Source organism: Arthrobacter monumenti, from assembly GCF_054511255.1.
The window spans coordinates 1-56,549 of sequence record NZ_JBTNCY010000004.1; the positions used below are offsets into that span (position 1 = coordinate 1).

Below are 56,549 nucleotides of genomic sequence, written 5' to 3' on the forward strand. Positions count from 1 at the left end.
GGTCGCCGAGGGCACCAACGCGGACTCGGATATGGGCCCGGTGATCACCCCGGCCGCGAAGGATAAGGTCGTGCGGATTGTGGGCGAGGCCGAGGCCGACGGCGCCGCCCTCGTCGTCGACGGCCGCGACCTGGTCGTGGAAGGCAACGAGGAAGGGTTCTTCGTCGGCCCGACCGTGATCGATCACGTCAAGACCGAAATGAGCGCCTACACCGAGGAGATCTTCGGCCCGGTGCTGGTGATCGTGCGGGTCAACGACCTGGACGAGGCGATCGAGTTGATCAACGCCAACCCGTACGGCAACGGCACGGCCGTCTTCACCGGCTCCGGCGCCTACGCACGGAAGTTCCAGCGTTCGGTGAAGGTCGGCATGATCGGCGTGAACATCCCGCTGCCGGTCCCGGTCGCGTGGCACTCCTTCGGCGGCTGGAACGACTCACTGTTCGGGGACCTGCACATCTACGGACCCGACGGAATCCGCTTCTACACCCGCGGCAAAGTCATCACCCAACGCTGGCCCGAACCAGCCCACGCCTCCGACGCCTCCTTCTCCTTCCCCTCCAACACCTAGGAGTCAGCTCTCATGAACGATATTGAGAACAAGCTGATCATCGGCACCGCGCCTGATTCGTGGGGCGTATGGTTCCCCGACGATCCCAAGCAGACGCCGTGGCAGCGCTTCCTCGATGAAGCGGCCGGGTCCGGTTACAAGTGGATCGAGCTCGGACCGTACGGCTACCTGCCCTCGGATCCATCACAGCTGGCGGACGAGCTGGCCCAGCGGGACCTGAAAGTCTCCGCCGGCACCGTCTTCACCGCCTTCCACCGCGGCCTGGACCAGTGGGACGTGGCCTGGGAACCGGCCCGCCGGGTGGCGGAACTGACCGCGGCGATGGGCGGCGAGCACATTGTCGTCATTCCGGCGATGTGGCGCGATGACGTCACCGGCGAAGCCGTGGAGAACGAACACCTCGACGACAAGCAGTGGAAGGACCTGTTTGCCGGGCACAACAAGCTCGGCAAGGTCCTCGCAGAAGACTACGGCCTGAAGCAGCAGTTCCATCCGCACGCCGATGCCCACGTCGGAGCGCAGAAGGACATCGAGCATCTGCTCGCCGAGTCCACGCCGGACGTCCTCAACCTGTGCCTCGATACCGGCCACGCCGAGTACTGCGGAGCCAACAGCCTGGAGCTGATCCACAAGTACCCGGAGCGCATAGGCTACCTGCACCTGAAGCAGGTCAACCCGGAGGTGCTCTCCAAGGTCAAGTCGGAGAACATGACCTGGGCCGAGGCGAACCTCGCCGGAGTGATGGTCGAACCTCCCTCCGGCCTGCCGGACCTGCGCGCGGTCATCGAGGCCGTCGAGGCGCTGGACCGCCCCATCTTCGGCATCGTCGAACAGGACATGTATCCCGTGGCGTTCGACGTGCCGATGCCGATCGCGGACCGCACCCGCAAGTACCTGCTCAGCTGCGGCTCCCGCACCACGGTCGCCTAGCGACACCTTCAGATCAGTAAGGAAGACAGTCATGACCGATAACCTCCGCGTAGCCATCGTCGGCGCCGGACGCATGGGCTCAGACCATGTCCAGCGCCTCCACCACCGCATCGCCGGCGCCGAGGTGGCCGCCGTCGTCGACGTCGATCTTCAGCGGGCGCAGGCTGCCGTCGATTCGCTGCCCGCCGGCTCGCACAACGCCGTCGCGCTGGGCACTGCCGATGAGGCGTTTGCGCGCGACGACGTCGATGCGGTGCTGATTGCCACCCCCGGGTTCCTGCATGAGGACATCCTCTACAAGGCGCTGGAGCGGGACATTCCGATCTTGTGCGAGAAGCCGTTGACGCCCGATTCGGAATCGGCATTCAACGTGGTCCGTGCCGAGGAAAAACTGGGCCGCAAGCGGATCCAGGTCGGCTTCATGCGCCGCTTCGACGCCGAATATGCCGCCCTGGGTTCGATGATTGAGGGCAAGGAACTGGGCGAGACCCTGATGATCCATTGCGTGCACCGCAATCCGGATACGCCGGAGGGCTTCACCAATGAGATGCTGATCAATGATTCGGTCGTCCATGAGTTCGACGTCGTCCGCTATCTCACCGGCGAAGAAATCACCTCCGTGCAGGTGCGGCTCGGCCGCAAAACCTCCAGTGCGCCCAATGGGCAGCACGATCCCCAACACGTGTTGCTGGAGACCGAATCCGGGGTGCTTGCCGACGTCGAAATTTACGTCAACGCCAAGTTCGGCTACCAGGTCACCACCCAGGTGGCGTTCGAGGACGGCATCGTCAACATCGGCGAGGACGGCGGACCATACGTGCGCGCCGGCGGACGTTGGGGCGGGAAGGTGACGCCGGGCTTCGCCGAGCGGTTCGGTGCGGCTTTCGACACGGAAATCCAGTCCTGGGTCGATGCCGCAAAGCGCGGCGAAATCGGCGGGCCCAGCGCCTGGGACGGTTACGCCACCGCGGCGTGCTGCGAGGCCGGCGTGCAGGCGCAGGGCAACGGAGAAAAGGTCTCCGTCAAACTCGAGCAGAAACCTGACTTGTACAGCTGATTCTGACAGGCATCGACCTCTGAAGGGGCCGGCCGAGCAACTTGGCCGGCCCCATACTTTTAATCACTTTCCCCTATGACCTGCAACACAACGGAGTGATCGCCCATGAAAATCGCTTTGGATCCCACACCTTTCCACCTAACCCACGGGCTGCTGGACTTCCCTCAGCTCGCGGCGGACCTCGGGTACAAGTACCTGCAAATGACCCCGCACGCCGACTTCATCCCCTTCTATAACCATCCCAAGGCCGACGACGAACTGGTCTCGGACCTGAAGTCTGCCTGCAGGAAAGCCGGCGTCGAAATCGCGTCGGTACTGCCGGTCCTGCGTTGGTCCGGGCCGGATGCCGACGCGCAGGAAGCAGCCGTGCGGTACTGGAAGCGCGCCATCCGCATTGCTGTGGACCTGGGAGTGACGCAGCTTAACACCGAGTTCACTGGACGGCCCGAGAAGCCCGAAGAGTCGGAACGTGCGTTCTACCGTTCGATGGAGGAACTGCTGCCGATCATCGAGCGCGAGGGCGTGCACATCGCCATCGATCCGCACCCGGATGACTTCGTCGAGCAAGGCCTGGCCGCGTTGCGCGTGATCCGGGGCGTGAATTCGAAGAACATCGGCATGGTTTATGTCGCGCCGCATACCTTCCACATGGAGGACGCGCCGCTGGACATTATCCGCGCGGCCGGGAACCGGCTCCGCGTCGTCCACATCGCCGACACCATGGACCACCACCGCTCCAACGGCCTGCGGTACATCACCAACCCCGCCGGCAGTCCCGCCCGTGTGCACCAGCACCTGAAAATCGGCGACGGCGACGTGAACTGGGACGAACTGTTCTCCGGTCTGGCCGAAAACGGCTTCCTGGAGCGCGAAGAGACGGTCATGGTGTCGTGCGTCTTCGCCGAGAACGAGAACGCGGAGGAAGTGTCCCGCTATCAACTGGCCACCATGAACGACTACATCGGCAAGACCAAGCGGCGTGGCTGATTAGCCCTTTAGAACTTTGCCTAAACCGTTGCCTCTCCGGCGGCGTCGAAATCTTTGGAGGAAGTCGACATGACTCAGGAAGCACGAAAGCAACATACGAAATTGCCCCCTGATACCCCCGGCCCGCACAATAAGCGCCTCGGGCTGGTCGCGGTAATCGCTACCTTTGGTGGCTTGCTGTTTGGATATGACACTGGTGTCATCAACGGGGCGCTCGGCCCGATGGAGGAGGACCTGGGGTTGACCCCGACCACCCAGGGGCTCGTGGTCAGCATCTTGATCTTCGGTGCGGCGGTCGGCGCCCTGATCGGTGGCCGGCTGTCGGACGCGTACGGGCGGCGCCACAACATTGTCATGCTCGCGGTGGTTTTCATGGTCGGCACGCTCGGCTGTGTGTTTGCCCCAAACTGGGAAACGCTTGCCGTCTTCCGCTTTATCCTCGGCCTGGCCGTCGGCGGGGCTTCCGCGACAGTGCCGGTATACCTGGCGGAGGTCTCACCGGTGGAACGGCGCGGCAGCCTCGTGACCCGCAATGAAGTGATGATCGTATCCGGCCAGTTCGCAGCCTTCGTGATCAACGCCTTGATCTTCCAGTTCTGGGGTGAAAACGAGTCCGTGTGGCGCTGGATGTTGGCGGTGGCCGTGCTGCCGGCAATTGCATTGTTCGTTGGCATGCTCCGGATGCCGGAGAGCCCGCGCTGGTTGCTGTCGCAAGGCCGCGATGACGAGGCCCTGCAGGTCCTCAAGCAGGTCCGGTCACCCGAACGTGCCGAAGCCGAAATGGCCGAAGTCCATGCCCTAGCCGAGGAGGAAAAGGCATCGCAGACCGGCGGCTGGGCGGATCTCGCCGTGCCGTGGATCCGCCGGCTCATCTTCATCGGCATTGGTTTGGGCATTTTCCAGCAGCTGACGGGCATCAATTCGATCATGTACTATGGCACGCAGCTGCTTGAACGCGCCGGTTTCTCCGGCGACGCCGCGATCATTTTCAATACACTCAACGGCCTGTTCAGCGTGCTGGGCATCACCGTGGGAATCATGGTCATCAACAAGATCGACCGGCGCAAGATGCTGCTGGGCGGCTTCATCCTCACCACAACTTTCCACATCCTGGTGGGGCTGTCGTCCACGCTTCTTCCGGACAGTACATTCAAGTCGTATCTGATCCTCGTCTTCGTCGTCGCCTTCGTATTCTGCATGCAGGGCACCATGGGGCCGCTCGTTTGGCTGCTGCTGTCCGAGATCTTCCCGCTCAAGATCCGCAGTTTCGCCGTGGGCGTGTGTGTCTTCATGCTCTGGATCGCCAACGCCGTCGTCGCCTTCGCGTTTCCGCCTACGGTGGCGGCGTTGGGAATCGGCTCGACCTTCTTCATCTTCGCAGGCGTGGGTGTGGTGGCGATCCTCTTCGTTTATAAGATGGTCCCCGAAACCCGGAACAAGACACTCGAAGAGTTCGAGGATGAGTTTCGTTTCCAGCACTCACGATAGCCTCAACGCACTCGAGAAAGGCCTCTCAATATGACCATCATGGTTGCCGTTACCGACAGTCCAGAAGGCCGGAATGCCTTTGAAATGGCCATCGACGAAGCACGAATGCAGGGCAAGGATCTGGTGGCGGTCAATCTCACCCTCAGTTCCCTCGATCCGCCCGGTAATGCCGATGGTGTGAATATCCAGATCGTCGACCGCAGCGGACGTGAAGACCGGGATCCGGTCGCCGCCGTTCTGGACGAGATTGATACCCACCACGCCGACCGTCTCGTCATCGGACTCAAGCGCCGAAGCCGGGTTGGTAAAGCACTGCTGGGCAGCATCAGCCAACGGCTTCTGCTCGATTCACCAATTCCGGTATTGGCCGTCAAGCCGGAAACAGGTAACTGAGCCCGAAGACCCTTTTTAGCAAACCCTTGAGTGGAGCCCCGAAGAACCCGGGGCTCCTCTTGATTAAAGTGTCCGCCTAATCCGACCCGCCAATCACGTTCTGGTCCCAGTCGATGATGGAACCGGTCACCACACCGCTCCGGTCGGAGAGCAGGAACACGACGAACTCGGCAATTTCGTCGATCTGTCCCAGTTTGCCCATCGGAACCGAGGCGTTTGCCTTCTCGAGCCAGTCGTCTGACGCACCGTGGAACCGCCGCTGGATCGCGTCTTCACCCTCGGTGGCGGTCCAGCCGATATTGACTCCGTTGATCCGGATCCGGTCCCACTTGTGCGCGTGCGCGGCATTGCGGGTCACGCCCGCAAGTCCGGCCTTGGAGGCGACGTAGGGTGCCAGGAAGGGCTGTCCGCCGTGCTGGGACATCGTAATGATGTTGACGATATTGCCGGGTTCACCGCGTTCCTTCAGATGCTTGATGGCCTCGGACATGATGAAGAACGGCGCCTTCAGGTTCACGGCGACGTGTTGGTCGAAGAGCTCCGGCGTGGTGTCCAGCATGGTGCCCCGCGTCGTCAGTCCGGCTGCATTGACGACGGCGTCGAGCCGGCCAAAATGTTCGATGGTCCTGGTCACGGTGCCTGCCGCCTGCGCGCTGTCCGCCAGGTCGGCCTGGAAGAAGACGGCGGGCGTTCCCCGCTCGGAGAGCTGGGCGGCGACCTTCTCCCCGGCGTCGGAGGTCCGTCCTGTGATGGCGATTCCGGCCGCTCCTTGGGCGGCTGCCTCCGCCGCAATGCCGGCGCCGAGACCCTGGGTTCCGCCGCTGATTAATACGATTTTGCTGTCGAGCAGCTGTCCAGCCGTCATTTATGGAACTCCTTCAATGGAAATGGTTTTACCAGTGGCCGCCGATTCCGCCGCGGCGTCGGCCAGCACCAGGGCCGCAGCGCCGTCGTCGAAGCCCGGGGAACAATGCCTGCCGGCTTGGACGGACTCGACGAAGTGGCCCAGCTCCAGCCGGTAGGCATCCGCGTAGCGTTCGAGGAAGAAAGGCTCGTAGGCATCCGCCAGCTCGACGCCGTCGGCCCCGTATTTCCGGACAGTGGTGGGTGAGAGGTTGGCGGCACTGAGCATGCCGGTGCTGCCGAATGCTTCCAGCCGCTGGTCGTAGCCGTAGGAACTGTGACGGGAATTGGTGATCGAGACCAGTTCGCCGCCGCGGCTCCGCAGGGTCACGAGAACGGAATCGTAGTCGCCCGCGTCCTCGATGTAATCGCAGAACAGGTTGGACCCGGTCGCCGTCACTTCTACAATGTCCGGCAGGAAGAACCGGGCCATGTCGAGGTCGTGAATGGTCATGTCCCGGAAGATCCCGCCCGATACGCGGATGTACGCTTCGGGAGCGGGTGCCGGGTCCCGGCTGGTGATGCTCAGTTGTTCCAAGCGTCCTATTTCGCCGTCCGAGACCCGGTTGTGGATGGCGGCGAACGCCGGATCGAAGCGCCGGTTGAAGCCCATCATGAGCGGCGTATTGTTGCCCTCGATCGCGGCCCGGCAGTTCAGGACGCGCTGCACATCCAAATCAATCGGCTTCTCGCAGAGCACCGCCACACCGCGCTCCACCGCCGCCTGGATCAGGTCAATATGCGTGGGGGTCGGTGAACAAATGACGACGGCATCCAGGGCCCGGTCGGCGAACACCTCATCCATCGAGCCGGTCGCCGTGGCACCGTAGCGCGCAGCGAGTTCGTTGGCGCTGTCCAGCAACGGATCGGCCACCCACGCAAATTCGAGGCGGGAATCGGCGGCAATATTCGCGGCGTGGACCCTGCCGATCCGGCCGGAACCGCAGAGGGCCACCCGCAGCTTCGTATCGCGCATTCCAGCTTCCGTTGCCGGCCCAGGCGCCGGCAGATTCGATCCGTCCATAGTCATCACCGGCTTTCGTGCGTGGTGAGCCGGCGCTGCTGCTGCGCCTCCAGGGCGAGGGCAACGTCGCCGGCGGAAGCGCCTTCCTGCAGCGACCGCCACACGAGTTCAGCCTGCGATTCCGGCGCGATGCCGCCGACCGGCTGGTCCTCGTCCAGGTTCGTCGGGAAGCCATATCCCTCCGCGGATGCGGCGATAATGTTGCGCAGCGACCGTTCACCTGCGCCGCCGGACTTCAGCTCCCGCAGCACCGGATACAGCGCCTTCGACATGCCGGTCCGGTCAACCGTCTCCATCGCCCGGCCGAAAGCGGAGGAAATCTGCAGCAGGTTTGCCATCCGGCGGATGTCGTGGGACTTGTTGTGCCCTGCTCCGTGGAACAGCGCGGGATTGAAGAAGACGGCGTCGCCTTTTTCCAGCGGAAGCTGCACGTGGTTTTCCTCAAAGTAGGCGGTGAATTCGGGCCGGTGGAAGGCGAGGTAGCCGGCGTCGTACTTCTGCGAATGCGGCAGGTAGAGGGTGGGTCCGGATTCGATGGGCATGTCACAGTGGGCGACGGCGCCCTGCAGTGTCAGCGCTGCCGAGAGCAGATGGGTATGGGCAGGGTAGCGCGCGGCCTGCTCGCTGGACATGAAGCCGAGGTGGTAGTCGCGGTGGGCGGTCTGCGCGGCGCCTCCAGGGTTGACCACGTTCACCTGCGATGTCATCTGGTAGTTGGGGCCGAGCCAAGCCGCACAGATCAGGGCGAGGATGTCGTTGGCGTAGTAGTCGGCGAAAATATCCGGGTTCCGGACCGCCAACTTGTCCAAGGCTCCCCAGATCCGGTCGTTGGCACCCGGTTTGGCGAAGTGGTCGCCCGAGGCGGTTCCCGCGGCCTTCTGCTCGGCGATGATGGCATTGAATGCTTCAGTGGCGCGGTCCACCGTGGACGTATCGCTAAAGGCACCCTTGAAGACGACGATGCCCGGTCCCGAGGTCAATGCGCGGATCAGTTCCGCTTGGACGTCGGCGCGTTCCTTGTCGTTCCCGGCCTTCTCCAGCAACCGGCTGCCGTAGACGGGGACATTCTGCTCAACCGATGCGGCATGCGGATAGTCATCCGGCCGTGTTTCCTCGCTGACGACGGCGACGAAGTCGTCCAGGTTGCAGTCACCTTCACTGAGCCATTGCCGGGAGGTTGTCGTGGTGACGTTGTTGGTGGTTGTGGTCATTGAGTGGCTCCTTGGTGAGAGGGTGGATGGAGTAACTGCGTAGTCTCCACTCTGGTCCTGGCGAACGGCGTATGCAACGATAAAGTCCATCAGAAACCCCTCATGAGTCCATCAGCTCCGCTGATTGAAAGGAACCGGATGCCGCATACCTATACCGTCCGGGAAATCGCCCGCCAGGCCGGTGTCAGCGATGCGACCGTCGACCGGGTGCTGCATAACCGGCCTGGAGTCAGGCAGAACACCGCTGGACAGGTGCGCCAAGCCATCAAAGACCTTGATGCGCAGCGGACCCAGCTCGAACTCTCCGGCCGACGGTTCATGGTCGACGTAGTCGCAGATGCCCCTGGCAGGTTCACGTCCGCCGTCAGGCTCGCGCTGGAGTCGGTCCTGCCGCGGCTGCGGCCCGCCGTCTTCCGTGCACGCTTCCACCTGCATGAGCAGTGGGAGGTGGACGATTGCGTCGCCGAACTGGATGCGATCATCAAAAGGGGCAGTCATGGCGTGATTCTCAAGGCGCCGGACGTTCCGGAGGTGTGCGACGCCGTCGAACGTCTCCATGCTGCGGGCATTCCGGTGGTTACGCTGGTGACCGACCTGCCCGTCAGCGCCCGGGCGGCGTACGTGGGCATCGATAACCGATCCGCCGGAGCAACGGCGGCCTACCTGATGACGCAGTGGTTGGGAGACAATACCGGCACGGTGGCGGTAACCGTGAGCAATGACTTTTTTCGGGGCGAGGAAGAGCGGGAAATGGGTTTCCGCTCCGCCATCCGCTCGATGGATCCGCAGCGCCAGGTGCTGTATCTGCCGGGCAGTGATGGGCTTGACCGGACCGCCAACGTGTTGATGTCAGAGGCGCTGGAACGGCATCCGGAGATTGCCGGCGTTTACTCCATTGGCGGAGGCAATAACGGAATCGTCGACGCCTTCGAGGTAGCTGGCAGGCCGTTGCAGGTCTTCATTGGCCACGATCTCGTTCCCGAAAATGTGGCAATGCTGCGCTCGGGAGTGATGAATGCTGTACTCCACCACGACTTCCGGGTGGACGTTGACCGGTGCTGCCGCATCATTATGGGAGCCCACGGCGCGTTACCCGGACCCGACGACGGCGAAGTTTCCAAAACCGATGTCATTACTCCCTTCAATATCCCGGCCGGCTTCTGATCCACCCCGCCGGCACTGTCGGATTCCGATGGCCGAAACCGCGTATTACACCGGAATTATGCGGGTTCCGTTACCGATTTGTAACTTGGGAAGTGGTTTGTGATACGCTGGAGGTGCACGGAAGGAAAGGACACACCCGTCCAATTTTTCTTCGTTGTCCATCGCTGAATAAACGCTCGAAGAGAGCACTCAAGCAGAATTGCTCCCGCAAGGGTCTGGCCGTCATGGTTTCAGGAACGAGCGGTGAGCGGCTCGCCCGGCTGGGCGAATCCCCGTCGCGACACAAGCGGCTATAGGAAGCATCACAACACAGAAGAAAATGCGCTGCGTTGTATCTGCATGTCCTTGAGGGGTGTCTCCGGCCAAATCATGATCAAGCACCTTCGTCCCCCCTGGGCAAAGGTGAAGCCAAAGCCTTGGCGCTTTGGTCGGTCACATATTCGAAAGGTAAATGATGTCATTACTAGAGGCCACCCGCGCCCAGCATACCGCCACCACTGAGCGCGCCACCTCCGCTCAGCCGGTTTCCGACAATCGGACTGCAGGTAAAGCCCTTGCCGTAGTGAGGATCCTGCTCGGATCCATCTTCCTGTGGGCGTTCCTCGACAAGATGTTCGGTCTGGGTTTCGCGACCACGCCGGAAGCATCCGTCCTTGCCGGCGCATCGCCGACTGCAGGCTTCCTGGGCAGCCTCGAAGGCACCTTCGCTCCGATGTTCCATGCCATGGCCGGGAACGTGCTGGTTGACTTCGGCTTCATGCTCGGCATGCTCGGCCTGGGCCTCGCGCTCATCCTCGGCATCGGACTGCGTTTGGCCGCTGTCGGCGGCGTCATCATGATGGGCATGCTGTGGCTCACAGCCCTGCCGCTGATCAACAACCCCGTCCTTGACGAGCACGTCATCTACGCTGCTGTCATGGTCGCCCTGGCCGCGACGCACGCAGGCAACACCTGGGGACTGGGCTCAGTACTGGCCCGCAACAACAGCCCCCGGTGGATTCGCTAAATAGATTCCGCAAGCACGGCTGGATCAGCCTTTGAAGGGAAGCCGGGCATCAATGTCCTGCTCATCCCAGACCTGGCGGATCCAGCCGTGCGCCGGATCATCACTGATCAACCATTGCCGGACCGGACCAGGTCCGGCCATGACGTTTAAGTAGTAAAGATCGTAGCCCGGTGCCGCCATGGCCGGTCCGTGCCAGCCGTAAGGAACCAGCACGACGTCGCCGGTACGCACCTCCGCGTTTACGTCGATGGGACGTCCGTCGGAGGCATATACCCGCTGATAACCCATGGCGTCCGCCTCAGCAGGAGCCGGTGAATCCTTGGCAATCTGGGTTTCGAAATAGTAGATCTCCTCGAGGTTCGTTTCTCCCTCGGCCTCCACATCATGTTTGTGCGGAGGGTAGGAGGACCAGTTGCCAGCCGGAGTCAGCACTTCGCAGACAATGAACCTGTCGGCTTCCAATGCCGCCGGCGTGCCAAAATTATGCACTTGGCGGGAACAGTTTCCCGCGCCACGCAACTCGACCGGTATTTCATCCGCCTTGATCAGCCGGGCAGGATAGGAATTCTTCGCCGGCGCCGATGCGACAGCGACCCTGCCGCCGTCGTTGGTTCCAATGGTGATGGCCGTATCAGTTCCGGAGTAGAAAACGTCGGAGGGCCCGGTGAAGACAGAGTCGCGGCCGCCCAGCGCGTATTCCTCTCCGCTCGCCTGAACGGTGAAGGAACCATTAAGCGGAATGACGATGCGCTCCTCGGCCTTTGACGTCAGTTCGAGGCGTTGCCCGGCTGCCATTTTGGCCACCCGAATGCCCGTGTGCTTCCAGCCCTCAACCTTGGCGGCCGATTCATCCGTACCCAGCGAAACGGCCCAGTCTCCATCCGCGGCAGTCCCCGCAGGATAAACCCAATTCGTCACAGTGCTGCCTTCCAGTCAGTGTCGATTCTTCTTGGTCCAGCGGCTAGCGCTGGACCAAAGTCATTTCAAAGCTGTATGAGTCGCCCCGGTAGACGTGCTGCCCGGTTTCAACCACCCGGCCGGTGTCATCGAACGCCGTGCGTTCCATCGTCACCAAGGCTGCCCCGGGCTCGACCTGGAGCTGTTCGGCCTGATACTCATTGGCGATCACGGCGCCGATCCGCTGCTGCGCGAGCCGGAAATTGACTCCCGCGGCGCGCAGCAGTTCGTACAGGCCGTGCTCCTTCAAGGTCTCGGCGTCCAGTTCGGCAATGTCGTCCCGCACCTGGTTTTCCATTAGGGCCAGCGGTTTGCCGCCCACGCTGCGCAGCCTGGTAAACCGGTACACCGACGCGCCCGGCTCCACGTGCAGCAATTCCAGATCCCGCTTGTCCGCCTCAGCGTGCGAGAAAGCCAGGATCTCCGTTACCGGTTTGGCACCGCCGCGGTGCAGGTCATCGAACAAGCTCGACAGCTCCAAAGGCCGGCGGAACTGCCCCGCGACCACCTGCGTTCCGACCCCGCGCTTGCGGACCAGCAGTCCGGAGCGGACGAGTTCGTCCATCGCTTTGCGCATGGTGGGCCGGGACAGGCTCAGCTGTTTGGCCAGGTCGATCTCATTCTGCAGTTTGGTGCCCGGTTCCAGGTCACCACTGTGAATGGCCTGCTCGATTCCCTGCACCACCTGGTGGTAGAGCGGCACGGGCGAGGCCCGGTCGATATGCAGGTTAAGCGGGAAAGCCACGATGGTCTCCTGATGGATTCCAGCCAGTTGTGCCGGCCTTTGTCTGGTTGATAGGACAAGAAAACTCGTTTCTCAGCGTAACAGCGCCCTCTGCACATGCCTAGCTTCTCCGTTCTGATCCGCAAGTTAGACCGCAAAGGCTGACCGGAATGCGGCGAGGGCTTGGTCTCCGGCCGCGACGCTATCGCCACCGACGGCGCCGGCCTCCATTCCGATGACTCCGGAGTAACCGGTGTGTTTGAGGGCTGAGGCGACTGCCTGGTAGTTGATTTCGCCGGTTCCCGGTTCGAACCTGCCGGGAACGTCGGCTACCTGCACTTCACCGATGTGCGGGAGGGCGGTCCGGACGAGTTCGATCAAGTTTCCCTCACCGATCTGGGCGTGGTAAAGGTCGAGCATCATTTTCACGTTGGGATGGTCTGCCGCTGCGACCAGTGCGAGCGTGTCCTTGGCACGTGCCAACGGTATGCCGGGGTGACCAACGATGGTGTTGAGGTTTTCGAGGGCAAACGTCACGCCGTGCCTCTCGCCGAGGCGGGCCAGGCGCTCCAAGGTGCGGAGACCGGTGAGCCACATTTCCCCGGTGGCGCGGTGCACGGGCCGGACGGCGAGTCCTCCATCGCCGAGTTCGGAGGGATGGATCACCATGCGTTCCACTCCCAGTTCCAAGGCGGTGGGAATGAGCTTTTCCGCGGAGGCCGGAACTTCGTCGCAGTTATCGGGATCGATGAGGCTGCCGCCGAAGTAGCCGGTCATCGATGAAAACCGCGCTCCGGAGGCCGCCAGGGCGGAAACGTCCCGGTCCCGCGTGTCCCAAAGATCGACGTCGAAGCCCTGGTCATGGATCCGGCGCACCCGTTCGATCAGCGGCAGTTCTCCATAAACCATTTCGGCGCAGACTGCGAGTCGAAAGGTCATGCGAGTTCTCCCATCTGTGCGACTTCTGGCTCCGACGGTCGCAGCTCGGCGACGGAGGCGACATCCACAGGGACACCGGTCGCGGCTGACTCGACGGCGGCGAGTGCCAGGGTGAGTGCGTTCCGGGCGTCGGTCCAGCCGGGACCCGGTTTTCCCGGGGCGCCCGAGCCTTCGCGGCGTGCTTTTACGACCTCAGCGAAGTGGGCAACTTCGGCGGTGTAAGCATCGTGGAACAGGTCCACGTTCCGCCTGATGGTGGCCGATTCGATGCCTGCGGCGGTGTAGCTGACAGCACTGGACGCCTGGGGTCCGCCGGCTGACACCATGCCGGCCGAACCGAACACTTCACCTCGGACGTCATAGCCGTACAGCGCATTAAAGTTCGCCTCCGCAACCGCGATGGCCCCGTTGCTGTAGGTAATGGTGACAACAGCCGTGTCCAGCAGTCCGCCGGCCTTCGCCTCCGGCGCCACCAGGGCGTCGGCCACCGCGTAAACCCTGACCGGGACAGCTCCGGGATTCAACCAGTTCAGTGTGTCGAAGTCATGAATCAGGGTTTCCAGGAAAATCGTTCCAGGCGCGATGCGCTCCGGATTGGGGATTCCTGCCGCGCTGCCTGGATCGCGCGTCAGCGACCGAAAGAGTTGGGGAGTTCCGACTGTGCCGTCGTCTATCAGCGCCCTTGCCGCAGCAAAGTCGCTCGAATAGCGGCGGTTGAAGCCAATCTGTACGACGATCCCGGCAGCCTCCGCCGCTTCCATGGCCGCATCCAGTTCCTCGATGCTTCGGGCAGCAGGTTTTTCGCAGAACACGTGCTTGCCTGCCCGCGCGGCTGCTGTGATGAGATCAGCATGGAACCGGGCCGGGGCCGCGATGAGCACGGCATCCACCTCGGGATCATTCAGTACATCGGCGGTGCCCGCGCTGGTCTTTGCTACTCCCAGCCTGGTGGCCAACTCTTGGACGGCGGTCGTCGCAGGGTCGGCGATGGCCTCGAGCCGGGCATTCGGAATGCGGTTGGCAATGGACTCGGCGTGGAACTTCCCGATCCAGCCGGCGCCGAGCAGGCCGATACGAACCGGCGCTTGGTGGTCCACCTCTTGCTGAAGATAAGTCATCGTGATTCTCCTGTTCTGGTGCTGGCTCTCTTGGAGTTGCTGCCTCACCAGCTTCCGGCCGACGTAACGGAATTGCAACTGATGTGCATATGTCCTGACATACTATTGACTTTTGTGAAGCATGTCACGATGATGGAGTCCACATGGCCATGCATTGGGGTGTGTGGCGAGACGGAGGGGCAGACTCGTGGACCGGCATCTGGCCGGACGCCGCACGTAAACGAAGGAGATTAGGGTGGCAAAGAAATTTTCCTGGCGCAGAGCGTCAATTGCATTGATGATGGGTTCCGCATTGGCGCTGTCGGGTTGTTCCAGCGAGGGCGGGCGGGAACCTGCCGCCGAGGGAACCGGTGGTGGCGGCCAGGTCGCCGATACCGAACGGATGACCATCGCGCTGATTACCCACGCCGCTCCCGGCGACACGTTCTGGGACATCGTCCGCAAGGGTGCGGAGACGGCGGCGAAGAAGGATAACGTCGAGCTCCTCTACACGGCCGATCCGGAGGGTGGCCGCCAGGCCCAATTGGTTGCCCAGGCGGTGGACCAGGGAGTAGACGGCATCGCCGTCACGCTTGCCAAACCCGATGCACTCAAGTCAGCACTCAAGGAGGCGGAGGAGGCAGGAATTCCGGTCGTAAGCCTCAACGCCGGCGAGGATGCATCTGCGGAGCTTGGGGCCTTCACCCACTTCGGCCAGAACGAAAAGGTCGCCGGTGAAGCAGTGGGCGAAAGACTGGATGAAATGGGCATGACCCATCCCGTCTGTGTGATCCAGGAGCAGGGCCACGTCGGCCTCGAAGCCCGGTGTGCCGGCGTCAAGGAAGTCATTCCCGAAACGGAAATCCTGTATGTCCAAGGAACCGACATGACCCAGGTCCAGTCCACGGTTACGGCGAAGCTTCAAACCGGCGGCAGCAACATCGACTCCATCATCGGGTTGGGTGCACCGTTCACCTTGACCATCCTGCAGTCGGTCGAGGAAGTCGGAAGCGACGTCACCGTGGCTTCGTTCGACCTCAATGCCGAACTGGCGCAGAAGATTGTCGACGGCGATATCGCCTTCACAGTCGACCAGCAGCCGTTTGTCCAGGGTTACATGGCCATTGATTCGCTGTGGTTGAACAACATGGGCGGCTTTACGGTCGGTGGTGGGCAGCCGGTTCTGACCGGTCCGGCCATAGTTGACCAGGAGCAGGCCGAGCAGGTGCTGGAATTCGCCAAAGACGGTATTAGGTAAAGACCACCATTCCGGTTCAGGGCGTCGCACGACGCCCTGAACCGGACCAAGTAGGAGATATTTTCATGACGACTGCCGTACTTCCCAAGAGCGACGAACGCCTTGGACGGCGAACCATCCTTCAGGGTGCACTGATGAGGCCGGAAGTCGGCTCCTTGGTCGGTGCCGTCGCACTGTTCATCTTCTTTGCCCTCGTGGCTGATGCCTTCCTCGAGCCAAATTCGTTTGCCACCGTGCTTTACGGTTCCTCCACTATCGGCATCATGGCCGTCGGGGTGGCACTGCTGATGATCGGTGGCGAATTCGACCTCTCCACTGGTGTCGCTGTGATCAGCACAGCCCTTTCGGCCTCGCTGTTCAGCTGGTACTTCGCAATGAATGTCTGGGTCGGCGTCGTCCTGGCCCTGATCGTGTCCCTGCTGATTGGCCTTATCAACGGAATCATCTTTATCAAGACGAAGCTGCCCAGCTTCATCGTCACGCTGGCAATGTTCCTGATGTTGACCGGATTGAACCTGGCTCTGACCCGGCTCGTGGGCGGCAGCGTCGCATCGCCGTCGATATCGGATCTTGACGGGTTCGAGAGCGCGAGCGTGATCTTCGCATCCTCGGTAAACATCGGCGGTGTCAGCGTACGGACGATCGTATTTGTCTGGCTTGCCATGGTGGCTGTCGCGACGTGGATCCTGATGCGCACCAAGGTCGGCAACTGGATCTTCGCCGTCGGCGGCGATGCCGAGGCGGCCAGGGCCGTCGGCGTTCCGGTCAGCGCGACCAAGATCGGGCTGTTCATGGGGGTCGGATTCTGCGGCTGGGTGCTGGGAATGCATAAACTCTTCGCGTTCGACCGCGTGCAGTCCGGTGAAGGTATTGGCAACGAGTTCCTCTACATCATTGCCGCCGTCATTGGAGGATGCCTGCTCACCGGCGGCTACGGTTCAGCCATCGGCGGAGCTATTGGTGCCTTCATTTTCGGGATGGCGAATAAAGGCATCGTCTACGCACAGTGGAACCCGGACTGGTTCAAATTCTTCCTGGGGCTGATGCTGCTGCTGGCCACTATCATCAACATCGTCGTCAAGCGCCGAGCGGAGTCGAGTAAATGAAAACCCAGACACTGGAAAAAGACGGGACGCAAGCCGGCGGCGACGCGCACCTGCTGGAATTGGACGGCGTCGGAAAGCACTATGGAAATATTATGGCGCTCGCCGATGTCACGATGGCGGTCGACAACGGACGGGTCACATGCGTCCTTGGCGACAATGGGGCCGGGAAGTCGACCCTGATCAAGATCATTGCCGGACTCCACCAGCACGATGAAGGCACGCTGAAAGTCATGGGGGCAGCGCGGAAACTGGGATCTCCACGTGACGCCCTCGACGCCGGCATCGCCGCCGTCTACCAGGACCTTGCGGTGGTGTCCCTGATGCCGATCTGGCGCAATTTCTTCCTCGGTTCCGAGATCACCACCGGTTTTGGGCCGTTCCGCCGGCTCAATGTCGAGAAGATGAAGGAGATCACCAAGAAGGAACTGGCCGACATGGGCATCGACTTGCGCGACGTGGATCAGCCCATCGGCCAACTGTCCGGCGGCGAGCGCCAATGTGTGGCCATCGCGCGGGCGGTCCACTTCGGTGCGAAGGTGCTCATTCTCGACGAGCCCACCGCGGCGCTCGGCGTGAAGCAGTCAGGCGTGGTCCTCAAATACATCCTGCAAGCGCGGGACCGCGGACTGGGCGTCATCTTCATTACCCACAATCCGCACCACGCCTATCCGGTGGGAGACCGTTTCCTGCTGCTCAAACGCGGCAAGCCACTGGGTTATTACGAGAAGAACGAAGTGACACTGGACGAAATCACCGGCATGATGGCCGGCGGTGCCGAACTTGAAGAGCTGGCCCACGAACTCGCCTCCATGGGCGGACATGACGAGCAGGAACGTGAAGTGGAATCCGAACTCGCAGCAACCAGGGGAAAACGCGCCGCGACGTGACATTTCCCAACTGAAAATGACCGGCGCCGATAACATGGCGCCGGTCATTTCCGTGTGGGTCGCGGGGTGGATCAGGCCACGGCTGCCGACTCCGCGGCTTCCCTCAGCACCGAGGCTGCGGCTTCCAGGCCTTCGATCCGGCCCAGGGAAACATCTTCATGCTCGATGTTGACCGCCATATCGGGGTCGACGTCGTGCAGCGCTTTGAGGAATTCCGCCCAGAAATCCTTGTCGTGGCCCCGGCCGAGGGCAACAAAATCCCAGGCGGAGTCCTTCGGCCACTCGTTGGCATATTCGTGACCACCCAGTGACGTGCGCTCTTCGTGTTCGCCGAGCCGCCGGAACCGATTGTCCAGCACACCGTAAATCTTCGCGTTCTCGTTGATCCGCACATCCTTCGCCGCCGCGTGGAACACCAGCGGCCCCAGGTGGCGGACCGCGGTGATGGGATCCATTCCCTGCCAGAACAAGTGACTCGGGTCCATCTCTGCCCCGATGTTCGTGGCGTTCGTCCGCTCGACGAGTTCGATCATGGTTGGTGGGCTGAAGACGACGTTCTGGGGGTGCATTTCAATGGCAACCTTCACGCCGTTATCGGCCGCCAGGGCGTCGATCTCCTTCCAGAAAGGCACGGCGACGTCGTTCCACTGGTAGTCGAGCACGTCCAGCGAACCGGAATTCCAGGCATTGACGATCCAGTTCGGCATGGTGGATCCGGGTTCCCCGCCAGGCAGGCCCGACATGGTGACGACACGGGTCTGTCCCAGCGCCCCTGCGGCACGGATGGTGCGGCGCAGATCGTTGGCGTGCGCCTCACAGATGGTCGGATTCGGGTGCAACGGGTTGCCGTTGGCATTCAGGCCGGCCAAGGTGACGCCCTTTTCCTCGAAGATGCCGAGGTAGTCATCACGGGCGGACTGGCTCTCGAGGATGTCATCGATGGGAATGTGCACGGGCGGGAGGAAGCCGCCGTAGTTGATTTCGGCCGCGTCCAGTCCAAGCGACTTGATGACGTCGAGGGCCTCGGGAAGTGGACGGTCGTGCAGGATGGCCGTGTAGACACCGAGTTTCATAGTTTTACCTTCATTCCCTCGCCGAGTGCCGATTCGGTCACCGCAGCTAGCATTTCCATATTGTGGACGCCTTCATCGAAAGAGGCGCACCGGGGGAGGGATGCTGATTCATCCAGACCGGCAACTTCATCGAGGAACGCCCGAGCTTGGTACGCAAAGGCTTCGTTCTGGCCAAAACCCACGCCCGGGGCATCCATCGCCAGGCCGGCCGAGAGGTAGGGGTGCTCGGGGCCAAGAATGACCTGCCGGTAGCCGTTCTGCGATGAAGGTCCATCTTTGAGGAAGAGTTGAATTTCGGATGGGCGGCGCTGATCGAAGCGGGCAGCTCCGTTCTCGCAGAACACTTCGAAGACGAGTGAATTGGCGTGCCCGGCAGCGACGCGTGATACCTCGAGGGCTCCGACACCGTTGGCGAACTCGGCGGAGAATGCGGCGTAGTCATCGTTCTCAACATCCGCGTATTCGTCGCTCACTTCGACGTGGTCGTGACCCATGACGGCTCCCAGCGGCATCGGGCGGCGGTTTATGACTGTGCTTAAGCGCCCGCCATTCACCGACACAACGTCACCGCAAAGGAACTCGGCAACATAGCTCAGGTGACTGCCAACATCGGCCAGAGCACCCGAACCAGGACCACCCTTGTAGCGCCAGCTCATCGGCGCTTGCGGGTCCGACGCGTAGTCCGTCCAGTAACGTCCGCTGAAGTGCAGGACCGAACCGAGCACTCCATCCTGGATAAGTTCCCGGATATAGGCAATGCCGGGCGTGCGGCGGAAGGTAAATCCTACCCGTGCAATCGAGGACGAGGCAGCGGCGGCCTCGGCCATTGCACGCCCATCGGCGACGGTGTCGCTAAGCGGCTTCTCGCAGAGGACATGCTTTCCCGCCTTGAGCAAGCCTTCGACCGCTTCCCGGTGCAGTGAATTAGCAATTACCACGCTAACGACGTCGATATCGTCCGCCTCAGCGATGGCCTGCCAGGAAGAATCCGTGCGTTCATACCCAAACCGGCGGGCAGCAGCCAAACCGAAGTCGGCGTTCACGTCTCCAATGGATACGAGTCGTACGGGTGGGAGGTCCGGTTCGAACAATGTGGGTGCGGTCCGGTAGGCGGCGGCGTGGGCCTTGCCGGCCATGCCAGCGCCAATAACCGCGACGCCGATGCTGTCTGGCATGCTTTTCTCCTTCGAATATCGCGCCGCAGCGCGGGAACCCGTTTCAGGGTAGATTGGACGACGCTTTTGGAGCGCTCCATCGAGCGTATGTTCGTCCTATTGTCCTGTCAAGAGAATTAAGGAAGTATCGAACGGGCGGGATCTCAGCGGCACGATGCTGCCGCCGTCGTACGCCCGTCACTGACCGCCGCCGTCAGCAGGTAGAAGTAGAATTCAACTCGCGTCGAGTGGGAAGACATGACGAAGCCGAGTGGGAAGACATGACAAGGAATGCCGGATGGAAGCGAGGGTTGTCAGTAGATGAACAGCACTGATCCGGCCCGCCGTCCGACTATCTACGATGTGGCACAGGCGGCGGGCGTCTCGAAATCGCTGGTGTCCCTGGTCTTGCAGAAATCATCGAAAGTGAGCCAGACCCGGCGGAAAGCAGTCGAGCGGGCCATTGCGGAACTCGGCTACCGGCCGAGCCAAGCAGCCTCATTCCTCGCGGGATCGGAGACACGCACCATCGGCGTCGTTCTCGACGATTTCCGTAACCTTTGGTTTGTGGAACTCCTCCGTGGACTGCAGCGCGAACTCGAACCCAATGGATTCCGGATTGCCGTGGTGGACACGCATCTCAACGCCCACGTCGAGACCAATCCGCTCGACGGTTTCCTGGCGCTGCGCGTCGACGGAATCGTCATAGCCGCAGAACCGACAGAAGCCATGCTCAACGTCAAAGGCGTCCCCGTCGTCGTCGCCGGCAGCAGGGAGCGCACCGTGCCGGATTCCGATATTGTCGCCAACGATGACCTCCGCGGGGGACGCCTGGCAACGCAGCACCTGCTGGACCTCGGCCATCGCATGATCGGCCACGTTACCGGCGCGGGACGGGCGGGCCGGCTGCGCGAACAGGGCTACAGCTCGCTGATGGACTCGTCGGGGCTGGTGCCCCGTATCGCGGGTTCAGGCGGCGCGACCACTGAGGCGGCAGGTTACGAGTCGGCAATGGAGCTCCTTGACTCCTGGCCGGAACTGACCGCGGTTTTTGCTGCGAACGACACCATGGCCATGGGCGTGATGGCCGCCATCCACGAGCATGGGCGCCGCGTGCCGGAGGACTTTTCGTTGGTCGGCTATGACAACTCTCCGCTCGCCAGCACCCGCCTGCTGCGGCTGACCACCATCGATGGCCAAAGCGAAAGGGTTGGTTCCGAGGCGGCGCACTACATCCTCTCCCGCATCGGGAACCAGGGCACCGGACCGAGGGAAAAATTCGTGGAACCGGAGCTGGTGCTGCGTTCATCAACCGCAGAACTGAAGGCATAATCTGCAAGGACCCGGCAGGGCCGGACTGCACCACGCCCGGTCCTACAGCTGCGGCACGCAGATCCCTTGGCCAAGTTTGGCGAGGCCGGTCAGGTCGCCGGCGCCGAAACCCGTAACTTCCAGGTTCGATTCGGCATACATCAATTGGGAGGGATCGTTCACATGATCCAGCCCGACGACGTGGCCCAACTCGTGCATCACGATGGCACGGGCCTGCTCATAGCCGCCGGGGAAGCCGGCCAAATCCGCAATTTGGGGTGCGTCCAGCATCATCGCACCGCTGACATACGCCGTCGGCGAGCCACTGGACGAGACAAAGGAACTTCCGCCCAGACCGATGGTTCCTCCTGCCACTTCGGGTTCCTCATCCGGCGTGACCCACGCGATCAGGATCGGTGCCCAGCGGTCGCCGTAAAGGTCCTCCTGGACGAGGTCCCGGCGTTCCGACGGATCCTCCTCGGTCAAACCGTCGTAGACGAACTGCAGTCCCGTGGCCGCGGAGACGCTGGCGATGGCTTCGGTAATCATGCGCTCGCCGTCGTCGGGCATGTTGTCGGCGCGGATCACATAGTGCAGCGGTCGGCACGGGTCGTAGGCAACATACCCCTGTGAGCCACGGCCTGGGTTCATGAAGCTGTAGGAGTCGCTCTGCACGTCCAACGGGGGAGGGGTCCCCAACGGGTCGGCCTCCAACTCGTACCCCGGGGTCGGCGGATCGACCTGGAACGTGGTCCCATCCGAGTCGAAGGTATCCAACGTGCCGCTGGCGGCGCCTGGATCCTGCGGCGCGGTGCCGAAGCCGGCCTGGGGAATGAGCGATTGACCCGAGTAGAACCAGGCACCGATGGTCAGTGCCGCAACGGTGAGCAATACCATGAGTCCGCGGAACCGGCGGCGCGGCCTGGCAGGCGGTTGGTAGCCGTAGCCATAGCTGGGCGGCAGGTTCCGGCCTGATTTCGTGGAGCCGTAGCGTCCCGGGCTTCCTGTCCCGGCGGGCTTGTAACCGAAGGAGGGTCCTCGCGGTCCGCGGGGATGCTGGGACGGGAAATCGCTCCAAGGGCCAGGTGGTTCGGGTTCGATGCCGACGGCTTCATCCAGTGCCCACTGCGGAATCCGTCCCGAGGGGGAGCGGCGGACGCCGTCGAAAGGGACCGGGACCACTCCGTCGTCGGACCCGTTCTCTGACTCGGCACGTGGCTGATCGTCCGCTGCTCCGGACGAGCGGCGTCCGTGCCGGCGGTCGGGCGGCTCCATTGGCCCTGCGCTCATGTGTCCCCCCAAGGACTGTTAATGGCTCAATCCTACGTGACTATGCAACCGTTACGCCGAAGAGCAGACCCAGCAGATAAGTGACCGCCGCGGCGCCATAGCCAATGCCCAGTTGCCGCAGTGCCCGCTTGATCGGCGGGGCCCCTGAAAGGAGTCCGACGACGGCGCCGGTCGCCAGCAGTGCCAGCCCGACCAGGACGGCGGCGACAATCGCGGCGATAAGACCCTGCAGGCCGAAAATATAGGGCAGTACCGGCATGATGGCGCCGGACGCGAAAAAGCAGAAACTGGAAATGGCTGCGCCCCAGCCGGTTCCAACCGCTTCATGCTCCTCACGTTTACTTTCAACCTCGGGTTCCTGCAGGGACAGGCTCGGATCACAATCGCAGCTGTAGATACCCATCCGCTCGGCGGCCCGGTGCTCGGCTGCCTCCTGGGACATGCCGCGGGCCCGGTACACCAGCACCAGCTCATTCGAGTCGATATCCAGCTGGGATGCGGCCGTGAGCGTGATCTGGGTCGGCCGCGATGCGCGCAGCAATTCCCGCTGTGAACGCACCGAAACGTATTCGCCTGCACCCATGGACAGTGCGCCGGCGAGCAGACCTGAGATGCCGGCGGCGAGCACGATTCCACTGCCGACTCCGGTGGCGCTCATTCCGATGACGAGGGCCAGATTGGATACCAGTCCGTCGTTGGCCCCAAAGACGGCCGCCCGGAACGAGCCGGACAAGCGGTTCCGGCCCCGGGTGGCAAGACCACGGACGACTTCCTCATGGATCTGCTCGTCGGCAGCCATGGCGGCCGTGGCGTCGTCGTCGTTGGCGTAGGGCGAGCGGCCCTCCGCGCGCTGAGCGAGGGCGAGGACAAAGACGGATCCGAACCGTTTGGCGAGGTAGCCGAGGACGCGGTTGCGCACCGACGGCCGGCGGGGGGTGCCGGCGTGTTCGCCGAGCAGGGCCAGCCAGTGCTGCTCGTGCCGGCCTTCTGCCTCGGCCAAAGCGAGCAGGATGGAACGTTCCTCACCCCTGCGTTTGCGGGCCAAGTACCGGTAGACGGCGGCTTCGGCGCGTTCATCCGCGAGGTACTGCTCCCATCGGCGGACATCCGATGCGGACGGCTCGGGCCGCTCGGGTCTGTCCGGGGCGGGGGATTGGGGGTCGGTCACAGCTTACGCTCCTGATCGGCAGACCGGCCGTGGTGAATAGCTACACTCCGGCCAGTCAACAGCCGGCGGAAACCGGCTCTATTCGTTCTGACCGAAGGTCTCGCTCGCCCAGGGTTGCTGGGTGGGCTGCCGGGCGGCCCATGAGGGCTACCAGTATGTCGACAGACCGCTGCGCCTGAGTTCCGGCGGGCCGGATTCCAAGCAGTGGGAGCTACTCCCCTTCGCGGCCTCCATTCTACAGGACCGGCACGACGGCGGGCCATTCCACCCGCCGTCGCACCGGTTTAGGGTGTGTCCGCCGTCGCACCTCCCGGCGTCGCTCTGCACGCCAGCCCAATATTCGTTATCCCGCACTGGGCACAAACAGACTGTGCCCACGACGCAGCATCGAACTGTGGGCTGGCCTAACGGTTACTCGACCAGATCCGCTGCCACGGCTCAGCCCGACTGGGCCTGCGTCAGCGGAATGAGGCTGAAGTGGACGGGTTCGCCGGCACGGTTTTCGTGGCTGGCGACCGTGATGGTCAGGACCTCCAGGTACGGGTTCCACTGCGCCGGCCGGATCGCCTGCCGCAGGGCATCCTCGATCCGCCAAGGCTCCGGGTGGAAGTGTTCCTCCCAGCCGCGCGGAACGGCGAAACCAATAGTGCCATTCAGCAAATCGATGGCAGGCAGCACGCTGATCTGCTTCGTGGCCTGTGGAGGAAGAGTGGGTTCCGGAACATTCAGGTCCGCCGGGTCAATGCAGTAGTCGGCAGAAGTCCCGGGGGAAAGTACGGAAGTATCGCTGGACATGGCCAGCTCCTTTCGGAGTTGCTCTTGCCCGCAACGGTTGATGCAGGCCGCTTCGTCATCCGAACCACCCAAGAACATGGGGTTGGTGCGTGGCCAAGTCGGAGCTTGTTGCTCGGTGGAGCGGCCACATCTCGTGAAGCTTTCTAGAACTCTAGCGGACGACGGCGGCTTCCGTCACGGATTGCGAAGTATTACGCGCCGCGGGTCTCGCCGGTAGGACGCCGAACACCTAGCCGTGTTCAGGGCGCGTGTCCCCCCGGTCCTCGCGACGCCGTCGCCACCACGGACGGCGCCCGGCCTTACCTCCGGTATGGTCCGCGAAGGAGGGGCCGGATCTGGCCGTCCGGCGTTCACGCCACCGTGCAACTTCCCGTTCTATGTCCCGGGTCGGCGTTACCACCGGTGGGCCGCCGAGCAGTTGGCGTCGTGCTTCGATCACACGCGCGTTGAAGTCCGACACCGTTTCACGGACGCCGCGCTCGGATACCTGCTCGTCAAGCCGATCGTCGAGCCCGGCGTCTTCCGTCCGCAGCAAATAAGCGGCTGGCCCGAGCCCCTTAATCTGTTCCCGCTCGATAAGGCCTTTGACCCACCAATCGGGGTCGAGGCTGGTGCCCCACCGGGGGAGAGGTTTACCGGCAAGGGATGGCGGTTCGGAGCCGGAATCGGACTGCAGGGGTTCTTGAGCGGATGGGGCTGAACCAACCGATTGAGTCGAGCCGGATGATTGAGCTGATGGAGCCGGCGCGTCCGACTCGCCCTCCTCGGCCCTGTCGCTCTCCTCGACCGGGCGCCCCTCCGCCTGGCGCGCGGCGCGGTACCGGGCGGCCCGCCACAACGGATCGTCCTGCTTACGCTTCTTCGTCATCGGCTCCAGCCACCTCCGGCGTACTTCAGTGCCGTTTAGTGCCCGCCCCAGTCCTGCGGCACCAGTTCAACCATTCTAGTTCCGCCGCCCGACGACGAAAGGCGGGACCACGTTGCCGTGACCCCGCCCTTTGGCCGAACCAGTGTCGTTACGGACGGCTGCCGGTCGGTTCCTCGTGATTCTCGTCGACGGCGATGTCTTCGACAGTCAACGCTTCGATCCGCTGAGGCCTTTCATGCTTCCGCAGCCGTTTGACCAGGTTGGCGAACATGATGATCAGCACGAACGCCAGCGGAAAGGCTCCAATGATGGTTCCTGTCTGTACCGTGCCGATCACCGAGATCCCGCCCAGCGTCAGCAAGGCCACGGTGATCGCGGCAATGCTGACCACCAGGATTACCCGGAAGCTCCGGCTGGGCGTCTTGGACGAGGCCACGAAACCGGAGAGTGCGTGCACCCCGGAATCCAACGAGGTGATGTAGTACGTGGCCACCAGAATCGTGGCCACGACCAGCAGCACCGTTCCGACAACGGGAACGTAGTCGAGCATCGCAAACAGACCGCTCTCGGTGCTCTCCGCGACCTCTCCCGAGATCGCGCCGTCGTTGTTGTTGTCGTAGTAAAGGGCGGCGCCGCCAAGGATGCCGATCCAGACCATCACGATGACGGAGGGAATCACCGTCACGCCGAGCACGAATTCCTTGATCGTCCTGCCCTTGGAGATCCGGGCGATGAAGGGTCCGACGAATGCGGAGAAAGCGATCACCCAGCACCAAATGAAGACCGTCCACCAGCCATTCCAGCTGTCCTGCCAACTGCTGATTCCTTGAGCGGCTACGCCGGATTCGGCCCACAGACTCATGGAGACGAAGTTCTGGCCGAAGACACCGAAGGTCTGCAGCAGCGTGGAGGCCAGATAGACGATCGGTCCGAAAACGAAGACCGCCACGACGAGGACGATGCTCAGGATGGAGTTGATCTCGCTGATGCGCTTCATGCCCTTGCTGATCCCGAAGTACACCGACACGGCGGCGAGGGCCGCGAAAGCTACGACGACGCCAATCCACACCGGCATGCTGGCCTCGATGCCGGTAAACGACGTGAGGCCGGAAGTGAACTGCAGTGTCGCGAAGCCGAACGACGTCGCGAGGCCAAGTACGCAGGCAAGGATAGCGAGCAATTCGACGACGACGCCGATGCCCCGGCGGTATCTGACCGGAAAGAAGTCGACAACAGCGTCACGGAACGTGAGCTTCTTGCCGAGGTTGAAGTGTGAGTAGGCCAGGCAGATCGCAACGATGCAATACATTGCCCAGGCGGTCAGTCCCCAGTGGAAGTAGGACCACGCCATGGCCCCGTCCTCGACGGCGGTGGAACCTCCGCTGAAGAGCGGGCTCTCCTCCTTGAGCATGATCGGTTCGGCGACGGACCAAAAGATCAGTCCGATGCCTTGGCCGCAGGCAAAGAGCATCGAGTACCAGGCGAACTTGCTGTAGTCCGGCTTTGCGCCCGGTCCGCCCAAGCGGGTGCGTCCAAACCGGCCGAACGCCAGCCAACCGCAAACCCCCAAGGCCAAGATTGAATACAGCACGAAGAACCAAGTGAAGTATTCGGTGACAAAGGTACGGGCGACGCCGATGGCATCGGCCGCCGCATCGGGAACGGCAACCGCAAAAACCAGGATAGCGACGACGGAGACGACCGACAGCCACTTGATGATGCCGTCGTCGAACATGCGGCGTTTTGCTTCCTTGGGAGTTTCCGCGCCCGCTTCGTCAACTGGTGGTCGATCGGTCTTAGGTACGACAACTTCTGCTTGCATCGGTTCTTGATTTTCGATCATCGTCGATCACATCCTGAATTCATTCTGGAGCGCCCCGGCCATGCCGGCGGACGCCCGTTTCAGTAGGATTTCGCCTTTTTCCGCCGTGGCGTTGGCGGCGGACGACAGGCAACCGGAGTCCGGGGTGAGCTCGGGCCGCACTGGCAAAACGTCGTAGCTGGGGAGGGTTGCGGGCGGAATATCATCGACGCGGTCCATGTCGACCATGCCCGGGTAAAGGTGCAGCATCAAGGAGGTTTCGAGCACTCCGCCGTGCTCCAGGTCCCATCCGGTAAAGCCTTCCGGATACAGCTCTGAGATTGTGGCGTCGTCGACGAAATCCCAGTAGGAAAGCAGGACTACTTTCATGTCCTCGATCCCGCTCTTTTTGAGTTCCCTGATGGCGAGGTCGACGCCCTCGTACAGGAATTGGTAGTTCTCGAAGTGGCCATTGACGAAGCCGATTTTGCGGACGCCATGGTCGGCAAACTCCAGTGTGAGTGACTTTGCGATGTCGATGATGGTGGCACCGTCCAGGCTCGTTGTGCCGGAGAGATGGCTGCCTCCGCCGGAACGCTGCTGGGATTTGTAGCCGTAGACAATGGGGGCGGCGACGACGGCGTCAATCTCCTGGGCTACGGCCCCGGCCATCGTCCGCGACAGCAGCACATCCACATTCATGGGCAGGTGAGGCCCATGCTGTTCAATTGCTCCTCCGGGGATCAGGACCATGCCCTCATCCGCGATCTTTTCCCGGTAGGTGAAAGCGTCGAGCTCTTCCATGTACACGCTGTTGCGAAGCATTCCTGCGATTCTCCATATCCTGGACCGGCAGCTATCCGAATGAGGCTCTGGCGGCGGCAATGCCAACAGGGGGGCCCCGGGATGAGGGGTTACGGCGGCGTTGCCCGGAAGGGACAACGCCGCCGCTGATACTGATTCCTTAGGCCTCGATGATGTTGTGTTCAGGGCCGAACGGGAATTTGGTGATGTTTTCGGAGCCGGTTTCGTCGACGACGAGGATGTCGTGTTCGCGGTATCCGCCGGCTCCCGGCTGACCGTCCATGACGGTAATCATCGGTTCCATGGATACGACCATGCCGGGTTCCAGAACCGTGTCGATGTCCTCACGCAGTTCAAGTCCCGCTTCACGGCCGTAGTAGTGGCTGAGTACGCCGAAGGAGTGCCCGTAGCCGAAGGTGCGGTTGGCCAGCAGGCCGTGGTCAATATAGATTTCGTTGAGTTCGGCGGCGATGTCCTTGCAAACGGCACCGGGTTTGATCAGTTCCAGTCCACGGCGGTGAACCTCGACGTTGACGTTCCACAGTTCCAGTGAGCGTTCGTCCGGCTGGCCAAGGAACAGTGTGCGCTCCAGGGCGGTGTAGTAACCCGAGGTCATCGGGAAACAGTTCAGCGACAGGATGTCTCCGCGCTGAAGTTTACGCGTGGTGGCCCAGTTGTGTGCGCCGTCGGTATTAATGCCGGACTGGAACCAGACCCAGGTGTCCCGGATCTCGCTGTCCGGGAAGGTGCGGGCGATTTCGTGGACCATGGCTTCGGTGCCGATCAGCGCCACTTCGTATTCGCTGATGCCCTCGCGGATCGCGGCCTTGATGGCTTCGCCACCGAGGTCGCCGATGCGTGCGCCGTGCTTGATGACGGCGATTTCCTCGGCCGACTTGACCATCCGCTGGCGCATGGCTGCCTGTGCAACGTCCACCAGCTCGGCACCTTCGAAGGCGGCCTGGATCTTGTTGCGGTTATCCAACGGGAGGCTGTCGTCTTCGACACCCAGCCGGCGTACGGTTATTCCCCGCTGGCGCAGTGCCTCCTGGATGCCGTGAATGTAGTTGTCGCGGCGCCAGTCCGTGTAGACGATGTTTTCGCCGTAGCTGCGGCGCCACGGCATGCCGGCGTCGATATTGGCGGTGACCGTGACCGTGTCTTCATCGGTGACGACCATGGCGTAGGAGCGGCCGAAGGTGGTGAACAGGAAATCCGAGTAGTACTTGATGCTCTGATACGACGTCAGGACAACAGCGTCCAGCTGCTTTTCGGCCATGATCCGGCGCAGTCCTGAAAGCCGGCGTTCGAACTCGGCATCGGAAAACGTCAGTGTCTCCTTGGCTCCATTGTGCAGAACCTTCAAGCGCTCCAACTCTGAAACGCTGGTCATTCTTTCGTCCACTGCGGTCATGTCAGGACCCTTCCTAGTCTTCTTGGTTACTTCCCTGCTGCTACTCCGGTTCGAGCGGGAAAACTGGTGCGGTTGCATTGAACGCAACTCGGTTGCATCAGACTATGGGTGATGCTGGTCACTGTCAATAGGCACTCCGACCCCTGGTGGATGCTTTCCCGAGGCTGGTTCGCGCCACCGGGCTGACGGGCAGGGAAACTTGAAATGGACTGTTGACAGTGACTCCGACCACATTTACGGTTGATGCAACTCAGTTGCGAAGAGTGCAACAACGGCGAAGATGGGCAAAACATGATTGATGAGACGAGCTCCGTAACGGACATGAAGGACCGGCCAAACCAAATGCTCACCGACGAGATCGGCTCAAAGACACGGCGTCGTGTTGTTGCCGCGAGCTTTATTGGCAATTTCGTTGAATGGTTCGACTACGCGGTGTACGGCTACCTGGCCGCAACGATCGCCGTCGTATTCTTCCCCGAATCTGCGGGTGAAACGGCACTGCTGGCTACATTCGGATTGTTTGCCGTTTCTTTCGTCGTCCGGCCGATCGGCGGCTTCGTCTGGGGACACATTGGCGACAAGGTCGGACGGCGGACGGCGCTGTCCCTCTCGATCCTGATTATGTCCCTGTCCACTTTCGCGATTGGGCTGCTGCCGAGCTACCAGGCGGTCGGCCTGCTTTCTCCACTCTTGCTGCTGTTCGTGCGCATTGTGCAGGGGTTCTCCGCAGCCGGTGAGTATGCCGGAGCGTCCGCCTTCCTGGTCGAATATGCTCCCAAGAACCGGCGCGGACTCTTTGCCGCCGTCGTGCCGGCCAGCACCGCCACCGGGCTCCTTTTCGGTTCATTGATGGCCGGCTTGCTGTATGGAGTCCTCTCCACGGATCAGATGGAGAGCTGGGGCTGGCGGCTGCCGTTTTTCCTCGCGGCGCCGATGGGAATCATCGGCCGCTACATCCGGACAAGGCTCGAAGACACGCCCGCCTTCCGCAATCTGGCCGAAGAGGAAGAAGTCGCCGCGTCTCCGGTCCGGACGATGTTCCGGGACCATTGGCGCACGCTGCTTATCGCCGTCGGAGCCGTCCTGCTGAACGCCGTCGGATTCTATGTCCTGCTCAGTTATATGCCGACGTACTTGTCGGAGGAGCTCGGATTCAGCAAGACGGAGTCATTCCTGGCGACTACTTTCGCACTGATCGCGTACATCGGTTTCATCTTCGTCGCAGGACTGGCTTCAGATATCTTCGGCCGGAAGAAGCTGCTGGTCAGTGCCTCCGTGCTCTTCATCGTGTTCACTATTCCCGCCTTCATGCTGCTCGACACAGGCAGCTTCCTGGTCGTCATCCTGGTGCAGATCGCCTTGGGTGGAATGTTGACGCTCAACGACGGAACGCTTCCCAGCTTCCTGGCGGAAATGTTCCCCACACGGATCCGGTACAGCGGTTTTGCTGTCAGCTTCAACTTGTCCAACGCCCTCTTCGGCGGCACCGCTCCCTTCATGGCGACGCTGCTCATCGGAATGCTCGGCACCAGCCTCGCGCCTGGCTGGTATCTGATGCTGGCGGCCGCGATAGCACTCAGTGCAGTGCTGTGTGCTCGTGAAACTTCGCGGGAGCCGCTGCGTGAGAAATAAAGCAATAAGGACCATGTTCGACGCCGGCGGTAACCATCCGTGCCTGCAGCACCCGACTACGATGAAACTATTATGAGTCCAAATTCTGAAGCAGAGGCCAATGCGGGGAGCGACAGCCGGGGAGCATCTGTTATTCAAAATACGATCGCGATCCTGCGCTGCTTCAGCCCGGAGACACCGCTGCTCGGGGTGACGGAGATAGCGCCCAAGGTAGGGCTGCACAAGAGCACGGTGTCCCGGATCCTGGCGTCGCTGGACCGCGAAAATATCGTGGAACGGGATCCCACCCGTCGTTACCGTTTGGGTTTGGGAATCATTGCCCTCGCCGGTCCGCTGCTCGCCGATATGGACGTGCGCCGGGCGGCATATCCTGTCCTCCAGGAGCTGACTGAACACAGCGGCGAGACAAGTGCCTTGCTGGTCTGGAATGGGGCGGAGGCCATCTCTGTGGAACAGGTCCCGAGCAGGCACGAGGTAAAGCACACCTCCAATCTGGGCGCCAGGTACAACACTGCGCTGAGTTCCTCCGTGCAGGTGTTCCTGGCGGCTGACGGTCAGCAACAAGCCAAGGCACTTATCGAGAGTGGCACCATCGCAGGCCTGCCGGAAAAAGCAGGGGCGCGCGCGGACTATCTGGTGCGGCTGCAGGAGGTCGCCAAACGCGGCTACGCCGTCAATTATGGCGAGACGTCGCCACAGGAAGTTGGGGTTGCTGCTCCCGTCTATGACCATCGCGGCTCCACCGTGGCGGCTGTCATGACTCCAGCTCCGAAGTTCCGTGTCTCAGAGGACGATCTGGAGGAGCTTGGCCGTTCCTGTATCCAGGCTGCAAGGCAAGTCACGCTTCGTCTTGGCGGCAAACCAACCTAATACGACAAGGGGCGGTGCCATGTTGGAGAAAGCGCACGAAAACAAATTTCCGTATCGACTGCATGGTGGGAACGGCCCTGTCGAAATGCAGTGGCACTTTCTGGATAAATCCCGGTTACCGGTAGCAGTGCAGACATGGGAACTGCCTCCCGGCGGCAGCGAAGGTATGCATGCCCATCCCGCCGGCCGGAATCCGCTGGAGGAAATGTATCTGGTGCTGGAAGGGACCGGTTCCATGCGCGTCGGCGACGACGTCCATGAGATCGGACCGGGGGATTCCGTGCTCGCTTCCCAGGGGGTGGAGCATGACCTGCGCAATACCGGGACCGTACCGCTGAAGGTGCTGGTGATCTGGGGCAAACCGGGAGAGGCGGACTGGTCCGGGTTCGGCTCAGCCAAGGCTGCCCGGGAGCATCGCGCTTCATAAATCACCGCATCGCCTGATTGCCGGCGTCGGGATCGCAGGGCAACATATCGCTGCTGGAAGTTTTGTGGGGTTGTTAGAGCACCGTGCGGATGGAGCGTTCGAAGTCGAGGACGTGGTGGTAGGCAAGTTCCGCCGCCTGGTCGGCATCGCCGTCGGCAATTGCGTGCAGCAGCCGGATGTGTTCGGTGATGTGCTCCGAAACGTGCGGGAGTTTGTTCAGCACGAGGAACCAGATCCGCACAGCGAGGTTGTCGTAGCGGATCAGCACATCTTCGAGGTGCTCATTGCCGGCGGAACGGTAGACGGCGCGGTGCACCATGATGTCGAAGCGCATCAGCGTCCGTGGATCAGCCTCGGCGGCGTCCAGCCCGGCAATCGACCCGGCCAGTTCGCGCAGCTCCGCGCGGGCCTCGAACGTGGCGGCTTCGGCGGCGCGCCGGGCGGCCAGCGGCTCCAGTGATTGCCGGATGTCGGAAATCTGGGCGAGCTCGGTGATATCAACCATGGTGGCGAAGGTGCCGCGGCGTGGATATGAAACCACCAGATGGTCGTTCTCGAGCCGCTTGAGGGCCTCCCGCAGCGGGGTCCGCCCCACTTCGAGTTCAACAGCAAGTTTGCCTTCATTGATGGGATCGCCGGGGCGGATTTCGAGCGTGATGAGCTTGTCGCGGACCTGTCGGTAGGCCCGTTCGGCCATGGACAGACCGGCGTTGTGGGTGTCCATCAGGTCGGGCATGGTGTTCATCGGGATAGCGATCCACCTTCCAGCTGCAGTTTCTTTTTGAATGGCTGTTGACTCTCTGTGAGCTACAGCATATCGTAATCACCAGTACTGATATATCAGTTTCGTATTACCGAGACTTCAACCCAAGGGGACCGTATGGATACCGCCCTGCAGACCGAGCCGACATTCCTGGATGAGACGGCCGCTGTCTTGAACCAGCCGCTTTCAGAAGCAGACCCGGAAGTCAGCGCCGCCATCGACGACGAGCTGCACCGGCAGCAGTCGACACTGGAAATGATCGCCTCGGAAAACTTCGCGCCCGCCGCCGTGATGGCCGCACAGGGCTCGGTTCTGACCAACAAGTACGCCGAGGGGTATCCGGGCCGCCGGTACTATGGCGGTTGCGAACACGTTGATGTGGTCGAGCAGCTCGCCATTGACCGGATCAAGGCGCTCTTCGGCGCAGAAGCGGCAAATGTACAGCCGCACTCCGGCGCGCAGGCCAACGCCGCGGCCATGTTCGCGCTGCTCAGCCCGGGGGACACCATTCTCGGACTGGATCTGGCCCATGGCGGCCACCTGACGCACGGGATGCGGATCAATTTCTCCGGCAAGCTCTACAACGTGGTTCCGTACCACGTAAACGACGGCGACTACCGGGTGGATATGGCGGAGGTCGAGCGGCTCGCCCACGAGCACCGCCCGCGGATGATCATCGCCGGATGGTCCGCCTACTCACGCCAACTCGACTTCGCGGAGTTCCGCCGGATTGCCGACGACGTCGGTGCTTACCTGATGGTGGACATGGCCCACTTCGCCGGCCTGGTGGCCGCCGGCCTGCATCCAAGCCCCGTGCCGTATGCCGACGTCGTCACAACCACCACGCACAAAACGCTGGGTGGACCCCGCGGCGGCGTCATCCTGAGCAAGGCCGAACACGCCAAGAAGATCAACAGCGCAGTCTTCCCCGGTCAGCAGGGCGGACCGCTGGAGCACGTCATCGCAGCCAAGGCCGTCGCGTTCAAGATCGCCGCTTCGCAAGAATTCCGGGAGCGGCAGCGGCGGACGCTCGAAGGTGCAGGCATCCTGGCGGGCCGGTTGTCAGCGCCGGATGTCGCAGAGGCAGGCATCAGCGTGCTGTCCGGCGGGACCGACGTCCACCTGGTCCTGGTCGACCTGCGGAACTCGCAGCTGAACGGCAAGCAGGGCGAGGACCTCCTGCACCGGATCGGCATCACGGTCAACCGGAATTCGATTCCGTTCGACCCGCGCCCACCGATGGTGTCCTCCGGTCTGCGCATCGGCACACCGGCGCTGGCCACCCGCGGTCTGGGCGGCGCGGACTTCGCCGAAGTTGCCGACATCATCGCCACCGCGCTTAGCGCTGCAGCCGCGGCGGCTGAACGCGCGGTGGAAACCGCACCTGCCGCCGTCGACGGTTCATCTGCCGAGGGTTCCGCCCCGCAGGATGCTGACCTGGACGGAGCAGCCCTGCTCGATGAGAGCGTGTTGGACGAATTGCGCGCCCGCGTCGAACAGCTCGCCAACCAGTTCCCGCTGTACCAGAACGGAGCCACCCGATGAGCACCCCCACTGTTGAACACGATTCGCTCGGCGACCGCAAGGAATTCCTGTGGCGCAACGCCGAGCCCAAGTCCTCCTACGACGCCGTCATTATCGGCGGCGGAGGCCACGGGCTGGCGACGGCGTACTATCTGGCCAAGAACCACGGCATGACCAACATCGCCATCCTGGAACGCGGCTGGCTCGCGGGCGGAAACATGGCCCGCAACACCACCATCATCCGTTCCAACTACCTCTGGGATGAAAGCTCGGCCATCTACGAGCACTCGCTCAAGCTGTGGGAGGGCCTGCCGGAGGAACTGGACTACGACTTCCTGTTCAGCCAGCGCGGTGTCCTCAACCTCGCGCATACCATGCAGGAAGTCCGGGACAGTAACCGCCGGGTCTACGCCAACCAGCTCAACGGCGTCGACGCGTTCTGGGTCGAGCCGGACGAGATCAAGGAACTGTGTCCGGTGCTGAATACCTCGGACAACATCCGCTACCCGGTGATGGGCGCCACCTGGCAGCCGCGGGCCGGCATCGCCAAGCACGACCACGTGGCCTGGGCCTTCGCCCGGGCCTGTGACGCCATGGGTGTGGACATCATCCAGGGCTGCGAGGTCACCGGGTTCATCAAGGACGGCAACCGTGTCACCGGCGTCGAAACCAATCTGGGCCGCATCAACGCCGGTTCGGTCGGAATGGCCGCCGCCGGACGCAGCTCGCTGCTGGCGGAGATGGCCGGCTTCCGGCTGCCGATCCAGTCGCACCCGCTGCAGGCTCTGGTTTCGGAACTGCACGAACCGGTCCATCCCACCGTCGTGATGTCGAACCACGTGCACGTCTACGTTTCCCAGGCGCACAAGGGCGAACTGGTGATGGGTGCCGGCGTCGACGCCTACAACGGATACGGCCAGCGCGGCTCGTTCCACAAGATCGAGGAACAGATGGCCGCCTCCATCGAACTCTTCCCGATCTTCGCCCGGGCACACGTGCTGCGCACCTGGGGTGGGACGGTCGACGTCACTGCAGATGCGTCTCCGATTGTCAGCACGACGCCGGTGGACAACCTGTACGTCAATTGCGGCTGGGGCACGGGCGGCTTTAAGGGAACCCCGGCGGCCGGCTACACCTTCGCGCACACCATCGCCACCGGCGAAGCGCATGATTTGAACAAACCATTCGCCCTGGACCGCTTCGTCAGCGGTGCATTGATCGACGAGCACGGCGCCGCCGCCGTCGCGCACTGAGAGGACACCATGCTGCTCATTGAATGCCCCTACTGCGGGCCACGCAACGAGACCGAATACACCTACGGCGGCCAGGCGCACGTGGCGTACCCGGAAAATCCAGACGAGCTCAGCGACCATGAATGGGCCGAGTTCCTGTTCTACCGGGCGAACCCGCTGGGCCGTTTCGCCGAACGTTGGATGCACGGCGTCGGCTGCCGCCGCTGGTTCAATGCGATCCGCGACACCGGCACTTACAAGGTGCTCGCCACCTATCCGATGGGCACGACGCCCCCGGAAATCCCCACCAGCACTACGGCTGCAGCAATTGGAGGAAAGTCATGAGCACCCCGACACAGCGCTTGTCCGACGGCGGCCGGATCGACCGCAGCACGACGCTCCGGTTGACCGTGGATGGCCGTGAACTGACGGCGCATCCCGGCGACACCGTGGCTTCGGCGCTGCTCGCCGCAGGCCGGATCGAAGCCGGCCCGTCCCTGTACCTGAAGCGGCCGCGCGGCATCTTCTCCGCCGGCGTGGAAGAGCCGAACGCCTTGATCCGGGTTGCTCCCGCGGGCAGCGGCGTTGCCGAGTCGATGCTGCAGTCCACCATGGTTCCGGCGATCGAGGGCCTGGAAGCAGAGCTGCTGTCCGGGCTGGGACGACTGGATCCCGCCGACGACAACGCCATCTACGACAAGAAGTACGTGCACACCGACGTGCTGGTGGTTGGCGGCGGGCCGGCAGGCCTGGCCGCTGCGCGGGATGCCGCCGCCACCGGTGCACGGGTCATCCTGATCGATGACCAGCCGGAACTGGGCGGTTCGCTGCTCTCGACCCCGGGCGAGAAGATTGACGGACAACCGGCACTCGAGTGGGTCGCCGGCGTGCGGGCGGACCTCGAGACGGAAGAAGAGTGCACCATCCTGCAGCGCACGAGCGCCTTCGGCAGCTATGACGACAACTTCGTGCTCGCCCTCGAACACCGCACCGACCACCTGGGTGATGCGGCTCCGGCCGGCGTTTCCCGGCAGCGGGTCTGGCACGTTCGCGCCGGGCAAGTCGTTCTCGCCACCGGTGCGCATGAACGCCCGCTGGTCTTTGCCAACAACGACCGCCCCGGCATCATGCTCGCCTCCGCGGTGCGCAGCTACCTGAACCGTTACGCCGTTGCGGCCGGTTCCCGGGTCGTCGTCGCCACCACCAATGACAGCGCCTACGACGTCGTCACCGACTTGGCAGCGGCCGGCGTCGAAGTGGCTGCGGTAGTGGACGCGCGGCAGGACCTGTCCGCAAAGGCAGCGGAGACGGCGAAGGCGATCGACGGGTTGCGGGTTCTCACCGGCAGCGCCGTCATCGACACTGCCGCAGAGACCGGTTCCGCCAACGAGGGCCGGATCACGTCCGTAACCATCAGCGCGATTGACGACGACGACGTCCTCACCGGCACCCCCGAGAGCACCGACTGCGATCTACTCGCGGTCTCCGGCGGCTGGAGCCCAGTCGTCCATCTGCACAGCCAGCGCCAGGGCAAGCTCCGCTTCGACGGGACGCTGGTCGGATTCGTTCCCGCGGATACGGTGGAAGACCAGCAGGTGGTGGGTTCCGCCCGCGGCAACTACGAATTGGCAGCATGCGTGGGCGAAGGCGCCATGGCCGGTGCCGGTGCCGCAGCGCTGACCGGTTTCGGCGACTCGCCGCTGCCGGTGCTGTCGGATCCCGCCGCCGGCGCCACACCCACACGGGCACTGTGGCTGACCCCGGCCGCGGAAGGCGAACCGGTCGACTGGAACACGCACTTCGTGGACCTGCAGCGGGACTCGACCGTTGCCGACGTCCTCCGGGCCACCGGCGCGGGGATGCGCAGCGTGGAGCTGGTCAAGCGCTACACCTCATTGAGCACCGCCAACGATCAAGGCAAGACGTCGGCAGTAAACGCGATCGGTGTGATTGCCGAGGCGCTCGAGGGCAAGGGGCCGGGCGAAGTCGGCACGACGACGTTCCGCGCCCCCTACGTCCCGGTTGCCTTCGTGGCGCTCGCCGGCCGGGAACGCGGAAAGCTTTTCGACGCCGCCCGGCTCACCTCGATCCACCCCTGGCACGTCGCCAACGGAGCGGAATTCGAGGATGTCGGACAGTGGAAGCGGCCCTGGTACTTCCCGCAGGAAGGCGAAGACATGGACGCCGCGGTGGAACGCGAATGCCGTGCCGCCCGTGAGGGAGTCGGCTTCCAGGACGCGACCACGCTCGGCAAGATCGAGATCTGGGGCGTCGACGCCGGCGAATTCCTGAACCGCATCTACACCAACGCGTTCAAGAAACTGCCGGCGGGCAAGGGCCGCTACGGGCTCATGTGTACGCCGGATGGAATGATTTTCGACGACGGCGTGACCCTGCGGATTGATGACAACCGGTACTTCATGACCACCACCACCGGAGGTGCCGCCAAGGTGCTCGAGTGGCTGGAGGAATGGTCCCAGACCGAGTGGCCGGAGCTGGACGTGAAGTGCACCTCGGTGACCGAGCAGTGGAGCACAGTGGCCGTCGTCGGGCCTAAATCCCGCGAGGTGGTTGCGAAGCTGGTGCCGGACCTGGATGTCTCGCAGGAGGCCTTCGAGTTCATGGAATTCCGCCAGACCACGCTTGCCTCGGGCATTCCGGCACGGATCTGCCGGATCTCGTTCTCCGGTGAACTGGCCTTCGAGATCAACGTGGAGTCCTGGTACGGACTCAGCGTATGGGAGCAGGTGGCCGAAGCCGGGGCGGAATTCAACATCACCCCGTACGGCACCGAAACCATGCACGTGCTGCGCGCGGAGAAGGGCTTCATCATCTCCGGCCAGGACACGGACGGAACCGTTACACCCCAGGATGCGGGGATGGAATGGGTGGTCTCCAAGCGCAAGGACTTCATCGGCAAGCGTTCCTACACCCGGCTGGATCACACGCGGGTGAACCGGAAGGAACTCGTCGGACTGCTGCCGGTGGATAAGACGTTCCGATTGCCGGAAGGTGCGCAGATAGTTGAGCAGGGCACACCGATCACCCCCGAGGACGGACCGGTGCCGATGGTCGGACACGTGACCTCCAGCTACTACAGCCCGGCGATGGGCAGGTCGTTCGCGCTGGCGCTGATCAAGGGCGGCCGCGAGCGGATTGGCCAGACGCTGGTCGCTCCACTGCAGGGAAAGTTGATTGAAGTCGAAGTGACGGACACCGTTATGTATGACCGGGAAGGAAGTAAGCGGGATGGTTAGTACGGCATTGGAATACGGAACCGGGCACGAGCAGCAGGGACGGGAAGAACTGTCCCGGCCGGGCGGACCGCCTGCGGGCGGACTGGCAGCCTTGCGTCACAGTCCCGCCGAGCACCTGGCTGGTGCCTTCGCGGCAGCGGGAGTCAGCGGTGAACGCGGCGTCCAGCTGCGGGAAGTCGCCTACGTAACGATGATCAGCCTGCGTGTGGACCCGGCTAGCGACACGGCAGCGAAGCTGGCGGAAGTGCTCGGCACGACCCTGCCGGCCGGCTGCGGTCAAACCGCCACCGGGGAAGGCCGCACCGTGCTGTGGCAGGGACCGGATGAGTTCCTGGTGATTACCGACGACGACGCCGGTCCGCTGGTTCAGACGCTCGCCGGCAAGCTTGAGGGCACCCCGGGATCGGTGGTCGATGTTTCGGCGAACCGGACCACGCTGGAGTTGTCCGGACCCTCCGCCCGCGCCGTTTTGGAGAAGAGCTGCGCGCTCGATCTGCACCCACGCGCCTTTGCGCCGGGCACCGCAGTCTCCACAGTTCTCGCCGGTGTTCCGGCGGTACTGTGGCAGCTCGAAGGACGCGGCGGGTTTCCTGCCAGCACCGGTGGACCTGCTCAGGCGCCGACCTACCGGCTGATGCCGCGGGCATCGTTCGCGGATTACCTGGGCCGCTGGCTGATTGACGGTATGGCCGAATTCGCAGCTCCGGAGATTCCCGCTGCGCAACCGGTTCCGGCCGCCCGCCAGACCGCGCCGGCCGCAGCAGGGAACAGGCCCGCAGGGAACAGGCCAGAGGCAAACTGAAATGGCACTGAGCGCGCCGGATCTGTACTCGGTCGGAATCGGGCCGTCGTCGTCCCATACTGTTGGGCCGATGCGGGCGGCGAAGCAATTCGTTGCCGCCGTAGCGGAAGAGCTGGGCCTGGACGCTGTAAAACGTGTCCAGGCTGAACTCTTCGGCTCGCTCGGAGCCACCGGCGTCGGGCATGGTTCCGACAAAGCGGTGATCCTTGGCCTGACGGGTGAGGATCCCGAAACGGTCGACGCGCTGGGTGCCGACGAGGCGGTGCGGCAGATCTGCGACGAAGGCAAACTCGCCCTGAATGGAACGCATCCTGTGCGCTTCGACCGGGCCGCCGACGTCACGTTGCACAGCCGCAAGTCGTTGCCCGCGCACCCCAACGGCATGGCCTTCCGTGCACTCGATGAAAACGGAACGCTGTTGGACGAGCGGATCTACTATTCGATCGGCGGCGGCTTCGTGGTCACCGAGGAGGCCGCCGACCAGGACCGCATCGTCGAGGACGATACCCAGGTTCCGTATCCATTCAGCAGCGGAGACGAACTGGTGCAGCAATGCCACGACCACGGGTTGTCCATCAGCGAATTGATGATGGCCAACGAGAGGTCGTGGCGGTCGGAGGAGGAAGTCCGGGCTGAGCTGCTGCATATCTGGGACGTCATGCAGGAATGCGTCAGCAACGGCTGCAGCACCGAAGAAACCGTCCTGCCCGGCGGGCTCAAAGTGACGCGTCGGGCGGCGAAACTGCACCGGCAGCTGACCGAGCAAGCGGACGATCTGGACCCGATCCGCGCGATGGACTGGGTGAACCTCTTCGCGCTCGCGGTGAACGAGGAAAATGCCGCCGGCGGACGCGTGGTGACCGCACCGACCAATGGAGCTGCCGGCATCGTCCCCGCGGTGCTGCATTACTACGCCAAGTTCATCCCCGGAGCCGACGACGACGGCGTGGTCCGCTACCTGCTGACAGCTGCCGCCATCGGAATCCTGTTCAAGGAAAACGCGTCTATCTCCGGAGCGGAAGTAGGGTGCCAGGGTGAAGTCGGGTCCGCATGTTCGATGGCGGCAGCCGGCTTGTGCGAAGTCATCGGCGGGACGGTGGAACAGGTGGAAAATGCCGCCGAGATCGGGATCGAGCACAACCTTGGCCTGACGTGCGATCCGATAGGCGGACTGGTGCAGATTCCGTGCATCGAAAGGAACGCCATCGCCAGTTCAAAGGCGATCAATGCCGCTAGGCTTTCACTCAAGGGCGATGGCCGGCACACGGTATCGCTCGACCAGGCAATTAAGACCATGCGCGATACAGGAGCCGACATGAAATCGAAATACAAGGAAACCTCCCGTGGCGGCCTGGCCGTAAACGTGATTGCCTGCTGACATGACCGTGACCGAAAATAAACCGGCAGCGGCGGCGACCGGGGCCGCCGTCGAACACGTCCTGACTCTGGACTGTGCCGAGAGCCCCGGAATTGTCCATGCCGTATCCGGATTCCTCGTGGAGCACGGCTGCGACATCATCGACAACAAACAATTCGGCGATCGGCGCGCCGGCCGCTTCTACATGCGGGTTCACGTCACCTCGACTGCCGCCGGGACTGCTGCCGACGAATGGACGGAACAGTTGCGCAGCACCTTCGATCCGATAGCCGAACAATATGGCATGCGTTGGAATCTGGAACAGCACGGCAGGAAGCGACGCGTGCTGATCATGGTTTCCAAGTTCGGACACTGCCTCAACGACCTCCTGTTCCGGGCGCGGAGTGGCGAGCTGCCGATCGAAATTACCGCCGTCGTGTCCAACCATCTGGACCACAAAGCACTGGTGGACTGGCACGGAATCCCGTATTTCCACCTGCCAGTCAGGCCAGACACCAAGGCGGACGCGGAGGCGCGGTTGCTGGAGCTGATCGATGAGAAGGACGTCGAACTCGTCGTGTTGGCCCGCTATATGCAGGTGCTCAGCGACGAACTCAGTGCCAAGCTCAGCGGCAAATGCATCAACATCCACCACTCGTTCCTGCCCAGTTTCAAGGGCGCGAAGCCGTACCACCAGGCGTACGAGCGCGGGGTTAAAACCGTTGGTGCGACTGCCCATTATGTCGACGCAGAGCTGGACGAAGGTCCGATTATTGCCCAGCAGGTGATCGACGTCGACCACACCTACGGGCCCGAGGACCTGGTCGCCGCCGGGCGGGATACCGAGTGCCGGGCGCTGACCAATGCCGTCCGCTGGCATTGCGAGGGACGGGTCATCCTCTCCGGTGGCAGGACCGTCATCCTGCGGTAACGCGGGCTGCGGTGGGATTCCCGCGATTCCCGGCGCCCGTCGAAGAAACCGTTTAAGGGTCCCGTCGTACGTGGTGCAAGACGTAGCCGTAAGTCAGGGAGGTTCGTTTCGGGTGGCTATTCAGCCACGGTGCGGCGATTTCCGGCGGGAACTCCATGGACAGCACTGCCGCGAGGTCTTCGCGGCTATCGAAAGTCCAACTGCTCATGACTTCCGTCCGGGTGGCGCCGTGCCGTGCCCACCACTGACGGATATATTCGTCGGTTCCCTGCGAAGCTGCGGCAGCCGGGCTTTGAGCCAGCAGGCCGGCGAACTCGCCATGAAGGTGATCGTTGTCGATGACTACCAGTGAACCACCCGGTTTGAGCACCCTCAGCACCTCGGCCAGACCGGCCGAGCAATCGTTGTCCGGGGTTGGAAAGAAATAGGCGAACCGGGCATGGACGACGTCTATGCTGGCATCCGCAAGCGGAAGATGTTCAGCCGATCCCGCCAATACCTTGGCAGCCACTGTCCGGGCCCGCGCGGCGGGCAGCAGGTCCGGATCGGGTTCAATATCAATAACCTGGGCAGCTTCCTCTGCGTACCAGGGAAGCCAAAAGCCGGAACCGCAACCCAAATCGACGAGCGTTTTCTGAGCCCAAGGCGCCAGCTGCTGCAGGGCTCTCCATACTGCGCCTTCGCGGTCCAGGGCGTTGTTTTCGATTTCATATAGGTCTGGGTTGACGCCTTGATTGCCGGCTTTGACGAAATCGGTGAGGCTGATCTTTGTCATTTATGTCGCTATCCAATATCGGTGTTTGGGCGGTGTGCCGTTGCCCAAGGCTGCGGGTTCGTCGAGTTGGGCTCCGGTGCTCTCGATGATTCGAATCGATCCAAGGTTGTCCGCGTCGCAGGTTACCAGCGCCTGTCGAATCCCCAGCCCGCGTGCGACATCAAGGGACTGTTGCAGGATTTGCGTACCGTAACCCTTGCGGCGGAACGCCGGCCGGACCGCGTAGCCGATATGGCCTCCGATCTGAAGGAGGAAGTCGTTGAGGCAATGCCGGATCGAGACTCTTCCGACCAATTGTCCGTCGGCTTCGGCGACGAGGAAGGTTGCAGGCACCCGGCCTTCGGGGACATCGATTCCCCGGCGCGCGTTCTCTAAATGCAATAGGTGGTCGGTCCAAGAGTCCGTCTGTTGGAAACCAAGGAGGAAGGTGAAATCCTCGCGGTCGAGTTCGTGCTGAGCGAGTAGCGCCTGCTTCTCATCGGCCATCGTCAGCGGGCGAAGGCGTAATGCATCCATCGAGATCACTTGTCCTCCCACAGCTCGGGAATCCGCCGGATGGTCGCATCGCCGTCCGGGCGCATTTCGACCAAACCTACCTGGTTTATCCGGAAGGTGTCCCCGCGATTCACGCGCCGGCCATCCGTCACGGTCACATGTGGGCGGTAGTTCTCCCCGGAAAAGTGCGGGCTGGTATTGTCCGCGCCGTTTTCGGAAAGCGCCCGGACCATGTCCTCGTGCATTCGTTGCAGGACGTCGCTGTGTTCGACGAGCGACACCGGAACCGTCCGCCGGCTCCCGAACATGTCGTCTTTGCCGATGAGGATCTCCGCCCCTAAAGCGGCGCGGGCCGGCTGACCGAGGATTTCGGCCAGCCGGTCCGGCGGAAGATCGGAGCTGAAATGCGTCAACGTGATGTGCAGCGGCCATGCACCCCGGCTGAAAACCATGCCGCGGTGGACCGGATCGATGAACGCAACAGCTACGAAGGTGGCCATGTCTGGAGTATTGCACGGGGCAGAAACTCAGACGTGTTCGGCCGGGGAGTAGAACCAGCGGATATGTGCCCTTAATGGGCCGAAAACGCCTCTTTCTACTCCCCGGCCGAACAGGAATCCCTTAATTGGTGCCGGTTCCCGCGCCGGCCGGTTCGGCTTCCTCATCGGTGTACTGCCCGGCAACCCGCTGCTCCCATGCGGCCATGATCGGCTTTGGCGTGGGCTTGGTGATCAGCGAGACCACGATGTAGACGAGCAAGGATGCGCCGAGGCCGTAGTAGATGGGCTCGTTGGCCAGCACATCGCCGACGATCACCATGGTGACCAGAGTCGTCACCACACCGGCCGCCATCGAAGCCGCCGCGCCATACCCGGTACCCCGCTTCCAGAACAGCCCGCCGAGAATGGCCACAAGCAGGCCGCCCACCAGAATGTCGTACGCAATGGTCAGTGCTGTCACTACGTCTTCAATTACGGCGGCGAGAAGTACGACGACGATGCCGAGTCCCAGCACAAACCAGCGGTTTCCGCGCACATCGGATTCCTGATCCTGCTTGGTGTAGTCCTCGGAGGGCTTCCGGCCAAACCAACTGGCGATCAGAGGGACAACGTCGGCGCGGGCCACCGTGGCGGAGGCAATCAGTGCACCCGAAGCGGTGGACATCATGGCTGCCACACCGGCAGCGAGGACGACGCCGCCGAGGCCGACCGGCAGGATGTTCTGAGCCACGGCCGCGTAGACGGCGTCACTGTTCTCGATCCCTGTCATGAAAGATGCGGCAGCGGTTCCAATCAAGGCGCCGGCAACACCGTAGAGCATGCAGTAAACGCCGGCTGCGGCGCCACCCCAGCGGGCAACCCGAGGGGAGCGGGCGGTGAAGACGCGCTGCCAAATGTCCTGCCCGATCAGCAGCCCGAGCGTGTAGATCACGAAGAAGGTGATGATGGTCTGCATGCCGATGGCGGCGGGATCGAAGGCTGTCTGGCCCAAGCGGTCGACGATTCCCTGATAACCGCCGGCTGCGTTCCAGGTGAAGGGCAGCATCAGGGCGAAGAGGCCGATGGTCATCAGGCCGAACTGGACAATATCGGCCAGCGTGATGGACCACATGCCGCCGATCGAGGAATAGATCACGACAATGCCGCCACCGATCAGCACGCCCCAGAACCGGTCGATGTCGAAGAGGACAGTAAAGATGGTGGCGTAAGCGGTGGTGGACGTGACCGAAAGCATCAGGGTGTACCCGAGCATCACCATGGAGGATGTCTCGGTGGAGCGCGCACCATAGCGCAGTGTCAGCATCTGGGAAACGGTGAAGATCTTCAGCTTCTGGATGGTGCCGGCGAAGAAGAGGCTGATGGCCAGCACCCCACAGGCGATGGCGATCACGAGCCACATCCCGGAGATTCCGAATTCGAAACCGAGCGCTACGCCGCCGACTGTCGAAGCGCCGCCGAGCACGAGCGCGGACATGGTTCCTGTGTACAGGAACGGTCCAAGGCGCCGGCCGGCGACCAGGTAATCGCTGGCATTCTTGGTCCTGCGCTTGCCCCACCAGCCAAACGCGAGCATGGCGAGCAAATACAGGATGACGATGATGACGTTCAGGTCCACTGGGCCTCCGGGCGGTGGTTGGACGGCACCCGGTACGGAAGGGGCGGGACGCCGTCGTCGTTGCTATGGTTGAAAAGAAAAAGTGCCTGTGTGGCAACTTATGTTTTCTAAAGAGTAGGCTGTGACGTGTACAACAGTCAATCGTTATCGAGCTGTATTCGAGCCGCGCCCATTGCATGCGGTGCAACAATCGTTTTCCGGTAGGCTCTTTGTGACGTGGGTTACATGCCGCCGGTCCGCCGGTGGAACGCCCGGGGGAGAGGCGCCGCGTCCGCATCGAGGATATTTGGAGAGAGAATGAAAGCCCTTCCGGTAGAACCCAGCCATGGTCAAGTGGCGATTGGCTCGCGGATCAGAGCCGCGCGCCAATCCCAGCGGATGACGATCGAGCAGGTGGCGGATTCCACGGGATTGACCAAGGGCTTTCTGAGCCGGATCGAACGGGATCTGACCTCGCCTTCGGTGGCTTCGCTGGTCACGTTATGCGAGGTGCTCTCGGTGTCGATCGGCGACCTGTTCCTGGCTCCGGAGACTAATCTGGTCCGGCTCGAGACTGCGCCGCGGATCAGTCTGGGTGGCGAAGGGATTTCCGAGAAGCTGCTGACAGTCCGCTCGGAGCACCGGATTCAGATGATCCGCGCGGTTATCGCCCCACGCGGCAAGGGTGAATCCGAGTTGTACAGCGTCGACTGCGAGGTGGACGTGCTGCACGTGGTCAGCGGCCGGTTGACCTTGATCATGACGCACGAGTCGTATGACCTTGGCCCCGGCGACACCATGACTTTCCCCGGGCGTGAACCACACAGCTGGTCCAACGACACCGACGACGAGGTCGTCGTGATCTGGACGCTTGTGCCCGGCGGGAAGCGCTAGACAACTTCTGATGCGTGACAGGAAACATTGCCGTAGCATTACCGAATGAAACCCGGACCTTCAACGAAGAGGACCTCATGACTGAGATGCGCATTACCGCCCCGAACGGCAACGTTGGACCCATCGATTCATCCCGGGTGCCGCGCTATGCCGGTCCGGCGACCTACGCCCGGTTGCCGCGGCTGGACGAGGTCGGCAAGGCGGATGTTTCCGTCGTCGGCGTCCCCTTCGATACCGGTGTTTCGTACCGGCCCGGCGCGCGTTTTGGTCCCAATCATGTCCGTGAGTCGTCACGCCTGCTCCGTCCGTACAACCCTGCGCTGGACGTCTCGCCGTTTGAAAATGTGCAGGTGGCCGACGCCGGCGACATTGCGGTCAACCCGTTCAATATCGAAGAGGCACTGGACACCGTGAAGGCGGCCGCGCTGGATCTAACGTCCGACGGCGGCAAGCTCGTCACGATCGGCGGTGACCACACGATCGCCCTGCCGCTGTTGCGTGCCGCGGCCGAACGGCACGGACCGGTGGCGCTGCTGCACTTCGACGCCCACCTCGACACCTGGGACACCTACTTCGGTGCCGAATATACGCACGGCACTCCATTCCGCCGCGCCTTCGAAGAGGGCATCATCGACACCGAGGCGCTCTCGCACGTCGGCACCCGCGGCCCTCTGTATGGAGTGAAGGACCTCGAGGATGACCGGCGTTTCGGCTTCGGCATCCTGACCTCGGCCGACGTGTTCCGCCAGGGAGTGGACGAAGTCGTGGCCCGGCTCCGCGACCGGATCGGCAACCGCCCGCTGTACATCTCAGTCGACATTGACGTGCTCGATCCTGCGCACGCGCCGGGCACCGGAACTCCGGAAGCCGGCGGAATGACCAGCCGCGAACTGCTCGAGATCCTGCGCGGCTTCCGCGGACTCAACCTCATTGGGGCCGACGTCGTCGAAGTTGCCCCGGCCTACGACCATGCCGAAATCACCGGCGTCGCAGCGTCCCACGTGGCCTACGACCTGGTCTCGCTGATGGCGTTGGGTGCGTCGGATCAGGAGCAGGCCGCGAACGACGGCGGCAGAGTCGACCTTGCGGCGGCGCGGCAGCAGGAGGACCTCGTATGAGTGAGGCTTCGATTTCCCAGTCGGCAGTCGCGGATCCGGCCGACGCACCGGGGCAGCGCAACGGCGGCGACCTTGTCGTCGAAACCCTCACAGCCTTGGGTGCCAGCACGGTTTTCGGCATTCCGGGCCAGCATGCACTCGGGTTGTTCGACGCGATGGGCCGCGGCAAGCTGCACTTCGTGTCCTCCCGCGTGGAGAATAACGCTGCATTCGCCGCGGACGGATACGCCCGCGCAACCGGTAAACCCGGCGTCGTCTTCCTCTCCACCGGCCCCGGCGCCCTGACATCACTGTCCGGGCTGCAGGAAGCGTACGCTTCGGCGGTTCCAATGGTCGTCATCTCCTCGCAGATCCCATCCGAAGGACTCGGCGCCCGCCGCAAGGGTATGCTGCACCAACTGGATGACCAGAAGGCGTCGGCCGCGAACGTCAGCAAGAGCCAGCGGCTCATCCAGCATCCCTCGGCCATCCCGTCGGCGATCGCCGCAGCCTGGGCCGAAGCGCTGACCGCTCCGATGGCCCCGGTCTGGTTGGAAATCCCGCAGGACATCCTGCTTGCCGAACACCGGATCCCCACCGTCCGCGACGTCGCCGCGGCGCCTGTTCCGGTGCCCGCCCGCGCGGAACTGATGGCAGCTGCCGCCAAGCAGCTCGCCGAAGCCGAAAGGCCGGCGATCATCGCCGGCGGCGGCGTCCGTCGGGGCAATGCCGAGGCGGCGCTGCTCCAGGTGGCCGAGAAGCTCCGCGCCCCTGTCCTGTCTTCGCCCGGCGGCAACGGCGCCTTTCCCCGCGACCATGAGCTGTCACTGCAGAGCTGGGCCGAAGACCGCTACGCCACCGAGGTGATGGAGGACGCCGATGTCCTGCTCGTGATTGGGACGTCCTTGGGCGAGGTCACCTCCAACTACTTCACCCTGGCCCCGCGCGGACAAATGATCCAGATCGACGCCGAGTGGCGGGTCCTCGAATCCAACCATCCGGCGCTCGGCATCCATGCCGACGCCGGTCTGGCCCTCACCGCGCTCGCGGAGGCACTGCCCGTTCCGGCTCCCTCGCAGCGCACCGACAGCTGGCACGGCAAGTCCGCCGAGGACGTCGTCGTCGAAACTCTGAAGAAGATTACCGGCCGGCTCGACGCGCAGGACCTGTCCATGGAGCGGAAGTTTATGACGGACATCCGCGACGCCGTACCTTCGGGGATGCAAACGTTCTGGGACATGACGATCGCCGCATACTGGGGCTGGTCCTGCTGGGATGCCCGCGGCGGACAATTCCACTCCGCGCAAGGAGCCGGCGGCCTCGGTTACGGCTACCCAGGCGGAATTGGCGGCTCCGTCGGGCTCGGCGAACGCGTATTGGCCGTATCCGGCGACGGTTCCGCGATGTATTCCATCTCCGAACTCGCCACTGCCAAGCAGCACAACGCGCCGGTCACCTGGCTGATAGTCGACGACGGCGGCTACGGCATCCTGCGCGAGTACATGGAAGGCGCCTTCGGCCAGGCCACGGCGACCGAACTGAGCCGGCCCGACTTCGTCGCGCTCGCCGAAGCGTTCGGCGTGCCGGCGCGGAAGGTCGCACCCGAAGGCATCAAGGAAGCACTCGAGGAGTCTTTCGCCGCGGACGGTCCGAACGTCGTCGTCGTCGAAGCCCTGCTGAAGATGTTCGAGCCGACCCACCTTTAGGCGGCGGTCGCACGCGTCCCGGGGTTTCCGTTCGCCTGAGGAGTAAAACAGGCGAACGCGATGCACAAATAGCCCAGATACGGCGAATCCTACTCCCCGCCCGAACCGTTTCGATCAGCCCTGCTGCGGAACCGGGATTCCCTCACTGGGCTGGACGACGACGAAGCCCGGCCCGTGGAACGCCAACTGGAACGCCTCGCCTGAACCGCCGCGAAGCATCGAGCGCATGTTCATGGAACTGTGCACCTGCGGGGTGAGATTCCCCGACCAGCAAACCACCGCCTGCGCATCCACGAACGTCGGCTGCTGGCTGCAATCCAGAATCAGCGGTTCGCCCTCGCAGCAGATCGCGACAGTTCCTTGGCCCTGCAGCAACAGGTTGAACACGCCACCGCTGACCATGCCCGCTCCCTGAACCCGGCGGATGTCCCAGTTTATCGTCGTGTCCATCGCCAGCAGGTTCTTGCTCGCAACCGAGATCGAGTCGCCCTCGAGCTGCATCAGGAAGATATTGTTGGCCTGCCGCGCAAAAAAGACTTCTCCTTGCCCGGATACGCGCATCATCGGGGCATCCTCGCTGGTCAGCATCTTCTTCACCAGCTTGCCGATGCTGCCGGACCCCTCATGGTGAAACTGGATTTGCCCCTGGAACGCGACCATCGCGCCCTTGGTGGCAATCATGTCCTCGCCCAGCACCGCCCTAAGCATCCGCGGAGACTGCAGAGCCCACCGCTCATTCGTCTGCATCTCCTGGTTCTGTTCGCTGAAAAGTGCACTGCGCATGGTCCCGTCCCTCCACGATGAATGTTGCTCATAGTCTGGCACGCCACACGGCGCCATCGGCAGTAAATCAGGGAAAAGTCAGGGTCAGTATCGTCCGGAAGGCGTAGGACTCCCAGGCCCGCTTTCGCTACGATTGAAGTACCGGCCCGCACCCGGTGTATCGCGGCAATCGCAACTCGTGAGGGAGCGTCATGTCCAACCAGTACCCAGGCCGGAACCCGTCCGACGACGACAATTCCGCCCCGCAGACGGCCGGGAATCAGTACGGTTATGGCCAGCAACCGCAGCACGGCGCGCACAACAATCCCTACGCCCGCCCCGACCCTTATGAGCAGCAGGCCTACGGCGGCCCCGGTTACCAGCAGTATCCCAGCCAGCGCGGCCCGCAGCCGGGCAAAGGCATGGCCATCACCGCTCTCGTCCTGGGTATCGTCGCCATTGTCCTGTGCCTGATCCCGTTCATCGGTTTCATCAGCATCATCGGCGGAATCGTCGCCGTCGTCGTGGGCATCATTGCACTCAAGAAGGGCAAGCCCGGCAGGGGGATGTCGATCGCCGGCATCGTCCTCGGTGCGATCGGCGCCATCCTGGCCGTCATCGTCACCATCGCTACCATCATGTTCATCGGCGCTGGCGTGGAGTCTGTATCTGAAAAGCGCGTAGTCGAATACAGCGCAACCACCAGCGGCGATGCGACGGTGGAGTACTTCGACGGCGACGGAGACACGACCGAACAGATTTCGGAGGACTGGAGCGAGGAAATCACCTTCACCGGCCCGCCTTTAAGCGCGCTGACCGTCAAGGCTGCCGATTCATCGGATGCTTCAGCGGAGGTCAGCTGCAAGGTCGTTGTCAATGGAGAAACGGTCTCGGAAAACGGCGCGTCAGGTGCAGGTGCCACTGCCATTTGCCTGGGCATAGACTTTGGTCAGTCAGGAAATTAACGACGGCGGCGGGAGCGGTGAAAGCCTCAGGGCACGACGGCGGGAGGCCGCCTATGTGCGAAGCTACTTTTCGGTTGTGCTGAGGAAGTCGTTGACCCGCTTGAGAAGCCCAGCCTGATCCTTCAACTCGCACTCCCAAATCACCAGCGGTTCCCACCCGGCCGCGCGTAACTGCTCGAGTTGGCTGGCGTCGCGTTCGAAGGTACGCAGCCGCTTCGCCGACCAGAATTCAGCGTTCTGTTTTGGCGCCCGCTCACCAACCCGGCAGGTATGTGAATGCCAGAAACAGCCGTGCACAAAGATCACCTTGCGGCGGCCGGCGAACACCAGGTCCGGCTTGCCGGGAAGGTTCTTTCCATGCAGCCTGTACCGGTAGCCCGCGCCGTGAATCATCCGCCGGACGGTCAGTTCCGGTTTGGTGTTTTTGCCCCGGATTCTGGACATGTTCCAGCTGCGGTGTTCCGGTGTGAGCGAATCGGTCATCGGCTCCATTTTATCGGCACGGGACCTATCCTCACTCGCCCTGCCGGCACTCGCCTTAGCCGCGCTCCCCCTAACCGCACGCGCCTTGGCCGCGGTCGACGTAGCCAAACTCGACGGCTTCCAGACTTCTAGAGCAACTCGATCAGCCTGGCGTCCGACTTCTCCTGGGCCGCCGTGTCGAAGGCGCCGCCAGTCACCAGCAACTCGTCGGCGCCGGTGAAGCGGACCAATCTCTCCAGCTGTTCGGTCACCTCTTGCGCTGTGCCGTAGATCGCTTTGGCCAGATTGTCCTCAATGAGGGATCGTTCCCGATCGGTCGGATTGTGGCCGTCGATATTCTCCACCGGTTCCAACGCCGGAAACTCCCCTCGCGTCCTCGAACGGGCCAGCGCCCAGGCCTCGGGCAGCAGCAGTTCCCTGGCCGCGTCGGTCGAATCGGCCACCGCAATGTTCACCGATGCGACCACGTGGGATTCCGGATACAAGCGGGACGGCCGGAAGCTCTGGCGGTACCGGTTCAGGCCTGCGTGGCCTACCCCGTCGTCGTGCCGGCCGTCGTGCCGGAAGAGTGCAGGCCCGCCAAGGACCACGGCAAGGCCGGCGCGGGCCGCAATGTCGAGACCCTTCCCCGTGGCAAGCAGGAACAACGGGGTGCGCGAATGATTGCGTGGCCGGGCGGTGATGGTGGCAGTTCCGGACAGGTACGCAATGAGTTCAGCGAGGTCTTCTTCAAACCGGTCCGCCGCTTCCTTGTCCTGCCGCAAAGCCTTCCGCACCCCGGAGGTGAAACCCACCGACCGGCCGATACCTAGGTCAATCCGCCCGGGCCACAACGCCTCCAAGGTGGAAATCTGCTCGGCAACAACCAGTGGCTGATGATTGGGAAGCATGACGCCGCCGGAACCGATCCGGATGTGATCAGTCCTGGCCGCGAGGGCTGCCATCAGGACGGTCGGCGCTGAACCGGTAATTCCCGGAACTCCGTGATGCTCTGCCACCCAAAACCGCCGGTAACCAAGCTCTTCCGCTCTCTGAGCACGGCGGATAGTGCTGCCCAACGACTCAGCTTCAGTCTCGTTTTCCCGGGCGTTGGCTCTGTCGAGAATCGAGACAGGAATCTTAGGCGACGGCATATCCGGTGTAACACTTCAGCAGAGTCAATATTCCATTACGACGACGGTCCGGAGGCGGGATGCCGACGACGACGTACAGGTGGGATGCCGGCGACGATGCGCAGGCGGGTTACTGAGGGCACCTGGAGATGATTGTTTTCTTAAGTGATTGCACTGCAAGCATGGCGAGTTCCAGCGAGTGCAATCAATGCAATCACTCTTGCGAAGAACATATCTACGCAGCGAGGTTTGGACGTTTACCTCCCAAGCAGCGGCCCGGTTCGGTCAGTCGAGCGCTCTCGGGCAAGAAAGTGACGCGACAACCCCCACATTGCCGCGCCACGGCTCGCTTGCCTGCCGGTGCCGCTAAGCCGCTACGTACCCATTCGGATTGAGCACGTACTTTGTGGCTGCGCCGGCGTCGAACTCCTCATAACCGCGCGGTGCATCCTCCAAACCGATGGCCTTTGCGTTGACGGCGTCGGCGATGTTTACCTTGCCGGCCAGGATGGCCTGCATCAGGCCGCGGTTGTACTTCATCACCGGACACTGACCGGTCACGAACGAGAGCGACTTCGCCCAGCCGAGTCCGAGATTCAGCGACAACGAACCCTTCTGTGCGGCTTCGTCGATACCGCCCGGATCACCGGTGACATACAGCCCTGGAATTCCGAGTCCACCGCCGGCCGACGTGACTTCCATCAGCGAGTTGAGCACCGTCGCCGGCGCCTCCGTCTTGGAACCCTCGCCGTGCCCGCGCGCCTCGAAGCCCACGGCGTCGACACCACAGTCCACTTCCGGCGCACCGAGGATCTGTTCTATCTGATCCTTCGGATCGCCCTTGGAAACGTCCACGGTCTCGCAACCGAAACTGCGCGCTTGCTTGAGCCGGTCCTCGTTCAGGTCCGCGACAATAATGACGCCGGCACCCAGCAGTTTCGCCCCAACGGCGGCGGCAAGGCCAACCGGTCCGGCTCCGGCGATATACACCGAGGATCCGGGTCCGACGCCGGCACTGTATGCGCCATGGAATCCGGTCGGGAAGATGTCGGAAAGCATGGTCAAATCCATGATCTTCTCCAACGCCTGGTCCCGGTCCGGGAACTTCAGCAGGTTCCAGTCCGCGTAAGGCACCAGCACGTACTCGGCCTGTCCGCCGACCCAGCCGCCCATGTCCACGTAGCCGTAGGCACTGCCCGGGCGGTCCGGATTCACATTAAGGCAAATCCCGGTCTTGCGTTCCTTGCAGTTCCTGCACCGCCCGCAGGAGATGTTGAACGGCACCGAGCAGATGTCGCCTTCCTTGATGAATTCCACATCCCGGCCGACTTCGACTACTTCTCCGGTGATTTCATGGCCCAGCACCAGATTCTCCGGTGCAGTCGTACGGCCCCGGACCATGTGTTGGTCGGAGCCGCAAATATTCGTGGTGACGGTCTTGAGGATCACGCCGTGATGGACCTGGCGGCCCACGTTATCCGGATGTACCCCCGGTCCGTCCTTGAGTTCGAAACTGGGATAGTCGATATCGATGACCTCGACTTTTCCCTTCCCCTTGTAGGCAACTGCTTTGTTCCCTGACATTTGTTTCCTCCCTTTCCCCGGTGGATCCCGTCTGGATGGCGGAACCCTGCACCGAAAGACACAGGCCTGATCCCGTTCCGGGGGGAGGCGCGCCGTATCCCCGGGGCGGGCAAAGGCTCAAGCTCAGCGTACGACGTCGAAGGTTGCATTAACGTTGCATCGTCACCTGGGAGCGCTTCTACCAGCGCCACCGGTATTCGTATTCCGGACGCCCCGGAGTTCCGTAGCGGGGAGTCCGGATCGCCGAGCGGTCATCCGCCAGGTGCTCCAGATACCTGCGCGCCGTCACGCGGGATATACCGAGCTCGGTAACGACTTCGCTGGCGGAAATTGGCCGGGCACCTCTTTGCAGGAGTTCGACGACGGCCGCAAGAGTTGGTTCCGACATCCCCTTAGGTAGGTCGACCGTGCCGGGAGTGCGAAGCGCGGCCAGGGTCTTGTCGACCTCGGACTGATTCGTGGTCGAGGCCTGCCGGGTCAAATTATCGTGGAACTGCCGAAACTGAAGGAGTTTTTCGCTGAACGTGGCGTACGTAAACGGCTTGATTAAGTACTGCGCGACGCCGGCACTCACGGCTTTCTGCACGACCGGCAGTTCCCGGACAGCCGTCACGGCGATGATTCCCATCGGCAAGCCAGCTCCACGGATCCGGCGGATAATGTCCAGACCGTGGATGTCGGGAAGGTTCATATCCAGCAGCACCAGGTCGATGGCCCCGGCTCCACCCGCTCCTTCCTGCGGCTTCACCGATGCGCCCATCAGCCCGAGCGCCTCGGCGCCAGTGCCGGCGGTTCCGGCCAATTCGAAACCCTCGACCCGCCCGACGTAGTTGGCATGCGCCGCTGCCGCAATTGGATCGTCCTCCACCACGAGGACCCGGATGAGGCTCATGCTGAACCTTCTCCCGGAACTGGCAAGACATTCCGGGCGGCTGCTTTGTCCCGTCCGGCGGTGCGGGGCAAGCGCACACTGAAGAGTGCGCCGTCGTCGTAATTTTGCGCTTTTACCTCTCCGCCGAGGCGGTTGCAGGCCTGCCTGACCAAGGCGAGCCCGATGCCCCGTCCATCGGTTGACTTGGTGCTGAAGCCGAGGTCGAAAATCCGCTCTATCCGTTCTATGTCCAGCCCTGCGCCGTTGTTCCAGACACGTATCTCCAGCTGTTCTTCTGGCGCGGAGATGCTCACTGTGATCAGCGGATCGTCCACCGTGGCGACGGCGTCGAAGGCGTTGTCCAGCAGGTTGCCCATGATCGTGACCAGGTCCCCGGGATTCAGTGTTTCGATTCCCAGCCCGTTCCCGGAGTGGATTTCCAGCCTGATTCCGCGTTCGTTGGCCTGGGCGGCCTTGCCGACAAGCAGCGCAGCCAGATACGGCTCGTCGACGGAACCGACGACGTTGTCCGTCAGGTGCTGGGACTGCTGCAGATCGGCGGCTGCAAACTCCGCGGCGTCGTCGCTTCTACCCAGGCCGATCAGGGACACGATGGTGTGCAGCCGGTTGGAGTGCTCATGCGTCTGTGCCTTCAGGGCGTCTGTCACCGTTCTCATCGACTGCAGTTCACCGGTCAACTCCTGGATTTCGGTGTGATCGCGCAGCGTAGTTACCGTTCCCATACTGTCGCGGGGTGCGCGGGGATTCCCAGGTGGGATGGCTGGCTCCTGGTTAACCACCAGGACGCGGTCATTCGTCAGATGTAGTTCGTCGCCGGCGCGGCGCCCGCTCAACAACAGCTCCCGCAGCGAGGGCGGAAGCGTCAGGTTGGCCACCGGCGTCGAATGGTCACGGCCCGACGGCGGCAGGTTCAGCAGGGCAGCCGCCTGATCGTTGTAGAGCACCAGCTCGCCCGAGGCGTTGACAAGGACCATCCCTTCACGCACAGAATGCAGCACGGAATCGTAGAAGACATACATTTGGGCCAGATTTTCCGGACCCTGTCCGAGGGTCAGGCGCTGGAGCCGCCGGCTGATCCACCACGACACCAAACTTCCGAGGGCCAAGGTGCCGGCCGCAGTCAGAATCAGGAACGGCAGCTGTTCCTGAAGTGCCTCGCTGACATTCGCGATAGTGACGCCGGAGGAAACCATCGCGATCACCTCACCATTATCGTCCAGCACGGGCGCGATGGTCCTTACGGAAGGACCCAGCGTTCCGGTATAGGTTTCCGTATAGGTCTGCCCGGATAAGGCCTGGCGGGTCGAGCCGATGTAGTCGCCGCCGATTTCCGCCCTGTTGCGATGGGTAAACCGGGTGCGGTCTGGAGCCATGATGGTCACGAAATCCGCTCTGGTCTCGTCCATTATTGTCCGCGCGTATGGCTGCAGGGCCTTGGTCGGTGTCTCAGCTTGGACTGCAGCTATTACGTACGGGTCGTTGGTCAAGGTGCTGGAGATGGCGTGCATGCGGCCG

The 56,549-nt window shown here is 62.8% G+C and carries 53 protein-coding genes and 1 riboswitch (1 of these 54 running past the window's edge); of the genes, 26 read left to right on the forward strand and 27 right to left on the reverse strand.

Going from position 1 to position 56,549, the window contains the following annotated elements; all coding sequences use genetic code 11:
- The 6 genes from ACX80B_RS06625 to ACX80B_RS06650 form a co-directional block, all read left to right on the forward strand.
- On the forward strand, positions 1-571 hold a 571-nt coding region (locus ACX80B_RS06625; protein WP_459294338.1), incomplete at its 5' end, for an aldehyde dehydrogenase family protein.
- A gap of 12 nt (positions 572-583) precedes the next feature.
- Entirely contained in the window at positions 584-1,501 is a 918-nt protein-coding gene (locus tag ACX80B_RS06630; protein WP_459294340.1) for a sugar phosphate isomerase/epimerase family protein, read from the forward strand.
- A 31-nt stretch (positions 1,502-1,532) separates the two neighbouring features.
- Positions 1,533-2,558 (forward strand): Gfo/Idh/MocA family protein, encoded by a 1,026-nt coding sequence (locus ACX80B_RS06635; RefSeq protein WP_459294342.1) that lies wholly within the window; start codon positions 1,533-1,535, stop codon positions 2,556-2,558.
- A 105-nt stretch (positions 2,559-2,663) separates the two neighbouring features.
- A complete protein-coding gene (locus ACX80B_RS06640) occupies positions 2,664-3,545 on the forward strand; it encodes a sugar phosphate isomerase/epimerase family protein (RefSeq protein WP_459294344.1) in 882 nt (293 codons plus the stop codon).
- Between the two features lie 54 nt (positions 3,546-3,599).
- Positions 3,600-5,033, forward strand: a complete 1,434-nt coding sequence (locus ACX80B_RS06645; RefSeq protein WP_459294346.1) for a sugar porter family MFS transporter — start codon at positions 3,600-3,602, stop codon at positions 5,031-5,033.
- A gap of 30 nt (positions 5,034-5,063) precedes the next feature.
- Entirely contained in the window at positions 5,064-5,426 is a 363-nt protein-coding gene (locus ACX80B_RS06650) for a universal stress protein (RefSeq protein ID WP_459294348.1), read from the forward strand.
- A 76-nt stretch (positions 5,427-5,502) separates the two neighbouring features.
- Here ACX80B_RS06650 and ACX80B_RS06655 read toward each other — a convergent pair whose 3' ends face one another.
- Genes ACX80B_RS06655 through ACX80B_RS06665 form a run of 3 tightly spaced genes read right to left on the reverse strand, consistent with a single transcriptional unit; the run spans position 5,503 to position 8,564 of the window.
- Positions 5,503-6,291 carry an SDR family oxidoreductase gene (locus ACX80B_RS06655; protein WP_459294349.1) on the reverse strand — a complete coding sequence of 263 codons (789 nt, stop codon included), beginning with the start codon at positions 6,289-6,291 and terminating at the stop codon, positions 5,503-5,505.
- Positions 6,292-7,305, reverse strand: coding sequence for an inositol 2-dehydrogenase (gene iolG / locus ACX80B_RS06660; protein WP_459294351.1), 1,014 nt, complete (start codon positions 7,303-7,305; stop codon positions 6,292-6,294).
- A gap of 53 nt (positions 7,306-7,358) precedes the next feature.
- Entirely contained in the window at positions 7,359-8,564 is a 1,206-nt protein-coding gene (locus ACX80B_RS06665; RefSeq protein WP_459294353.1) for a phytanoyl-CoA dioxygenase family protein, read from the reverse strand.
- Between the two features lie 102 nt (positions 8,565-8,666).
- On the opposite strand from ACX80B_RS06665, the gene ACX80B_RS06670 reads away from it, so the two are divergent.
- Both ACX80B_RS06670 and ACX80B_RS06675 read left to right on the forward strand, forming a co-directional pair.
- Positions 8,667-9,728, forward strand: coding sequence for a LacI family DNA-binding transcriptional regulator (locus tag ACX80B_RS06670; protein WP_459294355.1), 1,062 nt, complete (start codon positions 8,667-8,669; stop codon positions 9,726-9,728).
- Between the two features lie 451 nt (positions 9,729-10,179).
- Positions 10,180-10,734, forward strand: a complete 555-nt coding sequence (locus ACX80B_RS06675) for a hypothetical protein (protein ID WP_459294357.1) — start codon at positions 10,180-10,182, stop codon at positions 10,732-10,734.
- A 24-nt stretch (positions 10,735-10,758) separates the two neighbouring features.
- On the opposite strand, the gene iolB is transcribed toward ACX80B_RS06675, so the two are convergent.
- The 4 genes from iolB to ACX80B_RS06695 all read right to left on the reverse strand — a co-directional run bounded on the left by iolB (position 10,759) and on the right by ACX80B_RS06695 (position 14,472).
- Entirely contained in the window at positions 10,759-11,652 is an 894-nt protein-coding gene (gene iolB, locus ACX80B_RS06680) for a 5-deoxy-glucuronate isomerase (RefSeq protein ID WP_459294359.1), read from the reverse strand.
- 43 nt (positions 11,653-11,695) lie between these two features.
- Entirely contained in the window at positions 11,696-12,436 is a 741-nt protein-coding gene (locus ACX80B_RS06685; RefSeq protein WP_459294361.1) for a GntR family transcriptional regulator, read from the reverse strand.
- Positions 12,437-12,562: 126 nt separating this feature from the next.
- Positions 12,563-13,354: a TIM barrel protein gene (locus tag ACX80B_RS06690; RefSeq protein WP_459294363.1), complete on the reverse strand. Its 792-nt coding sequence runs from the start codon at positions 13,352-13,354 to the stop codon at positions 12,563-12,565.
- Positions 13,351-14,472 (reverse strand): Gfo/Idh/MocA family oxidoreductase, encoded by a 1,122-nt coding sequence (locus ACX80B_RS06695; protein ID WP_459294365.1) that lies wholly within the window; start codon positions 14,470-14,472, stop codon positions 13,351-13,353. The genes ACX80B_RS06690 and ACX80B_RS06695 overlap by 4 nt, the downstream gene beginning before the upstream one ends.
- A 277-nt stretch (positions 14,473-14,749) precedes the next feature.
- Here ACX80B_RS06695 and ACX80B_RS06700 point away from each other — a divergent pair, with 277 nt between their 5' ends.
- The 3 genes from ACX80B_RS06700 (at position 14,750) to ACX80B_RS06710 (ending at position 17,702) form a co-directional block, all read left to right on the forward strand.
- A complete protein-coding gene (locus ACX80B_RS06700; RefSeq protein ID WP_459294952.1) occupies positions 14,750-15,709 on the forward strand; it encodes a substrate-binding domain-containing protein in 960 nt (319 codons plus the stop codon).
- A 65-nt stretch (positions 15,710-15,774) separates the two neighbouring features.
- Entirely contained in the window at positions 15,775-16,815 is a 1,041-nt protein-coding gene (locus tag ACX80B_RS06705) for an ABC transporter permease (protein ID WP_459294367.1), read from the forward strand.
- Positions 16,812-17,702 carry an ATP-binding cassette domain-containing protein gene (locus tag ACX80B_RS06710; protein ID WP_459294369.1) on the forward strand — a complete coding sequence of 297 codons (891 nt, stop codon included), beginning with the start codon at positions 16,812-16,814 and terminating at the stop codon, positions 17,700-17,702. Before ACX80B_RS06705 ends, ACX80B_RS06710 begins: the two co-directional genes overlap by 4 nt.
- 71 nt (positions 17,703-17,773) lie before the next feature.
- Here ACX80B_RS06710 and ACX80B_RS06715 read toward each other — a convergent pair whose 3' ends face one another.
- Together ACX80B_RS06715 and ACX80B_RS06720 are read right to left on the reverse strand one after the other, a co-directional pair.
- A complete protein-coding gene (locus ACX80B_RS06715) occupies positions 17,774-18,775 on the reverse strand; it encodes a sugar phosphate isomerase/epimerase family protein (protein ID WP_459294371.1) in 1,002 nt (333 codons plus the stop codon).
- A complete protein-coding gene (locus tag ACX80B_RS06720) occupies positions 18,772-19,950 on the reverse strand; it encodes a Gfo/Idh/MocA family protein (RefSeq protein ID WP_459294373.1) in 1,179 nt (392 codons plus the stop codon). The genes ACX80B_RS06715 and ACX80B_RS06720 overlap by 4 nt, the downstream gene beginning before the upstream one ends.
- 300 nt (positions 19,951-20,250) lie before the next feature.
- Here ACX80B_RS06720 and ACX80B_RS06725 point away from each other — a divergent pair, with 300 nt between their 5' ends.
- Entirely contained in the window at positions 20,251-21,261 is a 1,011-nt protein-coding gene (locus ACX80B_RS06725; RefSeq protein ID WP_459294375.1) for a LacI family DNA-binding transcriptional regulator, read from the forward strand.
- Between the two features lie 42 nt (positions 21,262-21,303).
- On the opposite strand, the gene ACX80B_RS06730 is transcribed toward ACX80B_RS06725, so the two are convergent.
- From ACX80B_RS06730 to ACX80B_RS06760, 7 genes are all read right to left on the reverse strand, one after another.
- Complete coding sequence (locus ACX80B_RS06730) at positions 21,304-22,530, reverse strand: matrixin family metalloprotease (protein ID WP_459294377.1); 1,227 nt, start codon at positions 22,528-22,530, stop codon at positions 21,304-21,306.
- Positions 22,531-22,570: 40 nt separating this feature from the next.
- The gene (locus ACX80B_RS06735; protein ID WP_459294379.1) at positions 22,571-23,698 is read right to left on the reverse strand and encodes a VIT1/CCC1 transporter family protein; all 1,128 of its coding nucleotides are present in this window, start codon (positions 23,696-23,698) and stop codon (positions 22,571-22,573) included.
- A gap of 438 nt (positions 23,699-24,136) precedes the next feature.
- Positions 24,137-24,493 (reverse strand): hypothetical protein, encoded by a 357-nt coding sequence (locus tag ACX80B_RS06740; RefSeq protein WP_459294381.1) that lies wholly within the window; start codon positions 24,491-24,493, stop codon positions 24,137-24,139.
- 15 nt (positions 24,494-24,508) lie between these two features.
- Positions 24,509-24,632, reverse strand: a riboswitch (SAM riboswitch).
- 90 nt (positions 24,633-24,722) lie between these two features.
- Positions 24,723-25,361: a DnaJ family domain-containing protein gene (locus tag ACX80B_RS06745; protein WP_459294383.1), complete on the reverse strand. Its 639-nt coding sequence runs from the start codon at positions 25,359-25,361 to the stop codon at positions 24,723-24,725.
- 148 nt (positions 25,362-25,509) lie between these two features.
- Positions 25,510-27,204 carry a BCCT family transporter gene (locus tag ACX80B_RS06750; RefSeq protein ID WP_459294385.1) on the reverse strand — a complete coding sequence of 565 codons (1,695 nt, stop codon included), beginning with the start codon at positions 27,202-27,204 and terminating at the stop codon, positions 25,510-25,512.
- 6 nt (positions 27,205-27,210) lie between these two features.
- A complete protein-coding gene (locus ACX80B_RS06755; RefSeq protein ID WP_459294387.1) occupies positions 27,211-27,987 on the reverse strand; it encodes a creatininase in 777 nt (258 codons plus the stop codon).
- Between the two features lie 139 nt (positions 27,988-28,126).
- On the reverse strand, positions 28,127-29,359 hold the full coding sequence (locus tag ACX80B_RS06760) for a M24 family metallopeptidase (protein WP_459294389.1): 1,233 nt from the start codon (positions 29,357-29,359) through the stop codon (positions 28,127-28,129).
- 342 nt (positions 29,360-29,701) lie between these two features.
- On the opposite strand from ACX80B_RS06760, the gene ACX80B_RS06765 reads away from it, so the two are divergent.
- The 3 genes from ACX80B_RS06765 (at position 29,702) to ACX80B_RS06775 (ending at position 32,309) form a co-directional block, all read left to right on the forward strand.
- Positions 29,702-31,012: an MFS transporter gene (locus tag ACX80B_RS06765; RefSeq protein ID WP_459294954.1), complete on the forward strand. Its 1,311-nt coding sequence runs from the start codon at positions 29,702-29,704 to the stop codon at positions 31,010-31,012.
- A gap of 72 nt (positions 31,013-31,084) precedes the next feature.
- The gene (locus ACX80B_RS06770; RefSeq protein WP_459294391.1) at positions 31,085-31,882 is read left to right on the forward strand and encodes an IclR family transcriptional regulator; all 798 of its coding nucleotides are present in this window, start codon (positions 31,085-31,087) and stop codon (positions 31,880-31,882) included.
- Between the two features lie 19 nt (positions 31,883-31,901).
- On the forward strand, positions 31,902-32,309 hold the full coding sequence (locus ACX80B_RS06775) for a cupin domain-containing protein (protein ID WP_459294393.1): 408 nt from the start codon (positions 31,902-31,904) through the stop codon (positions 32,307-32,309).
- A 73-nt stretch (positions 32,310-32,382) separates the two neighbouring features.
- Here the strand turns inward: ACX80B_RS06775 and ACX80B_RS06780 are convergent, their stop codons facing one another.
- Positions 32,383-33,054, reverse strand: coding sequence for a GntR family transcriptional regulator (locus tag ACX80B_RS06780; protein ID WP_459294395.1), 672 nt, complete (start codon positions 33,052-33,054; stop codon positions 32,383-32,385).
- A gap of 135 nt (positions 33,055-33,189) precedes the next feature.
- Between ACX80B_RS06780 and glyA the strand changes: the two genes are divergently transcribed.
- From glyA to purU, 7 genes are read left to right on the forward strand one after another with little or no spacing between them, the layout of a single operon-like run.
- Positions 33,190-34,617 carry a serine hydroxymethyltransferase gene (gene glyA, locus ACX80B_RS06785; protein WP_459294397.1) on the forward strand — a complete coding sequence of 476 codons (1,428 nt, stop codon included), beginning with the start codon at positions 33,190-33,192 and terminating at the stop codon, positions 34,615-34,617.
- Positions 34,614-35,849: a sarcosine oxidase subunit beta family protein gene (locus ACX80B_RS06790; RefSeq protein WP_459294399.1), complete on the forward strand. Its 1,236-nt coding sequence runs from the start codon at positions 34,614-34,616 to the stop codon at positions 35,847-35,849. Before glyA ends, ACX80B_RS06790 begins: the two co-directional genes overlap by 4 nt.
- Before the next feature lie 9 nt (positions 35,850-35,858).
- Entirely contained in the window at positions 35,859-36,173 is a 315-nt protein-coding gene (locus ACX80B_RS06795) for a sarcosine oxidase subunit delta (RefSeq protein ID WP_459294401.1), read from the forward strand.
- Positions 36,170-39,085, forward strand: a complete 2,916-nt coding sequence (locus tag ACX80B_RS06800; RefSeq protein WP_459294403.1) for a sarcosine oxidase subunit alpha family protein — start codon at positions 36,170-36,172, stop codon at positions 39,083-39,085. Before ACX80B_RS06795 ends, ACX80B_RS06800 begins: the two co-directional genes overlap by 4 nt.
- Positions 39,078-39,887 carry a sarcosine oxidase subunit gamma gene (locus ACX80B_RS06805; RefSeq protein ID WP_459294405.1) on the forward strand — a complete coding sequence of 270 codons (810 nt, stop codon included), beginning with the start codon at positions 39,078-39,080 and terminating at the stop codon, positions 39,885-39,887. Before ACX80B_RS06800 ends, ACX80B_RS06805 begins: the two co-directional genes overlap by 8 nt.
- 1 nt (position 39,888) lies before the next feature.
- The gene (locus ACX80B_RS06810) at positions 39,889-41,265 is read left to right on the forward strand and encodes an L-serine ammonia-lyase (protein WP_459294407.1); all 1,377 of its coding nucleotides are present in this window, start codon (positions 39,889-39,891) and stop codon (positions 41,263-41,265) included.
- A gap of 1 nt (position 41,266) precedes the next feature.
- Complete coding sequence (gene purU, locus ACX80B_RS06815; protein ID WP_459294409.1) at positions 41,267-42,175, forward strand: formyltetrahydrofolate deformylase; 909 nt, start codon at positions 41,267-41,269, stop codon at positions 42,173-42,175.
- A gap of 52 nt (positions 42,176-42,227) precedes the next feature.
- Here purU and ACX80B_RS06820 read toward each other — a convergent pair whose 3' ends face one another.
- The 4 genes from ACX80B_RS06820 to ACX80B_RS06835 all read right to left on the reverse strand — a co-directional run bounded on the left by ACX80B_RS06820 (position 42,228) and on the right by ACX80B_RS06835 (position 45,518).
- Entirely contained in the window at positions 42,228-42,950 is a 723-nt protein-coding gene (locus ACX80B_RS06820) for a class I SAM-dependent methyltransferase (RefSeq protein WP_459294411.1), read from the reverse strand.
- Positions 42,951-43,466, reverse strand: a complete 516-nt coding sequence (locus ACX80B_RS06825) for a GNAT family N-acetyltransferase (protein WP_459294413.1) — start codon at positions 43,464-43,466, stop codon at positions 42,951-42,953. It lies immediately after the preceding gene.
- Between the two features lie 5 nt (positions 43,467-43,471).
- Entirely contained in the window at positions 43,472-43,945 is a 474-nt protein-coding gene (locus tag ACX80B_RS06830; protein WP_459294415.1) for a 2'-5' RNA ligase family protein, read from the reverse strand.
- A 121-nt stretch (positions 43,946-44,066) separates the two neighbouring features.
- Complete coding sequence (locus ACX80B_RS06835; protein WP_459294956.1) at positions 44,067-45,518, reverse strand: sodium:solute symporter family protein; 1,452 nt, start codon at positions 45,516-45,518, stop codon at positions 44,067-44,069.
- Between the two features lie 339 nt (positions 45,519-45,857).
- Here ACX80B_RS06835 and ACX80B_RS06840 point away from each other — a divergent pair, with 339 nt between their 5' ends.
- From ACX80B_RS06840 to ACX80B_RS06850, 3 genes are all read left to right on the forward strand, one after another.
- Positions 45,858-46,433 carry a helix-turn-helix domain-containing protein gene (locus ACX80B_RS06840; protein WP_459294417.1) on the forward strand — a complete coding sequence of 192 codons (576 nt, stop codon included), beginning with the start codon at positions 45,858-45,860 and terminating at the stop codon, positions 46,431-46,433.
- A 77-nt stretch (positions 46,434-46,510) separates the two neighbouring features.
- Entirely contained in the window at positions 46,511-47,551 is a 1,041-nt protein-coding gene (speB, locus tag ACX80B_RS06845; protein ID WP_459294419.1) for an agmatinase, read from the forward strand.
- Positions 47,548-49,236, forward strand: a complete 1,689-nt coding sequence (locus tag ACX80B_RS06850; RefSeq protein ID WP_459294421.1) for a thiamine pyrophosphate-binding protein — start codon at positions 47,548-47,550, stop codon at positions 49,234-49,236. Before speB ends, ACX80B_RS06850 begins: the two co-directional genes overlap by 4 nt.
- Before the next feature lie 114 nt (positions 49,237-49,350).
- Here ACX80B_RS06850 and ACX80B_RS06855 read toward each other — a convergent pair whose 3' ends face one another.
- Positions 49,351-50,019 (reverse strand): AIM24 family protein, encoded by a 669-nt coding sequence (locus tag ACX80B_RS06855; RefSeq protein WP_459294423.1) that lies wholly within the window; start codon positions 50,017-50,019, stop codon positions 49,351-49,353.
- Positions 50,020-50,210: 191 nt separating this feature from the next.
- Between ACX80B_RS06855 and ACX80B_RS06860 the strand changes: the two genes are divergently transcribed.
- Positions 50,211-50,963: a DUF4190 domain-containing protein gene (locus tag ACX80B_RS06860; RefSeq protein ID WP_459294425.1), complete on the forward strand. Its 753-nt coding sequence runs from the start codon at positions 50,211-50,213 to the stop codon at positions 50,961-50,963.
- Positions 50,964-51,026: 63 nt separating this feature from the next.
- Here the strand turns inward: ACX80B_RS06860 and ACX80B_RS06865 are convergent, their stop codons facing one another.
- The 5 genes from ACX80B_RS06865 to ACX80B_RS06885 form a co-directional block, all read right to left on the reverse strand.
- Positions 51,027-51,446: a very short patch repair endonuclease gene (locus tag ACX80B_RS06865; RefSeq protein ID WP_459294427.1), complete on the reverse strand. Its 420-nt coding sequence runs from the start codon at positions 51,444-51,446 to the stop codon at positions 51,027-51,029.
- A gap of 128 nt (positions 51,447-51,574) precedes the next feature.
- Entirely contained in the window at positions 51,575-52,579 is a 1,005-nt protein-coding gene (locus ACX80B_RS06870; protein WP_459294429.1) for an MsnO8 family LLM class oxidoreductase, read from the reverse strand.
- 345 nt (positions 52,580-52,924) lie between these two features.
- Positions 52,925-54,142, reverse strand: a complete 1,218-nt coding sequence (gene fdhA, locus ACX80B_RS06875; protein ID WP_459294431.1) for a formaldehyde dehydrogenase, glutathione-independent — start codon at positions 54,140-54,142, stop codon at positions 52,925-52,927.
- A 178-nt stretch (positions 54,143-54,320) separates the two neighbouring features.
- Positions 54,321-55,034: a response regulator gene (locus ACX80B_RS06880; protein ID WP_459294433.1), complete on the reverse strand. Its 714-nt coding sequence runs from the start codon at positions 55,032-55,034 to the stop codon at positions 54,321-54,323.
- Positions 55,031-56,549, reverse strand: partial view of a sensor histidine kinase gene (locus tag ACX80B_RS06885; RefSeq protein ID WP_459294435.1) — the 3' portion only. Its footprint extends 125 nt past the window's final position; 1,519 of the gene's 1,644 nt are visible here — the last part of the coding sequence; its start codon lies off the right edge, out of view; its stop codon occupies positions 55,031-55,033. The genes ACX80B_RS06880 and ACX80B_RS06885 overlap by 4 nt, the downstream gene beginning before the upstream one ends.

What these genes read in the sequence shown, in the direction of transcription:
- ACX80B_RS06725 (WP_459294375.1), top strand. Translation starts at nt 20,251, where the DNA reads ATGAACAGCACTGATCCGGCCCGCCGTCCGACTATCTACGATGTGGCA.
- ACX80B_RS06745 (WP_459294383.1), bottom strand. Translation starts at nt 25,361, where the DNA reads ATGACGAAGAAGCGTAAGCAGGACGATCCGTTGTGGCGGGCCGCCCGG.
- fdhA (WP_459294431.1), bottom strand. Translation starts at nt 54,142, where the DNA reads ATGTCAGGGAACAAAGCAGTTGCCTACAAGGGGAAGGGAAAAGTCGAG.
- ACX80B_RS06840 (WP_459294417.1), top strand. Translation starts at nt 45,858, where the DNA reads ATGAAAGCCCTTCCGGTAGAACCCAGCCATGGTCAAGTGGCGATTGGC.
- iolG (WP_459294351.1), bottom strand. Translation starts at nt 7,305, where the DNA reads ATGCGCGATACGAAGCTGCGGGTGGCCCTCTGCGGTTCCGGCCGGATC.
- ACX80B_RS06835 (WP_459294956.1), bottom strand. Translation starts at nt 45,518, where the DNA reads ATGCTCGCGTTTGGCTGGTGGGGCAAGCGCAGGACCAAGAATGCCAGC.
- ACX80B_RS06740 (WP_459294381.1), bottom strand. Translation starts at nt 24,493, where the DNA reads ATGTCCAGCGATACTTCCGTACTTTCCCCCGGGACTTCTGCCGACTAC.
- ACX80B_RS06675 (WP_459294357.1), top strand. Translation starts at nt 10,180, where the DNA reads ATGATGTCATTACTAGAGGCCACCCGCGCCCAGCATACCGCCACCACT.
- ACX80B_RS06780 (WP_459294395.1), bottom strand. Translation starts at nt 33,054, where the DNA reads ATGAACACCATGCCCGACCTGATGGACACCCACAACGCCGGTCTGTCC.
- ACX80B_RS06775 (WP_459294393.1), top strand. Translation starts at nt 31,902, where the DNA reads ATGTTGGAGAAAGCGCACGAAAACAAATTTCCGTATCGACTGCATGGT.
- ACX80B_RS06825 (WP_459294413.1), bottom strand. Translation starts at nt 43,466, where the DNA reads ATGGATGCATTACGCCTTCGCCCGCTGACGATGGCCGATGAGAAGCAG.
- ACX80B_RS06770 (WP_459294391.1), top strand. Translation starts at nt 31,085, where the DNA reads ATGAGTCCAAATTCTGAAGCAGAGGCCAATGCGGGGAGCGACAGCCGG.
- ACX80B_RS06670 (WP_459294355.1), top strand. Translation starts at nt 8,667, where the DNA reads ATGAGTCCATCAGCTCCGCTGATTGAAAGGAACCGGATGCCGCATACC.
- ACX80B_RS06790 (WP_459294399.1), top strand. Translation starts at nt 34,614, where the DNA reads ATGAGCACCCCCACTGTTGAACACGATTCGCTCGGCGACCGCAAGGAA.
- ACX80B_RS06640 (WP_459294344.1), top strand. Translation starts at nt 2,664, where the DNA reads ATGAAAATCGCTTTGGATCCCACACCTTTCCACCTAACCCACGGGCTG.
- ACX80B_RS06750 (WP_459294385.1), bottom strand. Translation starts at nt 27,204, where the DNA reads ATGATCGAAAATCAAGAACCGATGCAAGCAGAAGTTGTCGTACCTAAG.
- ACX80B_RS06665 (WP_459294353.1), bottom strand. Translation starts at nt 8,564, where the DNA reads ATGACCACAACCACCAACAACGTCACCACGACAACCTCCCGGCAATGG.
- ACX80B_RS06635 (WP_459294342.1), top strand. Translation starts at nt 1,533, where the DNA reads ATGACCGATAACCTCCGCGTAGCCATCGTCGGCGCCGGACGCATGGGC.
- ACX80B_RS06800 (WP_459294403.1), top strand. Translation starts at nt 36,170, where the DNA reads ATGAGCACCCCGACACAGCGCTTGTCCGACGGCGGCCGGATCGACCGC.
- ACX80B_RS06715 (WP_459294371.1), bottom strand. Translation starts at nt 18,775, where the DNA reads ATGAAACTCGGTGTCTACACGGCCATCCTGCACGACCGTCCACTTCCC.
- glyA (WP_459294397.1), top strand. Translation starts at nt 33,190, where the DNA reads ATGGATACCGCCCTGCAGACCGAGCCGACATTCCTGGATGAGACGGCC.
- ACX80B_RS06695 (WP_459294365.1), bottom strand. Translation starts at nt 14,472, where the DNA reads ATGACTTATCTTCAGCAAGAGGTGGACCACCAAGCGCCGGTTCGTATC.
- ACX80B_RS06630 (WP_459294340.1), top strand. Translation starts at nt 584, where the DNA reads ATGAACGATATTGAGAACAAGCTGATCATCGGCACCGCGCCTGATTCG.
- ACX80B_RS06850 (WP_459294421.1), top strand. Translation starts at nt 47,548, where the DNA reads ATGAGTGAGGCTTCGATTTCCCAGTCGGCAGTCGCGGATCCGGCCGAC.
- ACX80B_RS06655 (WP_459294349.1), bottom strand. Translation starts at nt 6,291, where the DNA reads ATGACGGCTGGACAGCTGCTCGACAGCAAAATCGTATTAATCAGCGGC.
- ACX80B_RS06755 (WP_459294387.1), bottom strand. Translation starts at nt 27,987, where the DNA reads ATGCTTCGCAACAGCGTGTACATGGAAGAGCTCGACGCTTTCACCTAC.
- ACX80B_RS06705 (WP_459294367.1), top strand. Translation starts at nt 15,775, where the DNA reads ATGACGACTGCCGTACTTCCCAAGAGCGACGAACGCCTTGGACGGCGA.
- ACX80B_RS06730 (WP_459294377.1), bottom strand. Translation starts at nt 22,530, where the DNA reads ATGAGCGCAGGGCCAATGGAGCCGCCCGACCGCCGGCACGGACGCCGC.
- ACX80B_RS06865 (WP_459294427.1), bottom strand. Translation starts at nt 51,446, where the DNA reads ATGACCGATTCGCTCACACCGGAACACCGCAGCTGGAACATGTCCAGA.
- ACX80B_RS06700 (WP_459294952.1), top strand. Translation starts at nt 14,750, where the DNA reads ATGATGGGTTCCGCATTGGCGCTGTCGGGTTGTTCCAGCGAGGGCGGG.
- ACX80B_RS06860 (WP_459294425.1), top strand. Translation starts at nt 50,211, where the DNA reads ATGTCCAACCAGTACCCAGGCCGGAACCCGTCCGACGACGACAATTCC.
- ACX80B_RS06765 (WP_459294954.1), top strand. Translation starts at nt 29,702, where the DNA reads ATGAAGGACCGGCCAAACCAAATGCTCACCGACGAGATCGGCTCAAAG.
- ACX80B_RS06805 (WP_459294405.1), top strand. Translation starts at nt 39,078, where the DNA reads ATGGTTAGTACGGCATTGGAATACGGAACCGGGCACGAGCAGCAGGGA.
- ACX80B_RS06710 (WP_459294369.1), top strand. Translation starts at nt 16,812, where the DNA reads ATGAAAACCCAGACACTGGAAAAAGACGGGACGCAAGCCGGCGGCGAC.
- ACX80B_RS06830 (WP_459294415.1), bottom strand. Translation starts at nt 43,945, where the DNA reads ATGGCCACCTTCGTAGCTGTTGCGTTCATCGATCCGGTCCACCGCGGC.
- ACX80B_RS06795 (WP_459294401.1), top strand. Translation starts at nt 35,859, where the DNA reads ATGCTGCTCATTGAATGCCCCTACTGCGGGCCACGCAACGAGACCGAA.
- speB (WP_459294419.1), top strand. Translation starts at nt 46,511, where the DNA reads ATGACTGAGATGCGCATTACCGCCCCGAACGGCAACGTTGGACCCATC.
- ACX80B_RS06690 (WP_459294363.1), bottom strand. Translation starts at nt 13,354, where the DNA reads ATGACCTTTCGACTCGCAGTCTGCGCCGAAATGGTTTATGGAGAACTG.
- ACX80B_RS06880 (WP_459294433.1), bottom strand. Translation starts at nt 55,034, where the DNA reads ATGAGCCTCATCCGGGTCCTCGTGGTGGAGGACGATCCAATTGCGGCA.
- ACX80B_RS06650 (WP_459294348.1), top strand. Translation starts at nt 5,064, where the DNA reads ATGACCATCATGGTTGCCGTTACCGACAGTCCAGAAGGCCGGAATGCC.
- ACX80B_RS06720 (WP_459294373.1), bottom strand. Translation starts at nt 19,950, where the DNA reads ATGCCAGACAGCATCGGCGTCGCGGTTATTGGCGCTGGCATGGCCGGC.
- purU (WP_459294409.1), top strand. Translation starts at nt 41,267, where the DNA reads ATGACCGTGACCGAAAATAAACCGGCAGCGGCGGCGACCGGGGCCGCC.
- ACX80B_RS06760 (WP_459294389.1), bottom strand. Translation starts at nt 29,359, where the DNA reads ATGACCAGCGTTTCAGAGTTGGAGCGCTTGAAGGTTCTGCACAATGGA.
- ACX80B_RS06820 (WP_459294411.1), bottom strand. Translation starts at nt 42,950, where the DNA reads ATGACAAAGATCAGCCTCACCGATTTCGTCAAAGCCGGCAATCAAGGC.
- ACX80B_RS06855 (WP_459294423.1), bottom strand. Translation starts at nt 50,019, where the DNA reads ATGCGCAGTGCACTTTTCAGCGAACAGAACCAGGAGATGCAGACGAAT.
- ACX80B_RS06810 (WP_459294407.1), top strand. Translation starts at nt 39,889, where the DNA reads ATGGCACTGAGCGCGCCGGATCTGTACTCGGTCGGAATCGGGCCGTCG.
- ACX80B_RS06870 (WP_459294429.1), bottom strand. Translation starts at nt 52,579, where the DNA reads ATGCCGTCGCCTAAGATTCCTGTCTCGATTCTCGACAGAGCCAACGCC.